The organism is Streptococcus cuniculi, from assembly GCF_004570575.1.
GTDB lineage: Bacteria > Bacillota > Bacilli > Lactobacillales > Streptococcaceae > Streptococcus > Streptococcus cuniculi_A.
The window spans coordinates 172,187-226,106 of the sequence record NZ_SPPD01000002.1 but is presented as its reverse complement, the minus strand read 5'-3'; the positions used below and the strand labels follow the sequence as shown (position 1 = coordinate 226,106).

The 53,920-nt window shown below is 43.9% G+C and carries 55 protein-coding genes and 1 pseudogene (1 of these 56 only partly in view); 54 read left to right on the top strand and 2 right to left on the bottom strand.

The genetic code is table 11. The annotated features are described in order from the left end of the window. The 6 genes and pseudogenes from E4T82_RS02775 to E4T82_RS02750 all read left to right on the top strand — a co-directional run. Positions 1-136, top strand: a pseudogene (locus E4T82_RS02775) (ISAs1 family transposase); the annotation flags it as partial. A 412-nt stretch (positions 137-548) separates the two neighbouring features. Further along, complete coding sequence (locus E4T82_RS02770; RefSeq protein ID WP_135181366.1) at positions 549-1,625, top strand: aspartate-semialdehyde dehydrogenase; 1,077 nt, start codon at positions 549-551, stop codon at positions 1,623-1,625. 31 nt (positions 1,626-1,656) lie between these two features. Next, positions 1,657-2,538, top strand: coding sequence for a 4-hydroxy-tetrahydrodipicolinate synthase (gene dapA / locus E4T82_RS02765; protein WP_135181365.1), 882 nt, complete (start codon positions 1,657-1,659; stop codon positions 2,536-2,538). A 104-nt stretch (positions 2,539-2,642) separates the two neighbouring features. Next, positions 2,643-3,017, top strand: a complete 375-nt coding sequence (gene nmlR, locus E4T82_RS02760) for a stress response transcriptional regulator NmlR (protein ID WP_135181364.1) — start codon at positions 2,643-2,645, stop codon at positions 3,015-3,017. A gap of 85 nt (positions 3,018-3,102) precedes the next feature. Then, entirely contained in the window at positions 3,103-4,869 is a 1,767-nt protein-coding gene (locus E4T82_RS02755) for an ABC transporter ATP-binding protein (protein WP_135181363.1), read from the top strand. After that, entirely contained in the window at positions 4,838-6,583 is a 1,746-nt protein-coding gene (locus E4T82_RS02750) for an ABC transporter ATP-binding protein (protein WP_135181362.1), read from the top strand. Before E4T82_RS02755 ends, E4T82_RS02750 begins: the two co-directional genes overlap by 32 nt. 184 nt (positions 6,584-6,767) lie before the next feature. Here E4T82_RS02750 and E4T82_RS02745 read toward each other — a convergent pair whose 3' ends face one another. Then, positions 6,768-7,286 carry a GNAT family N-acetyltransferase gene (locus E4T82_RS02745; RefSeq protein WP_135181361.1) on the bottom strand — a complete coding sequence of 173 codons (519 nt, stop codon included), beginning with the start codon at positions 7,284-7,286 and terminating at the stop codon, positions 6,768-6,770. 171 nt (positions 7,287-7,457) lie between these two features. On the opposite strand from E4T82_RS02745, the gene E4T82_RS02740 reads away from it, so the two are divergent. From E4T82_RS02740 to E4T82_RS02720, 5 genes are all read left to right on the top strand, one after another. Beyond that, positions 7,458-8,798, top strand: coding sequence for an FAD-dependent oxidoreductase (locus tag E4T82_RS02740; RefSeq protein ID WP_135181360.1), 1,341 nt, complete (start codon positions 7,458-7,460; stop codon positions 8,796-8,798). Continuing rightward, positions 8,788-10,260, top strand: coding sequence for a helix-turn-helix domain-containing protein (locus E4T82_RS02735; RefSeq protein ID WP_167753546.1), 1,473 nt, complete (start codon positions 8,788-8,790; stop codon positions 10,258-10,260). Before E4T82_RS02740 ends, E4T82_RS02735 begins: the two co-directional genes overlap by 11 nt. Before the next feature lie 186 nt (positions 10,261-10,446). Beyond that, complete coding sequence (gene glpK / locus E4T82_RS02730) at positions 10,447-11,961, top strand: glycerol kinase GlpK (RefSeq protein ID WP_075104193.1); 1,515 nt, start codon at positions 10,447-10,449, stop codon at positions 11,959-11,961. A 15-nt stretch (positions 11,962-11,976) separates the two neighbouring features. After that, a complete protein-coding gene (gene glpO / locus E4T82_RS02725) occupies positions 11,977-13,806 on the top strand; it encodes a type 1 glycerol-3-phosphate oxidase (protein ID WP_135181358.1) in 1,830 nt (609 codons plus the stop codon). A 64-nt stretch (positions 13,807-13,870) separates the two neighbouring features. Then, a complete protein-coding gene (locus tag E4T82_RS02720; RefSeq protein ID WP_135181357.1) occupies positions 13,871-14,578 on the top strand; it encodes an MIP/aquaporin family protein in 708 nt (235 codons plus the stop codon). 49 nt (positions 14,579-14,627) lie between these two features. Here E4T82_RS02720 and pepF read toward each other — a convergent pair whose 3' ends face one another. Then, complete coding sequence (gene pepF / locus E4T82_RS02715) at positions 14,628-16,418, bottom strand: oligoendopeptidase F (protein WP_135181356.1); 1,791 nt, start codon at positions 16,416-16,418, stop codon at positions 14,628-14,630. A 125-nt stretch (positions 16,419-16,543) separates the two neighbouring features. Here pepF and E4T82_RS02710 point away from each other — a divergent pair, with 125 nt between their 5' ends. From E4T82_RS02710 to E4T82_RS02500, 43 genes are all read left to right on the top strand, one after another. Next, positions 16,544-16,882 carry an ATP cone domain-containing protein gene (locus E4T82_RS02710; protein ID WP_075099752.1) on the top strand — a complete coding sequence of 113 codons (339 nt, stop codon included), beginning with the start codon at positions 16,544-16,546 and terminating at the stop codon, positions 16,880-16,882. A gap of 650 nt (positions 16,883-17,532) precedes the next feature. Continuing rightward, positions 17,533-18,906, top strand: coding sequence for a cobyrinate a,c-diamide synthase (locus E4T82_RS02705; protein ID WP_135181355.1), 1,374 nt, complete (start codon positions 17,533-17,535; stop codon positions 18,904-18,906). Then, complete coding sequence (cbiB, locus tag E4T82_RS02700) at positions 18,893-19,840, top strand: adenosylcobinamide-phosphate synthase CbiB (protein WP_135181381.1); 948 nt, start codon at positions 18,893-18,895, stop codon at positions 19,838-19,840. Before E4T82_RS02705 ends, cbiB begins: the two co-directional genes overlap by 14 nt. A gap of 11 nt (positions 19,841-19,851) precedes the next feature. Next, a complete protein-coding gene (locus tag E4T82_RS02695) occupies positions 19,852-20,553 on the top strand; it encodes a cobalt-precorrin-8 methylmutase (protein ID WP_135181354.1) in 702 nt (233 codons plus the stop codon). Further along, positions 20,553-21,233, top strand: coding sequence for a cobalt-precorrin-8 methylmutase (locus tag E4T82_RS02690; RefSeq protein ID WP_135181353.1), 681 nt, complete (start codon positions 20,553-20,555; stop codon positions 21,231-21,233). Before E4T82_RS02695 ends, E4T82_RS02690 begins: the two co-directional genes overlap by 1 nt. Before the next feature lie 21 nt (positions 21,234-21,254). Then, positions 21,255-22,379 (top strand): cobalt-precorrin-5B (C(1))-methyltransferase CbiD, encoded by a 1,125-nt coding sequence (cbiD, locus tag E4T82_RS02685; protein WP_135181352.1) that lies wholly within the window; start codon positions 21,255-21,257, stop codon positions 22,377-22,379. Then, entirely contained in the window at positions 22,370-22,984 is a 615-nt protein-coding gene (locus tag E4T82_RS02680; protein ID WP_135181351.1) for a cobalt-precorrin-7 (C(5))-methyltransferase, read from the top strand. The genes cbiD and E4T82_RS02680 overlap by 10 nt, the downstream gene beginning before the upstream one ends. Further along, complete coding sequence (locus E4T82_RS02675) at positions 22,974-23,537, top strand: decarboxylating cobalt-precorrin-6B (C(15))-methyltransferase (RefSeq protein ID WP_135181350.1); 564 nt, start codon at positions 22,974-22,976, stop codon at positions 23,535-23,537. The genes E4T82_RS02680 and E4T82_RS02675 overlap by 11 nt, the downstream gene beginning before the upstream one ends. 9 nt (positions 23,538-23,546) lie before the next feature. After that, on the top strand, positions 23,547-24,320 hold the full coding sequence (locus E4T82_RS02670; RefSeq protein WP_135181349.1) for a cobalt-precorrin-4 methyltransferase: 774 nt from the start codon (positions 23,547-23,549) through the stop codon (positions 24,318-24,320). Then, complete coding sequence (locus tag E4T82_RS02665; RefSeq protein WP_135181380.1) at positions 24,310-25,371, top strand: cobalt-precorrin 5A hydrolase; 1,062 nt, start codon at positions 24,310-24,312, stop codon at positions 25,369-25,371. Before E4T82_RS02670 ends, E4T82_RS02665 begins: the two co-directional genes overlap by 11 nt. Before the next feature lie 26 nt (positions 25,372-25,397). After that, complete coding sequence (cobJ, locus tag E4T82_RS02660) at positions 25,398-26,123, top strand: precorrin-3B C(17)-methyltransferase (protein ID WP_135181348.1); 726 nt, start codon at positions 25,398-25,400, stop codon at positions 26,121-26,123. Beyond that, positions 26,120-26,875 (top strand): precorrin-6A reductase, encoded by a 756-nt coding sequence (gene cobK / locus E4T82_RS02655; RefSeq protein ID WP_135181347.1) that lies wholly within the window; start codon positions 26,120-26,122, stop codon positions 26,873-26,875. The genes cobJ and cobK overlap by 4 nt, the downstream gene beginning before the upstream one ends. 20 nt (positions 26,876-26,895) lie before the next feature. Then, positions 26,896-28,338, top strand: a complete 1,443-nt coding sequence (gene cobA, locus E4T82_RS02650) for a uroporphyrinogen-III C-methyltransferase (RefSeq protein ID WP_135181346.1) — start codon at positions 26,896-26,898, stop codon at positions 28,336-28,338. A gap of 11 nt (positions 28,339-28,349) precedes the next feature. Beyond that, positions 28,350-29,123: a sirohydrochlorin cobaltochelatase gene (locus E4T82_RS02645; protein WP_135181345.1), complete on the top strand. Its 774-nt coding sequence runs from the start codon at positions 28,350-28,352 to the stop codon at positions 29,121-29,123. A gap of 3 nt (positions 29,124-29,126) precedes the next feature. Next, positions 29,127-29,828 (top strand): cobalt-factor II C(20)-methyltransferase, encoded by a 702-nt coding sequence (locus tag E4T82_RS02640; RefSeq protein ID WP_135181344.1) that lies wholly within the window; start codon positions 29,127-29,129, stop codon positions 29,826-29,828. A gap of 34 nt (positions 29,829-29,862) precedes the next feature. Beyond that, complete coding sequence (locus tag E4T82_RS02635; RefSeq protein WP_135181343.1) at positions 29,863-30,591, top strand: energy-coupling factor ABC transporter permease; 729 nt, start codon at positions 29,863-29,865, stop codon at positions 30,589-30,591. Further along, positions 30,588-30,878, top strand: a complete 291-nt coding sequence (locus tag E4T82_RS02630; protein WP_135181342.1) for an energy-coupling factor ABC transporter substrate-binding protein — start codon at positions 30,588-30,590, stop codon at positions 30,876-30,878. The genes E4T82_RS02635 and E4T82_RS02630 overlap by 4 nt, the downstream gene beginning before the upstream one ends. Before the next feature lie 37 nt (positions 30,879-30,915). Continuing rightward, positions 30,916-31,590, top strand: coding sequence for a CbiQ family ECF transporter T component (locus E4T82_RS02625; protein ID WP_135181341.1), 675 nt, complete (start codon positions 30,916-30,918; stop codon positions 31,588-31,590). 17 nt (positions 31,591-31,607) lie between these two features. Continuing rightward, positions 31,608-32,420 carry an energy-coupling factor ABC transporter ATP-binding protein gene (locus E4T82_RS02620; RefSeq protein ID WP_135181340.1) on the top strand — a complete coding sequence of 271 codons (813 nt, stop codon included), beginning with the start codon at positions 31,608-31,610 and terminating at the stop codon, positions 32,418-32,420. Beyond that, positions 32,414-33,910 (top strand): cobyric acid synthase, encoded by a 1,497-nt coding sequence (locus tag E4T82_RS02615; RefSeq protein WP_135181339.1) that lies wholly within the window; start codon positions 32,414-32,416, stop codon positions 33,908-33,910. Before E4T82_RS02620 ends, E4T82_RS02615 begins: the two co-directional genes overlap by 7 nt. Before the next feature lie 3 nt (positions 33,911-33,913). Then, positions 33,914-34,489: a cob(I)yrinic acid a,c-diamide adenosyltransferase gene (locus E4T82_RS02610; protein WP_135181338.1), complete on the top strand. Its 576-nt coding sequence runs from the start codon at positions 33,914-33,916 to the stop codon at positions 34,487-34,489. Between the two features lie 9 nt (positions 34,490-34,498). Continuing rightward, positions 34,499-34,930 carry a precorrin-2 dehydrogenase/sirohydrochlorin ferrochelatase family protein gene (locus E4T82_RS02605; RefSeq protein ID WP_135181337.1) on the top strand — a complete coding sequence of 144 codons (432 nt, stop codon included), beginning with the start codon at positions 34,499-34,501 and terminating at the stop codon, positions 34,928-34,930. A gap of 22 nt (positions 34,931-34,952) precedes the next feature. Beyond that, positions 34,953-36,212: a glutamyl-tRNA reductase gene (gene hemA, locus E4T82_RS02600; protein ID WP_135181336.1), complete on the top strand. Its 1,260-nt coding sequence runs from the start codon at positions 34,953-34,955 to the stop codon at positions 36,210-36,212. Beyond that, a complete protein-coding gene (hemC, locus tag E4T82_RS02595) occupies positions 36,199-37,107 on the top strand; it encodes a hydroxymethylbilane synthase (RefSeq protein ID WP_135181335.1) in 909 nt (302 codons plus the stop codon). Before hemA ends, hemC begins: the two co-directional genes overlap by 14 nt. Continuing rightward, positions 37,104-37,835, top strand: coding sequence for a uroporphyrinogen-III synthase (locus E4T82_RS02590; RefSeq protein WP_135181334.1), 732 nt, complete (start codon positions 37,104-37,106; stop codon positions 37,833-37,835). Before hemC ends, E4T82_RS02590 begins: the two co-directional genes overlap by 4 nt. After that, positions 37,819-38,799, top strand: a complete 981-nt coding sequence (gene hemB / locus E4T82_RS02585) for a porphobilinogen synthase (protein WP_135181333.1) — start codon at positions 37,819-37,821, stop codon at positions 38,797-38,799. Before E4T82_RS02590 ends, hemB begins: the two co-directional genes overlap by 17 nt. Before the next feature lies 1 nt (position 38,800). Continuing rightward, positions 38,801-40,087 (top strand): glutamate-1-semialdehyde 2,1-aminomutase, encoded by a 1,287-nt coding sequence (gene hemL / locus E4T82_RS02580; protein WP_135181332.1) that lies wholly within the window; start codon positions 38,801-38,803, stop codon positions 40,085-40,087. Further along, on the top strand, positions 40,080-40,664 hold the full coding sequence (cobU, locus tag E4T82_RS02575; protein ID WP_135181331.1) for a bifunctional adenosylcobinamide kinase/adenosylcobinamide-phosphate guanylyltransferase: 585 nt from the start codon (positions 40,080-40,082) through the stop codon (positions 40,662-40,664). Before hemL ends, cobU begins: the two co-directional genes overlap by 8 nt. Beyond that, on the top strand, positions 40,661-41,383 hold the full coding sequence (gene cobS / locus E4T82_RS02570; protein WP_135181379.1) for an adenosylcobinamide-GDP ribazoletransferase: 723 nt from the start codon (positions 40,661-40,663) through the stop codon (positions 41,381-41,383). Before cobU ends, cobS begins: the two co-directional genes overlap by 4 nt. Then, positions 41,380-41,970, top strand: coding sequence for a histidine phosphatase family protein (locus E4T82_RS02565; protein ID WP_135181330.1), 591 nt, complete (start codon positions 41,380-41,382; stop codon positions 41,968-41,970). The genes cobS and E4T82_RS02565 overlap by 4 nt, the downstream gene beginning before the upstream one ends. Further along, positions 41,970-43,073: an NADH-dependent flavin oxidoreductase gene (locus E4T82_RS02560; RefSeq protein WP_135181329.1), complete on the top strand. Its 1,104-nt coding sequence runs from the start codon at positions 41,970-41,972 to the stop codon at positions 43,071-43,073. Before E4T82_RS02565 ends, E4T82_RS02560 begins: the two co-directional genes overlap by 1 nt. Before the next feature lie 18 nt (positions 43,074-43,091). After that, positions 43,092-44,705, top strand: a complete 1,614-nt coding sequence (gene nikA / locus E4T82_RS02555) for a nickel ABC transporter substrate-binding protein (RefSeq protein ID WP_135181328.1) — start codon at positions 43,092-43,094, stop codon at positions 44,703-44,705. A gap of 78 nt (positions 44,706-44,783) precedes the next feature. After that, positions 44,784-45,716, top strand: a complete 933-nt coding sequence (locus E4T82_RS02550) for an ABC transporter permease (protein WP_135181327.1) — start codon at positions 44,784-44,786, stop codon at positions 45,714-45,716. Continuing rightward, the gene (locus tag E4T82_RS02545) at positions 45,713-46,519 is read left to right on the top strand and encodes an ABC transporter permease (RefSeq protein ID WP_135181326.1); all 807 of its coding nucleotides are present in this window, start codon (positions 45,713-45,715) and stop codon (positions 46,517-46,519) included. Before E4T82_RS02550 ends, E4T82_RS02545 begins: the two co-directional genes overlap by 4 nt. Beyond that, positions 46,507-47,292 carry an ATP-binding cassette domain-containing protein gene (locus E4T82_RS02540; protein ID WP_135181325.1) on the top strand — a complete coding sequence of 262 codons (786 nt, stop codon included), beginning with the start codon at positions 46,507-46,509 and terminating at the stop codon, positions 47,290-47,292. Before E4T82_RS02545 ends, E4T82_RS02540 begins: the two co-directional genes overlap by 13 nt. Then, entirely contained in the window at positions 47,282-48,058 is a 777-nt protein-coding gene (locus E4T82_RS02535) for an ABC transporter ATP-binding protein (RefSeq protein WP_135181324.1), read from the top strand. Before E4T82_RS02540 ends, E4T82_RS02535 begins: the two co-directional genes overlap by 11 nt. Next, on the top strand, positions 48,055-48,621 hold the full coding sequence (locus E4T82_RS02530) for a flavin reductase family protein (RefSeq protein WP_135181323.1): 567 nt from the start codon (positions 48,055-48,057) through the stop codon (positions 48,619-48,621). Before E4T82_RS02535 ends, E4T82_RS02530 begins: the two co-directional genes overlap by 4 nt. A gap of 283 nt (positions 48,622-48,904) precedes the next feature. Further along, positions 48,905-50,215, top strand: a complete 1,311-nt coding sequence (locus tag E4T82_RS02525) for a haloacid dehalogenase-like hydrolase (protein WP_135181322.1) — start codon at positions 48,905-48,907, stop codon at positions 50,213-50,215. Between the two features lie 11 nt (positions 50,216-50,226). Next, positions 50,227-50,661, top strand: a complete 435-nt coding sequence (locus tag E4T82_RS02520; RefSeq protein WP_135181321.1) for a EutP/PduV family microcompartment system protein — start codon at positions 50,227-50,229, stop codon at positions 50,659-50,661. A gap of 69 nt (positions 50,662-50,730) precedes the next feature. Next, positions 50,731-51,825, top strand: a complete 1,095-nt coding sequence (gene cobD / locus E4T82_RS02515; RefSeq protein WP_135181320.1) for a threonine-phosphate decarboxylase CobD — start codon at positions 50,731-50,733, stop codon at positions 51,823-51,825. Beyond that, complete coding sequence (locus E4T82_RS02510; RefSeq protein WP_135181319.1) at positions 51,818-52,666, top strand: kinase; 849 nt, start codon at positions 51,818-51,820, stop codon at positions 52,664-52,666. Before cobD ends, E4T82_RS02510 begins: the two co-directional genes overlap by 8 nt. An 8-nt stretch (positions 52,667-52,674) precedes the next feature. Next, positions 52,675-53,742 carry a nicotinate-nucleotide--dimethylbenzimidazole phosphoribosyltransferase gene (gene cobT / locus E4T82_RS02505; RefSeq protein WP_135181318.1) on the top strand — a complete coding sequence of 356 codons (1,068 nt, stop codon included), beginning with the start codon at positions 52,675-52,677 and terminating at the stop codon, positions 53,740-53,742. An 11-nt stretch (positions 53,743-53,753) separates the two neighbouring features. Next, a protein-coding gene (locus E4T82_RS02500) for a cob(I)yrinic acid a,c-diamide adenosyltransferase (protein ID WP_135181317.1) crosses the window boundary here: on the top strand, positions 53,754-53,920 show its 5' portion. It continues 433 nt past the right edge of the window; 167 of the gene's 600 nt are visible here — the first part of the coding sequence; the start codon lies at positions 53,754-53,756; its stop codon lies off the right edge, out of view.

The following is a 53,920-nucleotide window of genomic DNA, read 5'->3' as shown; positions in this document are numbered from 1 at the left end:
GAATGTTATCAGAAAATGGTGTCTCTATTTCTTGAAAGTGATTCAGTTTTCAAAGAAAGACTTGAGTTATCGTCGTAAACAACGCTATATTTCTGTCCATTTGGAGGACTATTTACCACAATTATTTGGGAAGTAGATTCAATACTGGGGAGACCGAATGTTTTGCCTGTTTTAAAATGCTTTCTAAGGACGAAAGCTCACTGGGAAACTTTTCATGCGTACGTCGTGCATGCTTTGAGTATTTAGTTTGCATTCTTGGAAAAATGTGCTACAATAGGTGTATGCGATGAGCCGAATGTGGCAGTAGCCACTTTCACGCTAGGGAGGTCAAAACGCAGGAGCGGACCTTGATAAGTTGTGTGAACCTGCTTATCACACGAAAGTGCCCTTGGACCAAGATGTTTCTTGGTCTTTTTTTTGTAAATTTTCGCCAAATTTTTCTTGCAATGTTTCATCTTTTTGCACGAATGTCTTTTCATTTAAGGGAAAAAAGTGTATAATAGCAAGCATATACAAATTTTTAGAAAATTCGAAAAAAGAGGTAATTTATGGGATATACAGTAGCTGTTGTTGGTGCAACTGGTGCCGTTGGAGCGCAAATGATCCAGATGTTGGAAGAATCTACCTTGCCAATTGACAAGGTACGTTATTTGGCGTCTGTTCGTTCAGCTGGCAAGGTCTTGTCTTTCAAGGGACAAGATGTCGTTATTGAAGAAACGACAGAAGATGCCTTTGAAGGGGTAGATATTGCCCTTTTCTCAGCAGGTGGTTCAACCTCAGCCAAGTATGCCCCCTATGCAGTCAAGGCAGGAGCTGTTGTCGTTGATAATACCTCTTATTTCCGCCAGCATGCTGATGTGCCGCTGGTCGTGCCAGAGGTCAATGCGCATGCGTTGGATGCCCACAAGGGGATTATCGCTTGTCCAAACTGTTCAACCATTCAGATGATGGTGGCTTTGGAGCCTGTCCGTCAACAATGGGGGTTGGAACGCATTATCGTCTCCACCTACCAAGCAGTTTCTGGAGCTGGTATGGGGGCTATTTTGGAAACTCAAGCGCAACTCCGTGCTGTTTTGAATGATGGGGTAGCACCAAAAGATGTAGAAGCGAACATTTTGCCGTCTGGTGGCGACAAAAAGCACTATCCAATCGGATTTAACGCTCTTCCACAAATCGATGTCTTTACCGACAATGATTATACCTATGAAGAGATGAAAATGACCAATGAAACCAAGAAAATCATGGAAGATGATAGCATTGCTGTTTCTGCGACCTGTGTGCGTATTCCAGTCTTGTCAGCCCATTCAGAATCTGTCTATATCGAAACCAAAGAAGTAGCGCCGATTGAAGAAGTAAAAGCAGCCATCGCAGCCTTTCCAGGTGCGATCTTAGAAGATGATGTAGCCCATCAAATCTACCCACAAGCTATCAATGCGGTTGGTAAACGAGAAACCTTTGTTGGCCGTATCCGTAAGGACTTGGATGCTGAAAAAGGCATTCACATGTGGATCGTATCGGATAACCTCTTAAAAGGAGCAGCATGGAACTCTGTTCAAATCGCTGAAACACTACACAAACGCAGGCTTGTTCGCCCGACAGAAGATCTTGTATTTGCATTAAAATAAACCAATCATGTCATCACTTAGGAGGAAGAAAATGTCATTAGAGGATTTGAGAAATGCACGCATTATTACGGCGCTTGTGACGCCTTTTTATGAAGATGGAAGTATCAACTTTAAGGCATTGCCTAAGTTGATTGAACACCTCCTTGCCCACCATACAGAAGGCTTGATTTTGGCGGGGACAACGGGAGAAAGCCCAACGCTGACCCACGAGGAAGAGTTGGAACTCTTTGCGGAAGTCCGGCGGATTGTGGACGGTCGTGTGCCCTTGATTACAGGGATTGGAACCAATGATACGAGGGATTCGATTGCATTTGCACGGGAGGTCGCATCCTTTGGTGGTTTTGCGGCTGGTCTTGCTGTTACACCTTATTACAACAAACCAACGCAAGAAGGGCTTTATCAGCACTACAAGGCGATTGCGGATGCCAGCAGTTTGCCAATTATTGTCTATAATGTACCTGGGCGCACCGTAGCAGGCTTGACAGTGGAAACCTCTCTTCGCTTGGCGCAACATCCCAATATCATTGCGATTAAAGACTGTACAGGTGTAGCCAGTATCGCGCATCTCGTGGAAAATGCCCCTGAAGATTTTCTGGTTTACACAGGAGAGGACGGAGAGGCTTTCTATGCTAAGGCACTGGGAGCTCAAGGTGTGATTAGTGTTGCAGCCCACACCAATGGGGATGACTTTCATGCCATGTTTGAGGCTTTGGATAAAGGAAAGGTGGCAGAGGCAGCGAGTATCCAACGCAAGTTGTTACCGAAGGTGGATGCCCTCTTTTCAACGACTAGCCCTGCACCGCTGAAAGCAGTCCTTAACCACCAAGGATTTGAAGTAGGACCATTGCGCTTACCGCTAGTTGCTTGTACGGAGGAAGAAGCCAAAGTGATTATTGAAGCGTTGGAGAAATAATAGAGAAGGGAACTCTGAAATGACTATTTTAGGGTTTTTCTTCTCCGATTTGACTTGGAGTACACTCTAAGATGTATACTAGGAGGAAAGAGAGGAGCCAGAGTATGAACATCAAGAAAGCTAGTGAACTACTAAGGGTGTCAAGTGATACGATTCGCTACTATGAACGGATTGGCTTGATTCCACGTATCGGGCGTACCAGTGCAGGTATCCGCGACTTTGATGAGCAAGATTTGGCAGCCTTAGAATTTGTCCGTTGTTTTCGGAGTGCTGGAGTCTCAGTTGAGAGCCTGATTGACTATATCGGTCTATGTCAAGACGGAGAGGAAGCGCATCTTGAAGAACGCTGTGCGATTCTGGTTGCGGAGCGTGAAAAATTGCAGAAAAAGGCTGAGGAGTTGCTTTCAGCTATCAGCCGTCTGGACGGTAAGATAGCTCATTATGAGAGTGTCATCGTCAAAAATATAAGCAGTAGTTGAAAAAGGAAAGTAACCTTGGCAGGAACTGTATGCCTCATGTTATGCAATACAGCAGCAGGAGAAAGCAGTAATAGAAAGGAAACTCATGTCGATTATTAAGAATCTCTGGTGGTTTTTTAAGGAAGAAAAACGGCGATATCTCATTGGAATTGTTTCTTTGAGTTTAGTCGCTGTTTTAAATTTGATTCCACCCAAAATTATGGGGCAGGTCATTGATGCGATTACACGTGGGAATTTGACGAGGACAGACCTACTTTTGCAACTTTTGTATTTAGTGCTAGCAGCCTTTGCTATGTATGGTTTACGCTACATTTGGCGGATGTATATTTTAGGTACTTCCTATCGTTTGGGCCAAATCATTCGCTATCGTCTATTTGAGCATTTTACTAAGATGTCTCCGTCCTTTTATCAGAAATACCGAACAGGGGATTTGATGGCGCATGCGACCAATGATATTAACTCTTTGACCCGTCTGGCGGGCGGAGGTGTCATGTCGGCAGTCGATGCTTCGATTACAGCCTTGGTAACTTTGGTGACCATGTTTTTCACCATTTCTTGGCAGATGACCTTGATTGCAGTGATTCCGCTACCATTTATGGCGCTTGCAACCAGCAAGTTAGGTCGTAAAACCCATGAAACCTTTAAAGAATCCCAGGCAGCTTTTTCGGAATTGAACAATAAGGTGCAAGAGAGCGTAGCGGGGATTAAGGTGACCAAATCCTTCGGCTATCAGGACGCAGAAATAGTGGCGTTTCAGGAAGTCAATGAGATGACCTTTGCTAAAAACATGCGCACCATGAAATACGATGTCATGTTTGACCCCTTGGTCTTGCTCTTTATCGGAGCTTCATACGTCTTGACCTTGACAGTTGGTGCTTTTATGATTGCGCAAAACCAAGTGACGGTCGGGGATTTGGTGACTTTTGTGACCTATCTGGACATGTTGGTCTGGCCCTTGATGGCGGTCGGATTTCTCTTTAATATGGTGCAGCGCGGGCGTGTCTCCTATGAGCGGATTGAGGCCTTGCTCGCTCAAGAATCAGATGTCAAAGAAGCCAGTCTCCCTGTTGAAGTTGTAAAAAACGGACGCTTGGTCTATGATGTGGAACAGTTCGGCTATGAAGAGACAGAAACACTTTCTGATATTCAGTTTGCCTTGGAAAAAGGTCAGACCTTGGGTTTGGTGGGACAGACCGGCTCTGGTAAGACCAGCTTGATTAAGCTGCTGTTACGAGAACATGATGTGACAGTTGGAAGCATCAGTCTCAACGGTCACGATATTCGGGACTATCGCCTGTCTGACTTGCGCCAGCTCATCGGCTATGTCCCGCAGGATCAGTTCTTATTTGCGACGACGATTTTAGAAAATGTTCGCTTTGGTAATCCTGACTTGTCACGAGAAAGAGTAGAAGAAGCGACAAAATTATCTCAGGTCTATGAAGATATTGTAGCTATGCCAGAAGGCTTTGACACCGTCATCGGTGAAAAGGGTGTGTCCTTGTCAGGCGGTCAAAAACAGCGGATTGCCATGAGCCGTGCCATGATTTTAAATCCAGAAATTTTAATCTTGGACGATTCCTTGTCGGCAGTCGATGCTAAAACTGAGTATGCGATTATTGAAAATCTCAAGGAAACAAGACAAGCTAAGACAACGATTATCTCTGCCCACCGCTTGTCGGCAGTTGTCCATGCGGACTTAATTTTGGTCATGCAGGGCGGAAAAATCATCGAGCGTGGTCGCCATGAGGAATTGCTTGCGCAAGGTGGCTGGTATGCGGAAACCTACGCTTCACAGCAGCTAGAAATGGAGGGAGTGCCAAATGACAAAAACGAATCAATGGATTGTTTTTAAACGCTTATTGACCTATTTAAAGCCCTATAAATGGCTGACGGTACTTGCTCTTGGTCTGCTCTTGTTGACAACCGTTGTGAAAAATATCATTCCCCTGATTGCCTCTCATTTTATCGACCATTATTTGGACCATGTCAATCAGACGGCAGTTATGCTTTTAATCGGTTACTATCTGATGTATGTCTTGCAGACCATTATTCAGTATTTTGGAAATCTCTTTTTCGCCAAGGTTTCTTATAGCATTGTGCGTGACATTCGTAGGGATGCTTTTGCCAATATGGATCGGTTAGGAATGGCTTATTTTGACCGAACACCTGCTGGCTCGATTGTCTCTCGAATTACCAACGATACCGAGGCCATTTCGGAGATGTTTTCAGGTATTTTATCGAGTTTTATCTCAGCCGTTTTTATCTTTACGGTGACCCTTTACACCATGTTGATGTTGGATGTTCGCTTGACAGCTTTAGTGGCGCTTTTGCTGCCAGTCATTTTTATCTTGGTCAATCTCTACCGCAAGAAATCCGTTGCAGTCATTGCCAAGACTAGAAGTCTTTTGAGTGACATCAATAGCAAACTCTCTGAAAGTATCGAGGGGATTCGAATTATTCAGGCTTTTAGCCAGGAAGAGCGCTTGAAAGCAGAATTTGAGGAAATCAATCGAGAGCATGTGGCCTATGCTAACCGCTCGATGGCTCTCGATAGCCTATTTTTACGACCTGCCATGTCACTCTTGAAACTCCTTGCCTACGCACTTTTAATGGCCTATTTTGGTTTCCGCGGTCTCAATATAGGTATTTCAGCAGGGCTCATGTATGCCTTTATCCAGTATGTCAATCGCTTGTTTGACCCTCTGATTGAAGTGACGCAGAATTTTTCAACCTTGCAGACCTCTATGGTGTCGGCAGGTCGAGTTTTTGACTTGATTGACGAGACCGGTTTTGAACCAGTTCAAGGAAAGAGTGCTGCACAGATTGAGGAAGGCATTATCGAATTTCGTGAGGTGTCTTTTTCCTATGACGGGAAACGGCGAATTTTGGATGGCATTTCCTTTCAGGTCAAGCAGGGAGAGACGATTGCCTTTGTCGGAGCAACAGGTTCTGGGAAATCTTCGATTATCAATGTATTGATGCGCTTTTATGAATTTGAATCGGGTCAGGTCTTGATTGACGGGCAGGATATTCGTCAATTTTCACAAGCAGAATTGCGCAAGAAGATTGGACTTGTCTTGCAAGATCCCTTTCTTTATCACGGAACAATCGAGTCCAATATCAAGATGTACCAAGATATTTCCGATGAAGAAGTGCGCGCAGCTGCAGCATTTGTCGATGCCGACCAATTCATTCAGAAATTACCAGATGGTTATAAGTCCCCTGTGTCCGAGCGGGGCAGTAGCTTTTCGACAGGTCAACGACAATTGCTTGCCTTTGCAAGGACGGTGGCAAGTCAGCCTAAGATTTTGATTTTGGATGAGGCAACAGCCAATATCGACTCGGAAACCGAGCAAATTGTCCAGCATTCGCTGGAAAAAATGCGTCAAGGACGCACAACCATTGCTATTGCCCACCGTCTATCAACTATTCAAGACGCCAACTGCATCTACGTTCTTGACAAGGGCAAGATTATCGAAAGTGGAACGCATGAGGAGTTGCTGGAAAAAGCAGGGCTTTATCATAAGATGTACCAATTGCAGGCAGGCATGATGAAAGAGGCTTGATTGATACCATATTTCTAAAAAATAACCGAATGTTTCAAAGGAACAGTAGTATGTTCCTTGAAGCATTCGGTTTTTCTGATGGCGAGGTCAATGATTTTCCGTATATAGTGAATTGAATAAAGGTTAGGACATCGTTCAGTCGCTTTGATGAACGCCAGTTCTATCTGTAGCTCCCTGCCTTGTCCTATTCCTTTCTCAATCCACTATACATGATATGAAAAAGAGTATGCCCTCCTTCAAAATAAAAATGATCGTGCAGAACCTGATAGCCAAGTCTCGTATACAATGACATCGCCTTGGTATTAGCACTCCTTACACTTAGTAAGATATAGTCAAAGTCGGTTGACGACAAATAGTCCATCAACTGATAGCCGATACCTTTTCTGCGATACTGTTCCTTGACACAGAGCTCATTCAATTCAAAGGAGTGGCGGTACCAGTCCATCTTTGGAGGCAAAATTTTATCCACCTGTTTTGCCCACCAATTTTCTGGTTTAAAATCAAAGTCAAATAAGAAGCCAAGCAGCTGACCATCCAGTTCCTCGGTGATAATGAGCGGATGGAGATTTGAAGAAAGGCTATTTTCTATTCGTCTTTTCAATGAATGGGATTCTTGAATTTCATGGCGATACATCTCATCATACAGGTCAGAGACCTGATCAAGGATTTCGTATATTTCTGCATCTTTATACACTTTTTGCATTCTTTCACCTTAAGCTCTGTGGTTTTGTTGCTATTATATCATTGATGCAAAGGGGTTACAACTCTTTTACGTGGGAAAAAGGTAGCACAGAACTTGGAATAATTAGTAGGAGTTTTGTTGATGTAACCCCTTTCAACTTTATGGTATAATAGGAAAAATGGAGGAAGTGCTATGAACATCATCATCGTAGGAGCATCGTTTGCAGGCATGAGTGCCGCCTTGGAATGTCGGCAGCTCTATCCTGATGCGCAGATTGTATTAGTCGACAAGGAAAAGGAAGTCGGCTTTTTTCCAAATGTCTTCAACTGGCAACTAAAGGGCGAGTTAGGGCAGTTGGAAGAAGCGCGGAGTGAATTGTGGGCTCAGGTTCAGCAGACGACCATTGATATTCGGCTAGAGACCAAGCTCGTTCAACTAGACGCTGACCATCAAATGCTGATCCTTGAGCATGGAAATCAGGTGGTCGAAGAAGCCTATGATGCACTGATTTTGGCCATGGGAGCAGGGCAAGTCTGGGATGTGGAAGATGAAAGGCTACAAGAGCGGATGTTATCGTCCAAGTATTTTTCAGATGCCCAGAACAGTCAGCAGAAGATAGAAGAAGCGGAGTCTGTCATTATCATCGGTGGTGGTCAGATTGGGCTAGAAAGTGCCGATGCCCTCAGTCAACTCCCCTTTTCTCTGACGCTGTTTGAAGCAGAAACATCACCCTTAGCCAAATATGTGGATGATGATTTAATGGTCGGTATTGAAGAAGAGTTGAAAAAGCGCAAGATTGACCTACATACGGCAGAAATTGTAGAGAAAATTAGCCTGTCGCTAGCCGGTGATAAGGTCAAGGTTGATACCTTAAAAGGCTGCTACGAAGCGGATTATTTGCTGGTTGCGACCAATTTTCAACCCAATACAGATGTCGTAGCAGAAATCCTAGACTGTAATCCCGATAAGACGATTGTTGTAGATGAGTACTTGGAAACCAGTCAACCCCATATCTTTGCGATTGGGGATTTGATTCAATTGCCCTTTGCCTTTTTTGGCAAGGCCTATCTTCCCCTCATCAATCATGCAATTTTGACAGGGCGTTTAGTCGCTTACAATTTAGTAACCAAAAGGCGCCCCTTAAACGAAGTACAGCGCATTGTTTCTAGTCACCTTTTTGGCTACAATATTACTAGTGTCGGTCTGACCGAACGTCAGGCTCAACTCTGGACAGATGTGGATACTGTGACTGTCCAAGCGCCTTTTAGTCAGTGGGAAAAAGAAGAGTTGACCTTTAAATTGATTGTCCAACGCGCAGATGGTCGTCTCTTAGGTGGACAGCTGATTTCCACTTCTCGCCACATTCATCAAATGAATACCTTGGCACTCGCCATTTCAAACGGCATGACAGCTCAGGAGATGGTCGAACAAAGTTGGTTGTGCTTGCCACGCTATACCAATCTGGTTCCGATTGTGACCGAGGCCTGCCAGCTCTACCTCCATCGCCAAGAGGAGAATGCTCATGAGAATTGAGGATCTGTTTGAAAAAAGAGAGCGGGCCATCTATCTTCTGGTTGAGCATTTGAGAGACAGTCGCTCCAGTCTCTCCTTAAAGGAAATCAGTCAACGATTGCAGTTGTCACGGACCACATTATCTCGCTATATCGAATCCTTTGACGAAGAGGCAAGGCAAAGCAAACTCGGCTTGTCCCTCACAATCAAAGAGGAAGAGGTCAGTCATCAGCGGACAGATACCTTACTTCATACGGAGTGGTTGGCCTATCTGTGCCAGTTTAGCACCAAGTATCAGATTTTGCTCTATCTTTTTGAGAAGGAAGAATTTGCCATTCAAGCGCTGGCGCAGCATCTCCTCATTAGTGAAGCCAGTCTCAATCGGCAATTGGCTGCGCTCAATCATCTATTGCAGGATTTTCAGATGAGTATCCGAAATGGTCGCCTCAAGGGAAGCGAGTTGCAAATCCGCTATTTCTATTACCAGCTTTTTCTTCAGACCAAGACGCTCTCTAGTCTAAAGAACGAGACCACTTTTCGTCAGAGTGCTACCTATCTTCCGCTTTTTGAACGCTTTTTTGATACCACATTCAATTCCCGCCAAGCTCTACAATTGTCGCTCTGGCTGGGGATTTCACAGCGCCGTATGCGGGCACAGGATGTCGATTTTCAAGAGCTGGTTCAACTGATGAAACCCTATATGGAGCAGAAATGGTATCAGAAATTACGCGCCTTTTCTCTCACCCTCTACCAATACCAACCCTCTACTGTCCGTGAGGGTGAAGTGATGAGCCTGTTTGCTTTTTTAGTGAGCCAGACCATCCTTGCTCCACAGCAGATTGAGCGGATGTTAGCCTTTGGTGGACCGATTCGGGAGGCGACAACCGGGTGTTACCAGACCATTCGCACAGAAGTTGGTCATCCGCTCCCCATCCATGAAACGATTTTGTACTATCTCAATCAATTACTGGGCAGGGTTTATTTCTTCAAAGGGAGCTTGGACTTACCGCTTATGCAAGAAAATTCCTATTTTCTGGCCAATGCGCGCTCTCTATTGTCAACAGTGCTAGAGCGCTTTTATCAGCCGCATGTCGCCAGCCTAGTGTTTCAACGGGAGGAAGAAGTGGCATGTCTAGCAGAACTCTTTTCCTACCTCAGTCAGGTCCAGCCTGTGGTGGTGCGGATTGGTTTTCTGACCTACCAGTCTCCGATTCTGGCAGAGCCGATGTTACGGCAACTTCAAAGAAAATTTGAACGAACCTACGCTGTAGTCATTGAGCCATATATAGCTTCAAACGACTACGACCTGCTGATAGCCGATGAACCCGTTTCGGTAGAGACGCCGCTGTATTCTTTTCATAAAAGGCTCTATGCGAGCGATTTTCTAGCCTTAAAAGAGAAAATAGCCCATCTGGAGGAGCAAAAGCAAAAATGCGCCCACCGAATTTTAGAAACCAGTAGCTTTTCCATGGAAAGGCGCTGAGGATTGAAAAAGAGTGAGAAAACAGTTGCTGATAGGCTTTGGAACGTCACTCTTTTTATTCTTGTCAAAAATTTTTACAAAACGATATTTTTTGATAGGAGCTAGCAGGAAAAATAGGGTACAATAGGGATAAATAGAAAACGGAAGCGTTTTTAAAACAAAACATCAACATAACGGAGGTCTCCTATGACACAAGAAAAATACATTATGGCCATTGACCAAGGCACGACCAGCTCGCGCGCGATTATTTTTAACAAAAAAGGAGAAAAGGTCGGCAGTTATCAGAAAGAATTTCCGCAAATCTTTCCAAAGCCAGGTTGGGTAGAACATAACGCTAATCAGATTTGGAATTCTGTTCAATCCGTCATTGCAGGTGCCTTTATCGAAAGTGGTATCAACCCGTCTCAAATCGAAGGAATCGGGATTACCAACCAGCGGGAAACAACTGTTGTCTGGGATAAGGAAACAGGACTTCCTATCTACAATGCGATTGTGTGGCAGTCCCGTCAGACAGCCCACCTAGCAGACCAATTGAAACATGACGGTTACTCTGACATGATTCATAAAAAGACTGGCTTGGTCATCGATGCTTACTTCTCAGCGACCAAAGTACGTTGGATTTTGGACCAAGTGCCTGGGGCTCAAGAACGTGCTGAAAAGGGTGAAATTCTCTTTGGTACCATTGATACTTGGCTTGTCTGGAAATTGACAAATGGACGTTGCCATGTGACCGATTATTCCAATGCAGCACGGACCATGCTTTACAACATCAAGGAACTCAAGTGGGATGATGAAATTCTAGCCCTCTTGAATATTCCAAAAGCCATGTTGCCAGAAGTCAAGTCCAATTCAGAAATTTATGGCAAAACTGCACCATTTCATTTCTACGGGGCAGAAGTGCCAATTTCAGGGATGGCAGGTGACCAGCAGGCAGCCTTGTTCGGACAATTGGCCTTTGAGCCTGGTATGGTGAAAAATACCTATGGTACTGGTTCGTTCATCGTCATGAATACGGGCGAAGACATGCAGCTGTCTGAAAATAGCCTCTTGACTACTATCGGTTATGGTATCAATGGCAAGGTCTACTATGCTCTAGAAGGTTCAGTCTTCATCGCAGGAAGTGCGGTGCAGTGGCTCCGTGACGGTATGCGCATGGTCAAAGAATCTCCTGAATCAGAAGAACTGGCACGCAAGTCTACCAGCAACGATGAAGTCTATGTCGTACCAGCCTTTACAGGACTTGGTGCACCCTACTGGAATTCAGACGCGCGTGGCTCTGTCTTTGGCTTGACACGTGGAACAACCAAGGAAGACTTTGTCAAGGCCACCCTCCAATCTATTGCCTACCAAGTGCGCGATGTCATTGATGTCATGCAGATTGACTCTGGTATGCCAATCTCTGTCTTGAAAGTAGACGGTGGAGCAGCCATGAACAGCCTACTCATGCAGTTCCAAGCAGACATCTTAGGCATTGAAATTGCACGGGCCAAGAACCTAGAAACAACCGCTCTTGGAGCAGCATTCCTTGCAGGATTGGCCGTTGGTTTTTGGAAAGATTTGGATGAATTAAAGACCTTGAATGCAGTTGGTCAATCTTTCCAACCAGCGATGAACGATGCGCGTAAGGAACAACTGTACAAGGGTTGGAAAAAAGCTGTCGCAGCGACTCAATTATTTGCTGAAATAGACGAAGAAGAATAGAAAAGAGAGTACAAGATGGAATTTTCAAAAGAAACAAGACGATTAGCCATTGAAAAAATGCAGGACAGACAACTTGATTTGCTGATTATCGGGGGCGGAATCACTGGTGCAGGTGTAGCGCTTCAGGCAGCAGCAAGCGGAATGGAAACAGCCTTGATTGAAATGCAAGACTTTGCAGAAGGGACCAGTAGCCGTTCCACAAAATTGGTGCACGGTGGCTTGCGGTACTTGAAACAATTTGACGTGGAAGTCGTATCAGATACGGTGTCAGAACGGGCGATCGTGCAACAAATCGCACCGCACATTCCAAAACCAGACCCGATGCTCCTTCCAGTCTATGACGAAGAAGGTTCCACTTTCAGTATGTTCCGCTTAAAAGTTGCCATGGACTTGTATGACCTCTTAGCAGGTGTCAACAACACAGACTTGGCCAACAAAGTATTGACCAAAGAAGAAGTCTTGGAACGCGAGCCTCACTTGAAGCAAGAAGGACTTGTCGGGGGCGGTGTCTATCTTGATTTCCGCAATAACGATGCCCGCCTCGTGATTGAAAATATCAAACGTGCCGCAAAAGATGGTGCCTTGATTGCCAGCCGTGTCAAAGCAGAACGTTTTATCAAGGATGAAAAGGGCAAGGTCGTAGGCATTGTGGCGCGTGATCTCTTGACCGATAGCACCTTTGAAATCCGTGCCCGCCTCGTCATCAATACTACTGGACCATGGAGCGATGAAGTGCGTAATCTCGGAGGTGAAGGCAGCGGCCTATTGCAAATGCGTCCAACAAAAGGAGTTCATTTAGTCGTTGATAGCGCCCGTCTTTCCGTGCCACAACCAACTTATTTTGACACAGGTCATGCAGACGGACGGATGGTCTTTGTTCTGCCTCGTGAAAACAAGACTTACTTTGGAACGACCGATACCGATTACATAGGCGATTTAGCAAATCCAATGGTCACCCAAGAAGATGTCGATTACTTGCTGGATATTGTCAATAACCGTTTCCCAGGTACCAACTTGACCCTTGACGACATTGAGAGCGGTTGGGCAGGACTACGTCCTCTGCTTTCTGGAAATGGCGCTTCGGACTACAATGGCGGAAACAACGGTAAATTGAGCGATGATAGTTTCAACAACTTGATTGATACAGTCAAGGCCTATCTCAACAATGAAAAGACACGTGACGATGTGGAACATGACTTGACCCAGCTAGAAGGTAGCGTGTCTGAAAAGACCTTGGCTCCATCAGCCGTTTCTCGTGGTTCTTCTCTTGACCGGGATGACAATGGATTGTTGATCCTAGCTGGCGGTAAGATTACGGATTTCCGTAAAATGGCAGAAGGCGCTCTTGAAAAGGTCGCAGAAATCCTTGCAGCAGAGCACGGTCGCAAGTTTAGACTGGTCAACTCCAAAACCTACCCTGTATCAGGAGGCGAGTTGAACCCAGCCAATGTCGCAGAAGAAATCGAACATTTGGCACAACTCGGAGTGAAAAAAGGCTTGCACTACGATGATGCGCTCTACCTTGCGAACTTGTATGGTTCAAACGCACCAAAAGTCTTTGCTTTGAACCACAAAGTAGAAGCAGTCAGCCAGCTCAACCAGCGTGATCTGCTCTCTCTCCACTATGCCATGAAAGAAGAAATGGCTCTCACTGCGGTGGACTACCTTCTACGTCGGACCAACTACATGCTCTTTATGCGGGAACAGCTTGACGCTATCGTTGATGACGTGCTCCTTGAAATGGCAGCCTACTACGGCTGGTCTGAAGAAGAACAAGCAGCACAGCGGGCATTATTGGATGAAACCTTGGTCAAGAATGACTTGGCTTATTTAAAAAATAAATAGAATGAACCCTTGAGCTAGGTACTAGTAGAAATCCTAGCTTGAAAGGGCTTAAAAAGGAGTTTATATGGAAAAAGAACTATTAGGTGAAGTAATCGGAACCGCTTTGTTAATCCTCTTGGGGAACGGTGTCGTAGCAGGCGTAGTGCTTGACAAGAGTAAGAGCAAGGATGCTGGCTGGATTGTGATTACCATCGGTTGGGGGCTTGCGGTTGCAATGGCAGCCTTTATCAGTGGTCTCTTAGGTCCTGCTCACTTGAACCCAGCAGTATCCATTGCGATGGCCTATGCAGGCAATCTTCCGTTGGGGTCTGTCTTCCCTTATATCGGGGCTCAATTTGTCGGAGCCTTTATCGGAAGTCTCTTGGTTTACTTGATGTACAAAGACCACTATGATGCAACAGAAGATACTGGAGCAGTGCTTGCGACATTCTCAACTGGCCCTGCAATCCGTAACACCGTGACCAACACAATTAGTGAAGCGATTGGAACATTTGTCCTTGTCCTTGGCTTGCTAGCCTTTGGCAATTACGATATGCCAGCAGGTCTTGGTACCTTGACTGTCGGCGCTTTGATTCTCTCTCTCGGCGTGTCGCTTGGTGGTCCAACAGGTTATGCCTTGAACCCTGCGCGTGACCTCGGCCCTCGTATCATGCACGCTATTCTCCCTTTGAAACACAAGGGTGATTCAGATTGGGGCTATGCACTTGTACCAGTCGTAGGTCCAATTATCGGAGGCCTTCTAGCAGCAATCTTTTACGGACTCGTATTCTAAGGATTTAAAAACCCTGTCTCGGTTTGAAACGAGACAGGGTTTATGCTGTTTACACTAATTCTTCCAACTTATCCACCAATGATCCGACATAGGTAATCGTTTCTTTCAATGGCTTGTCTGTTGAGACATCGACACCTGCGTGTTTGGCAAGGTCTTGGGCAGATAGGCTAGCTCCTAGAGAGAGGGTTTCGAGCCATTTTTCAACAACTGCTTCAGGATTTTCTTCCAGTTGTTTGGCCATGGCTGTTCCGATGGTCAGACCAGCAGAGTAAGTGTACGGGTACAAGCCCATGTAGTAGTGTGGCTGACGCATCCAGATGAGACCTGCATCGTCTCCGATTTCAAAGTCTTCACCCCAGAATTCCTTAATAATATCGAGTTTAATCTGGCAGAGGATGTCCCCGTTGAGGTATTCATCATTGTCCAAACGAGTATAGACTTCGCGTTGGAAAGCCGCTTCCAATAAATGAGTGACCATATTGTGGAAGTAGGTGCGGCTGATCAATTCACTAATGAGGTAGGCTTGGAAGGCTGGATCTTGATTTTGTTTCAAGAGAGTGTTACATGTCAAGACCTCATTGGCAGTAGACGGTGCTTCGATAAAGTAAAGCGATGGATCGTAGTTGAGAATGCTTTGTTTTTTCGCTAATTGGAAATGTCCAGCATGGCCAAGTTCGTGTGCGAGTACCAAGACTTCATTCATCAAACCAGTCCAAGACAAGAGAATGTAAGATGGCCCATCATACAAGGTCGCACAGTAACCACCTGTTGATTTTCCTTCGTTTTGAGCAAAGTCAATCCAGCGCTCATCAAAGGCTTGCTCAATCATCTGAATGTAATCCTCTCCCAAGATTCCAAGGCAATCGTTCAAGAATTGTTTGGATTCTTCAGGTGTGATGCGCTGATTGAAGTCTGATGGCAGGCTGATTTTTAGGTCTGCGTGGGTGATTTTTTCAAGGCCGTGCGCTTTTGCGACTAATTTGACATAGCGGCGCATGTGAGGAGCCAATTCTTTCATAATCACATCGATTTGGCGATCAAACAACTCACGGGAAACATTTTGGTCAAAGAGCAGGTAGTCAATGGTTGACTTAAATCCACGTAGTTTTGCCTCAATTTGCTCATTTTTGATATGAGACAAGTAGTCCGCAGCGGTGGTATTTTTGTATTTGCGAAGGGTTGAATAGAAGCCAGCTGCGGATTGACGACGAATTTCTGTATCGTGGCTGATTTCGTAGTCATTTTCAAACAAAACGTAGCTGTTTCCGTAAGATTGACCATTTGCAGTGAAGTTTTCAAAAGTCATATCTTCAAACTTTGTCGTCTCATAATTGCGGTGAGGCTGTCCAAATGTTGGGGCAAAATTAGCCAACAAGTCTTCCTGCAATGGGTGCAACTGGTGTGGTTTTTTACGAAGAATATCCTGGATATAGCTGGTCCATTGTGGCTCTTGAGCGCTGACTTCGTTCAATATTGCTTCATCCAACAGAGCAAGTTGGGTCTGTAAGAAGGCAATCTTTGGATAGCTGGTCGCTAAGGTCACTTGGTATTCATTGGCCAGAGCTGCAAGCTCTGCATTCATCTTGTCCACATCAAGGTTTAAGTAGGCGTAGTGGCTCAACTTATTGTTAATAGTTTGGATAAGCTCGTATTCCTTGAGGGCACGGACAATCACCTCGCTAGAAGTCAGTTTATCCTTGTAGTCTTGTTCAAACTGTTCTACCTGTGCCTTGTAGTCCGCAAGACCTTTTTGATAGGCCTCGTGAGAAGGGTAAATGAGGGAAGTATCCCAGGTTAACTGCACATCAATTTCTTGACGTTTTGGCATCGCATTTGTCATTTGAATTCTCCTTTTTTGTATTGAAAATATTATATCATATATCAGGAAAAAACTTGACAAATCTGCATAATCCTTGGATAATAGTAGTATAAGAGGGTTGTAAAACCTAAAGAAAGGAGCTTTTTATGCAAGTCATTAAACGGAGTGGAGAAGTCGTTGACTTTGATCCAGAAAAAATTTACCAAGCGATTATAAAAGCTGCTCGTACTGTCTATGTCATCGATGATACTTGGCGTCAAAATTTGGCTCAAGTGACCAAGAAAGTAGTTTTAGACTTGGAAGAAGCTCATACAGAGCGTCCGACCATCAGCATGGTCCAATCACAAGTAGAACACCGTCTGATTGATGCAGGCTACATTGCGATTGCTGAACACTATATTTCTTACCGCCTCCAACGCGACCTTGAGCGCAATGGCTACGGCGACCGCATCAATGTTCATCTACGCTTTGAACAAGTACGCTAATCCAAAAAAGCTGTCTACGGACGACTTTTTTGTGTTGGGGAGAAAGGAAGCCTATAGCCTAACAAATGCACCATTATGTGGACTTATAGTCTTTTGAACGAACTTTGATACATCGTCACTTTCGACTTGTCGTATTTATACTCAATGAATGAAAATCAAAAGCAGATGTTGTTGACTTGATTGGATGAACTTCAGTTCTATCTGCATCGGCGTCGCCTAGTCTGTTCTTGATTTTCATTGAGTATAAAATCCATCAAACAAGTTGTGCTTGAAAGAGGAATCAAATGAAGATGTGTATACCTGAAATTTTGCAACCAATGACAGTTGATAAAAATAAGTTGGAATACCTCCGTTGGTTTTGTCATTCATAGTGTCTTTCGTTACCATTACAAGGGCTATAGGCAGGTTCTATGACAGATTACATAGTCTACAATGTCTAAAATAGATGAGAGAAAAAAATGAATGATGAGAGTGATTCTTTTTCGTAAGGGGTTGACATTCTATTTTTTTTAAAGTAAACTTAAATTAATCTAACTAGGAAAGCGATTTCCAACACGACGATGTGTTGATGATAATAGAGAGCAACGGTGCTACAAAAGATATAGGAATATTTTTTGTAGCACCGTTTTTATGCGTATGAGGAGAGGGTCATGAAGGAATTTATGTTAGCGGGTGTTTCAAGCGGTGTTGGCAAAACAACTGTGACACTCGGTATTTTAAAAGGCTTGGCGAATATGGGGTATCAAGTTCAGCCCTATAAGGTTGGGCCAGATTACATTGATACAGCTTACCATAGTCGTATTACCAAGCGGGCTTCTCGAAATTTAGATAGCTTTATGATTCCAGATAGAGAGGCTTTGGCCTGGTCCTATTATAAGTGGCATCAAGATGCGGATGTGGCAGTAGTGGAAGGAGTGATGGGGCTTTTTGACGGTCTGGGAACGGATAAAGATTGTGCTTCGTCTGCTGATATTGCCAAAAAATTGGGTATTCCTGTCATCTTGATCATTGACGGCAAAGCGACTTCGACCTCAGCTGCGGCTATGGTTCACGGTTTTTCTACCTTTGATTCTGACTTGACGATTGCAGGGGTGATTATCAATCGAGTAGCTTCTAAAAATCACTATGAGCTGATTAAGGGAGCGATTGAACGCTATACAGACGTAGAGGTGCTGGGGTATTTTCCGAAAAATACAGAAGTGGAGCTGCCTTCGCGTCATTTGGGCTTAATTCCTGATGTGGAAATGGAAAATTTGGAAAAAACCTTTGATGTTCTGGGAGGCTTGGCGCAGGAACACATCGACTTGGAGCGCCTGCTGAAAAAAGTTGAAAAGTCGGAACAAGCCGTTCACAGTCCTTTCCAAGTGAAAAATTACGCACCTTTGCGTTTAGCCTATGCCATGGATGACGCTTTTCATTTCTATTATGAAGACAATCTTGATTTCTTAACCGATTTGGGGATAACGTTAATTCCTTTTAGTCCATTAAAGGACAAGGAGTTGCCAGTAGCAGATGCCTATTACTTCGGTGGTGGTTTTCCGGAGATTTATGCTGAGGAATTGATGAACAATAGTTCGTTTCGAGCATCCGTATTACACACTCATCAAAAGGGACGACCGATTTACGCCGAATGTGGTGGTTTGATGTACCTAGGAACCTCTTTAGAAATTGATGACAAATCCTATGACATGGTGGGGATTTTTGATGGAACAAGCGTTATGACTTCGCGTTTGAAATGCTTTGGCTATTGCGAGGCAACAACGGTGATTGATAGTCTCTTCGGTCCAAAAGGGACAAAGGTTCGTGGACATGAGTTTCACCATTCGGTATTTGAGACCGAGGAAGCGACAGTGCTTGATTTAGAAAAATCCCGAGATGGAGAAGTAGTTGCAAAGTGGGAAGGCGGTTATCAAAAGGGCAGAACTTTTGCCAGCTATCTTCACGTTCATTTTTATCAGAAGGAAGAACTTCTTCATCACTGGCTAGAGTATATTTGTGAGGCAAGAAATGATGAGTCTGTTTAGTATTGTTCTTGCTGTTTGCTTAGATTGGTTGATAGGAGATCCCTATTCGTGGCCACATCCAGTAAAATGGATGGGCAATTTCATCAGCTGGTGTCTGAGAATGTTTCAAAAGAAACCGATTCAGCCCTATGTTTTTGGGGGAATGTTGTGGCTTAGTACGGTAGGTTTGTCTGTGGCTGTTGCCTATCTCTTGCTTTTGGGGGCGAGTTTGCTACATCCGATATTCTATTGGGTAATCTATACCTATCTGGCCTATGCCAGTCTGGCGACGCGGAGTTTGGCGGTTGAAGCGATCAAGGTTTATCATGCGGTGAAAACAGGGACGCTGGAGGACGCTAGGTATCAGGTTAGTATGATTGTAGGGCGAGATACCTCTCATCTTTCTCGGGAAGAAATTACCAAAGCTACGATTGAGACAGTTGCAGAAAATACTAGCGATGGCGTTATCGGTCCTCTACTGTGTCTTTTCATCGGAGGCCCTGTCCTAGCCATTGGCTATAAGGCCATCAATACCTTAGATTCTATGGTAGGCTACAAGACCGAAAAATACCGAGCTATTGGTTATTTATCAGCAAAAATAGATGATCTTGCCAACCTTATTCCTGCTCGAGTGACTTGGCTGGCTTTAATGATTGCCAGTCATATCTTACAATTAAATGCCAAAGAAGCTTGCCGTATTGGCTATCGAGACCGCTACCAGCATGCCAGCCCAAATAGTGCTTTTTCGGAAGCTGTGGTTGCAGGAAGCTTGGGTATTCAGCTGGGAGGAACTCATATCTATCATGGTGAAATCATTGAGAAACCCACAATCGGAGATGAGACAAGAGAGGCAACCGCAGATGATATACTGACAACCGTTTCCCTCCTTTACATGAGTACAACCTTTGTCTTGCTGCTTGCTATCTTACTATCTATTAGTTTAACAATTTTATAGGAGCGTTATTTATGTCATATATTCAAAATCCATCGTCTATTGAAGAGACGAGTTTCAAAATTATTCAATCTGTTATTGATGAGGAACATCCAGATTACCATTTTCAAACGGAAATGGAAGAATCCATTATTAAGCGTGCTATCCATACCTCAGGAGATTTTGACTATCTCTACAATCTTCGATTTACACATGGTGTCAATGATAAAATCATTGAGATTTTGAAAAATAAGGGAACGATTTTAGTTGATTCATCCATCTCTTTAAATGGAATCAACAAGCGTGTTTTGGATCAAATGGGCGTGCGTTATGAGTGCTTGATTAACCATGAGGAAGTCGTTCAGCTAGCGCGTGAAAAACAAATCACGCGTGCTATGGCAGCGGTCGAATATGCTGCTAAAAACATTGAAGGTCCTAAGGTCTTTGCCTTTGGCGGTGCACCGACGGCGGTTTTTCACCTTTTAGATTTGGTTGAACAGGGGCTTATCGATGAAGATGCTGTCATCGGTGTTCCTGTCGGTTTTATCAATGTTGAGGAGTGCAAAGAGGCCTTGTTAGCCTCTAAGCTACCTGCTATTGCAACGGTTGGTCGAAAGGGCGGCAGTACGATTGTAGTTGCGATTATTAATGCCATTATCTATCAAATGAAGGAAGTCATTACTGACGATTATGTCCGTTATTCGACTCCAACAACTAAAAAAGAAGGAGAAGAGTAATGTCTTATCTGAAACAAGCCCATAAAATAGAAGAAGCAAGTTTTCAAAAAATTCAAGAAATGATTGATCAAGAACATCCAGAGATTGTCTTTACAGACCCTTTTGAAGAAGCCGTTTTAAAACGAGTGGTCTTTGCAAGTGCGGATTTTGATTATCTTTATAACATCAAGTTTTCAAATGATGTGATTCAAAAGATTATCCATGTTCTGACCAATAAAGGAACGATTTTTACCGATACCACCATGGTTCTTGGTGGCTTCAATAAAAAATTGCTTGAAAAACGCGGTGTTGCTTATCGCTGTTTGGTAAACGAGCCAGAGATTTTCAAAGAAGCTAAGGAAAAGGGCATCACACGTTCAATGGCTGCGGTGGAATATGCGGCTAAGGTAGAAGGGCCGAAATTATTTGTCTTTGGAAATGCACCAACTTCTATCTTTAAAGTCTTGGATATGGTGGAAGCAGGAGAATTAAATCCTGATGCCGTCGTTGGTGTTCCTGTTGGCTTTGTTGGTGCAGCAGAATCAAAACTTCAACTCCATGAAAGTGCCTTGCCGTCAATTGCAGCTTTGGGGCGAAAAGGGGGGAGTACGATTGCTGCGGCAATTGTCAATGCCATTTTATACCAACTAGGAGATGAAACGGACGACTATCGCCGCTGTACCGCATTTGGCACCAAATAAGCGGAGAAAGGAGTGGAGCTAATGGATGAATATGTCTATGTGAATGGTAAAAAATTAAAACGTGGCTATACCACAGGGACTTGTGCAACAGCAGCTACGGTAGCAGCTGTGAGCATGATTTTAAATCAAGAAACCGAGGAAAAAGTAACAGTTTCTACAGCAAGTGGAGTAGAAGTAACCATGGTGATTCAGGATCCGTCTTTTGCGGAGCAAACGGCTTCAGCAGCAGTTGAAAAAGATGGCGGAGATGATGCTGATGCTACGCATGGTCTGCTCATTTACTCAACCGTGACCTTATTGCCAGACCAAACAAATATTGAGATTGACGGTGGGGTTGGAGTTGGACGAGTAACCGAAAAAGGCTTAGCAAATCCTGTTGGCACAGCAGCTATCAATCCAACTCCTCGTCGCATGATTGAAAAGTATGTCCGAGAGATGATTGGACCCGATTGTGGAGCGCGGGTGATTATCTCGGTTCCTGGAGGTGAAGAACGTGCGAAATCAACCTATAATTCGCGTTTGGGAATTTTGGGAGGCATTTCCATTTTAGGGACGACAGGTATTGTCAATCCGATGTCAGAAAATAGTTGGAAGGCAGCGATTACGGTGGAGTTGACCCAACTTTACAATAATGGTCATCGCTCCGTTGTGCTTGCGCCAGGAAATTATGGAGAAGATTTCACGACCAATGTCCTTGGCATTGATCCATCACGAATTGTCAATATGAGTAATTTTGTGGGTCATGTGCTAAAGGAAGTGCAGCGGATTGGTTTTACAAAGGTCCTAATGGTGGGGCACATGGGGAAATTGGTCAAGGTAGCAGCAGGAATTTTTTCTACCCATAGTAAAGATGCTGATGCTAGGATGGAGACCCTTATTTCTAATCTAGCTCTTATGGGGGCTCCGATTGAACTGTTACAAAAGGTTGATACTTGTACAACAACAGAAGCAGCTGGTGAAGCGATTAAAGAGTACGGCTATGAGGCTGTCTATCAAATCCTTGCAGATAAAATCAAGTTGCGTAGCGAGCGACTGCTCAAGTACCGCAAGCCTGAAGTGGTCATTGATGTCGTGTTATTTGGTTCAGAAGAAGGCTATTTAGCCTCTACGCAGGCAATTGAAACCATTAAGGAGGAATGGACGTGATAACAGTTATTGGAATTGGTCCTGGAGACTCAAAATACGGCATGCTGGGCCACGAAGCCTTATTTGCTAAGGCAGACTATATCTTAGGAAGTGAGCGGCATTTAGAGATTTTACCGAAAGAGTACGCCCATAAAGGCGTAGTTCCTCCTAAAAAATTAGGAGAAATGGAGGCCTTGATTCGCTCTTATGCGGATGACGCTGAAATTATTTATTTGGTATCTGGAGATCCCTTGATTTACGGTCTTGGCAAATGGATGTCTGAAACATTTCCAAATCGAGTTGAAATCTTTTCAGGGATTAGTGCCATGCAATATTTGGCCAGCCGAGTTTTCCTTCCTATGAATGACGCTTACTTGACCAGTAGTCATGCCAAGGTTCCAAATTTTGACTTGATGATGAGTTTGGAGAAGGTATTTATGGTGACAGATGCCAAGGTAGGGCCGTATCAAATTGCCCAAGAAGTAGTCAAAAGGGGCTTGAAAAAAAAGATGATTATCGGTGAAAATTTAAGTTATGACGATGAACGCATTACGATTCTTCCTGCTGAGGCGGTAGAGGATCGTGACTATCAAATGAATGTTGTGGTGGTAATGGATGAGAGATAGTGAATTTATTCGGACCAAGGTTCCGATGACCAAAGAAGAAATTCGGGCGATTAGCCTTGATAAACTCCAATTGCACCGAGCAAAACGAATGCTCGATGTGGGATCGGGAACAGGGAGTGTAACGATTCAAGCGGCGCATACCTATCCTGAGTTGGAAGTGGTTGCAGTGGAGAGAAATCCCGATGCTGTCGCATTGACCCGTGAAAATATTGTACATTTTCAGTGCGAAAATGTCACCCTACATGAAGGGTTAGCCCCGATTGAACTGGAAGGTTCGTTTGATGCTATTTTTGTCGGTGGTACAGGCGGCAATATGCAAGAAATTTTCGATTGGTGCGATAAATTATTAGAACCTGGTGGTCGTATGGTGCTGAATTTTATCTTGCTAGAAAATGCACTCGAAGCTGCCCAGATTGCAGAAGAAATGGCATGGGAAGAAGTGGAAGTTGTCTCTATCCAAGCTAGTCGCTTTACTGTTCTTGGAAAAGGTCACTACTTTAAACCACAGAATCCAACCATTATCGTCTCTTGTCAAAAAACAGAAAAAGAATAAGGAGAAATTATGTCAAAAGTACATTTTGTTGGAGCAGGTCCTGGTGATGTTGATTTGATTACGCTAAAGGGCTATAAACAGCTGTGTCAAGCTGATGTTGTTATCTATGCAGGCTCTTTGGTCAATCCAGCTTTGCTTGACTATTGTAAGGAAGGAGCAGAAATCCACGATAGTGCTAGCATGCATTTGATGGAGATTATTGATGTCATGGAAGCTGGTGTCAAGGCTGGTAAGGACGTTGTGCGCTTGCAGACTGGCGACTTTTCCATTTATGGTTCCATTCGAGAGCAGACCGAGGAAATGAAAAAGCGTGGGATTGAGTTTGATTGTACGCCTGGTGTGAGTTCCTTCTTGGGAGCGGCTTCAAGTATTGGAACAGAGTACACTGTTCCTGAGGTATCGCAAAGTGTGATTATCACACGAATGGCAGGACGCACTCCTGTTCCAGACCGTGAATCTCTCAGAAGCTATGCCCAGCACCGAACTTCTATGGCAATTTTCCTTTCCATTCAGGGAATTGAAAAAGTCGTGGAAGAATTGGTTGAAGGAGGTTATCCAGCTACCACACCTGTCGCAGTCATTTATAAAGCGACATGGCCTGAGGAGAAGAAGGTCTTTGGAACACTGGAAACCATTGCTGAGCGGGTCAATGAAGCTGGGATTACCAAAACTGCCCTCATCTTGGTAGGAGATTTCTTAGGGCAAGAATTTTATTATTCTAAACTCTACCACGAAGAGTTCGAGCATGAATTCCGCCATGGAAAGAGCAGCCATGCCAAGTGAGAAAGCACTACCGTATGCCATTGTTGCCCTAACGGAGACAGGTAAGGAAACCGCCCTTTTGTTGCAGCAAAAATTAGCCAAACCAAGTCAAGTCTATACCATGCCCAAGCTGGCAGATGAAAGGACGCTTGCTTTGGAAGGCAGTCCTGTCAGAGCCATTGCCCAGCTATTTACTCAGGTAGAGGTGTTGATTTGCATCATGGCGACAGGGATTGTAGTTCGCTCGATTGCGCCTGTGGTCGTTGATAAGGCGGCAGACCCAGCAGTCATTGTCATGGATGAGAAGGCTACTAATGTGATTAGTCTGTTAAGCGGGCATTTAGGCGGGGCAAATGAGCTGACATTGCAAATCGCAGAGATGCTCGGGGCCAATCCTGTGATTACAACAGCGACTGATGTACAAAATGTAGCCGCACTGGACACCCTAGCCAAGTCTGTCAATGGCTGGCGAGCAGAACTTCGCCCCTTGATTAAGCCATTTAATAGTTATCTTGGTCGAAAAGAACGGGTTTATTTTTACCAAGAGAAGAACTGGGTGAGTGATCTGCGTGGTTTGACGGTCATTGAGCCGGCAGATGTGGAGGAGATTTTAGAGAGTGGCGAGCCCTTTATTTTCCTTACAACACAGCCACAAATGATAGAAAGGGAAAATGTAGCCGTGATTTATCCAAAACCTTATATTTTAGGTGTAGGGGCACGCAAAAATGTGGATCCCCAAGTCTTTCGTGAAGGCTTTGCCCTCTTTTGCCAACAGGAAAAGATTGACCCTAGCGAAATTGCAAAAATTGTCAGCATTGATGTAAAAAAAGAAGAAGCAGCAATCTTAGCCTTGGCAAAAGCCTTAGACTGCCCATTTGAAACCTACACCAAGGAGGAGTTGGAAGTGGTGGCAGATCAATATCCGCAATCAGCCTTTGTCAAACAAACGGTTGGTGTCGGAAGTGTCGCTCTTGCCAGTGCAGATGTGGCAAGTGGCGGACAAGTATTGACCGAACGATTTGCCAAAGATGGCTGTACTTATGCTTTAGCCAAGGCAATTGTCAATCGATAAAAAGTAAGATAAAAAAGGAGAAACGTATGTTATATGTTATTGGATTAGGACCAGGTAAAGAAGAATTGATGTCTCGTGAAGCGCTAGATGCCATTGCAGATTGCGACATCATCGTAGGATACTCAACCTATATGCGCTTGATTCGTGATCTTGTCAAGGATAAGGAGCATGTAGCGACAGGAATGCGCCAAGAAATTGACCGCTGTCAAAAAGCGATTGATTTAGCAATTGAGACAGGTAAGAATGTCGGTGTCGTATCCAGTGGAGATGCTGGTGTCTATGGCATGGCTGGCTTGATTTTAGAATTGATTGGCGATAACTCAGACCTTGAAGTGAAGGTTGTTCCGGGCATTACTGCTAGTTTAGGAGCTGCGGCTGTCATGGGGGCGCCTTTGATGAATGACTTTTGCCATATCAGTTTGAGCGATTTGATGACGCCGATGTCTGTCATTGAAAAACGTCTCCATGCAGCTGCCCAAGGGGATTTTGTCATTTGCTTGTACAATCCAAGAAGTAAGGGACGTCCAGATCATCTGTCAAAAGCTCTTTCCATTATTTCCCAATACAAATCAGAAGATACCATTGTCGGTATTGGAAAAGATATTGGTCGCAAAAAAGAAGAATATATTCTCACAACGATTAAGGAGTTGGACGAATCTCTCGTGGATATGACGACAATTGTTATTATTGGAAATAAAGAAACCTATGTGAAAAATGGCCGTATGATTACCCCTCGAGGCTATACTCTATGATGAAACTATTACTGGGAGGGACATCAGATAGTACAGCTATCTTAGAATTACTCAATGACATGGAGATTTCTGTGACGACTTCTGTGGTGACAGATTATGGCAAGCACCTAGCTGCAAAGTTTGGTCAACCAGTCATTCAAGGGCGGTTGACAGCCGAGGATATGGTCGCCTTTATCCAAAACAATCAAGTGGATGAAATCATTGATGCGACACATCCTTTTGCAGACATTGTTTCCAAAGAAGCCATTCGAGCAGCAGAGATGGCAGGCATCTCTTATCTTCGTTTTGAACGGTCTGCGACCCTTGATTTATCAGGAAGTATCGTGGTTCACTCGACCGAAGAAGCTATTGAGGTCATTCGAGAAAAGGGCTATCAAACCATCTATCTAGGAACAGGGAGTAAAACACTTCCGCTCTTTATCCATGGTCTACCAGATCGACGGGTGGTGGCAAGGGTCTTGCCGACTTCTGAGGTCTTACTGGCCTGTGAAGCCTTGGGAATGGTGGCAGACCAGATAGACGCGATTAAGGCACCTTTTTCAAAAGAATGCAATAAGGAGCTGATTGCTCACTCAAAAGCAGATGTTTTTGTTTCTAAAGAAAGCGGCAGTGTTGGTGGTATTCGTGAAAAAATTGATGGGTGTTTGGAGTTGGGAATTGATTGCATTATCATTTCTCGCCCCTTGGTTGACTATCCAAACATGGTATCCACAGTAGAAGAATTAAGAGTTTATTTGACAGAAGAAAAATAAGGCAAAAGAAAGGAGAACCAATGACTGGTTTAGTAACATTATTAGGAGCAGGTCCGGGTGACTATGAATTGCTTACCCTAAAAGGACTTCGCAGGCTCAAAGAGGCAGATGTTCTTGTCTTTGACCGCTTGGTCAACCCACAACTTTTCCAAGCAGTGAAAGCCGACTGTGAAAAGATTGATGTTGGAAAGCAGCCTGGCATGCCTTGTGTACGTCAGGAGGAAATTGAGAATATCCTCATTAAAAAAGCGCAGGAAGGCAAGCGTGTTATACGATTGAAGAGCGGAGACCCCTATGTTTTTGGACGAGGAGGAGAAGAAGCGACAGCCTTGGTGAAGGCAGATGTTGCTTTTGAGGTGATTCCAGGAATTACCTCTGCCATTGCTGGACTGACCTACGCAGGTGTCCCAATGACCTATCGCGATGTCGCAACGAGTTTCCATGTTTTTACAGGACATCTCAAAGATGAAACAGAGGCTTTGAACTGGGAAGCAATTTCACAACTGAAAGGCACCTTGGTTTTCTTAATGGGGATGAAGAATCTCACAACCATTACGCATGAGCTAGCGACACGCAGCTTTGATAAGGACACTCCAGTGGCCATCGTAGAATGGGGAACTCATCCGCAGCAACGTTCGGTTGATGGGACTTTGGAGACGATTGTATCCTTGGTGGAAGAACATCAATTTAAGGCACCAAGTATTATCGTGGTGGGAGATGTGGTTGCGTTTCGCAAGGAATTGAATTTCCATGAACAGTTGCCTTTGTTTGGTCGAAAAATCTTGATTCAAGATTCGCCGACAGGTAAATTACCACGTTTACTCAAGGATGCTGGGGCTAGTCTTGTCACCTTCCCTGCCCGTAATCAAGTTAAGAAATTGCCACTTGGATTGCCAGATATGGAACAAGTGGACGGGATTTTAGTCGCTGATATGCAAAGCTGGCCTCTTTTTGTGGCGGCACTTCGTGACAAGGGGATGGATATTCGTCAGCTAGCCCATATCAAGATTGCGGCAATTGGCATGCATACTGCAAAAGGTTTGGAAGAATCAGGGATTTTCCTTCATCAAAAAGGAACGCAAATCTCTGATTCCCAGTTGAGTGCAGCTATGAAAGAAGAAACAGGCAATTGGTACATTTTGGCACCACAGCACAAAAAAGATGAACTTGCTAGCTATTATCATTTCCCAATTTTAGAAACACACCAAGTCGGATTTGACAGTCCTTTGCTTTCGCAAGAGTGGGCAGGAGTAGAAGCTATTTGCTTGCCAAATTCTGTTGCAGCCATGAACTTTGTTGCGTTGAGCGAAGAATCAGGGCAAGATTGGAAGGAAGTTCCTATCATCGTCATGGGTTCAAGTACGCGAGAAGTTCTTGAAAATGCTGGCTTTACAGCGATTATCGAAGCAGATGAGCCAACGATTGCTTCTATTTGTGACAAGTGCCAAGCAGTTCTAGGATAAGGAGTTGTGCTATGTCAAAAGCCATTTTAGTGGTCAGTTTTGGAACGACCTACCCTGAAACTAGAAAAAAAACGATAGAAGCTTGTGAAGAGGCGATTCAAACAGCCTTTCCTGAATTGACAGTGTATCGTGCTTTTACGTCAACTGTTGTCATTCGACGCATCAAACAACATGAAGGGCTTGAGATTCCGACAGTGGCAGAAGCTTTGGAAACTCTCTATGAAGCAGGTATTCAAGAAGTCTATATCCAACCTCTCCATATGATTTTAGGTGGAGAGTATGAAAAGATTGTTCATCAAGCTAGGGTATTTCAAGATAAATTCCACGTTCTCAAGATTGCAAAAACGCTGTTAAGCAGTGAAGCGGATTATGAGGCAGTAAGAGCTGTTTTGCTGGAAAAGTATGGGTATTTTGGCCCAGAAACAGCCACGGTCTTAATGGGACATGGAAGCCAACATTATGCTTTTACAGCCTATGCGGCCATGGATCACATGCTAAAAGGGACGCCCGTTCGCATTGGCTGTGTAGAAAGCTACCCACCTGTTTCTTTGATTGAGAAAGAATTGCAAGAAGAAGGCGTCAAAACTATTCATCTTGCTCCTTTCATGCTAGTGGCAGGAGATCATGCGACCAATGATATGACATCAGATGAAGAGGATTCATGGAATACCTACTTTAAGTCGCGCGGTTATCAGGTAGAAACACATTTAGTCGGTTTGGGAGAATATCCAGAAATTCAGGCGCTCTATATCGCGCATTTGAAATCCACTATAGAAGAGGAGTGAAAAATGGCAAAATTTTATGGAATCGGAATTGGTCCGGGAGATAGCGAATTGGTGACGGTCAAAGCCAGCCGTCTCCTTAATGATTTGGACATCATCTATACACCGGAAGCGAAAAAACGTACGAAAAGTTTAGCCCTGTCCATTGCAGAAACGTATCTCAACGAACATTTGGAGATTAAGCAACGTCATTTTCCAATGATTGCCTCTCTAGAAGAGAAAAAAGAGCAGTGGGAAGCCATTTCAAAAGAAATCGTCGAAGACGTTAAAGCTGGTAAAAATGTTGGATTTATCACGCTAGGAGATCCAATGGTTTATAGCACCTATAGCTATTTATTGGATATTTTAAAAGACGAGATTGAGACCCAAACGATTCCGGGGATCACCTCCTTTACCTGCATGGCTTCTGAGCTTGGTCAGCCTCTCACCATGGACGAAGAGTCCTTTGCGGTAGTTCCTGCTACAACAGATGTAGAAACCATGGATGCTGCACTTTCCCTTCATGATACCGTGGTCTTGATGAAGGTAGCCAACCACTTAGATGTCGTTTTGCCCTTGCTTGAAAAGCACCAATTAGTCAACAATACGTTCTTAGTCAGTCATGCTTCTTCTGATAAGCAAATCATCATGCGAGGAGTTGCAGACCTTGATGTTGAAAGCAAACTCAGCTATTTTACAACCATGATTGTCAAGAAAAATCTGTTGTAAACTAGCCTAGCGCTATCTACGAATGGAGAATTCTATGAAAAACTATAATAAAAAGTTAGCCATTGTGCTATTTATTGTCTTGTATTTCTTGTGTCCTCGGCCAGTTGAGGCTATGCACATTATGGAAGGGTATTTGCCACCAGTGTGGTGTTTGGTATGGTTTGCTCTCTTTTTGCCTTTCTTTGTTGTGGGAGTCTTAAATATTAAGAAAATCGTAGCAAAGAATCCAAATTCTAAAACCATGCTTGCTCTTTCAGGTGCCTTTATCTTTATTCTATCAGCCTTGAAAATTCCTTCTGTGACAGGCTCTAGCTCTCATCCGACGGGTGTTGGGATTGGGACAGCTATGTTTGGGCCTTCTGTGGTCAGTGTTTTGGGAATGATTTGCCTACTCTTTCAAGCCTTATTGCTTGCGCATGGTGGGTTGACAACGCTTGGGGCGAACGCCTTTTCAATGGCTGTTGTGGGTCCTTTTGTCGGTTATTTTATCTATAAATTAGCATTGTCCATGAAGGTATCTCGTCGTGTTGCCCTTTTCCTTTGTGCAGTAGTGGCAGACCTTGCGACGTATGCGACAACTTCTATCCAGCTGGGGCTTGTATTTCCAGATCCAACAGCAGGGTTTGTCGGTTCTGCCTTGAAATTCATGGGTGTCTTTTTAACCACACAGGTACCGATTGCCATTGTAGAGGGCTTGCTCACAGTGATTCTTTATAACCTCATCTCTGATACGATTAAAGAAAAGGAAGGACTATTCGCATGAAATCTCATAAAAATTTATTCTTGCTTTTAGCAGCAGTTGCCGTTATTTTATCTGCCTTCTTTTTCGCTCCAAAAGGTGTAGAATATAGTGGCACCGATGACGCAGCAGAGACAGCTATTACCTCCATTCAAGAGGATTACGAGCCATGGTTTTCACCCATCTTTGAACCAGCAGGGGCAGAAGTAGAAAGTCTCTTGTTTACCCTTCAAGGAAGTATCGGAGCCGGAATCATTTTTTACGTCATTGGATACAATAGAGGAAAGAAAGACTTGAACAAATCAGCTTAATCAAGTCTCGTTGATATAGGTTGGGAGGTCAATAAAGATGTTTGTAATTGATAAATATGCCTACCAAAATCGGTGGAGAGGTGTAAAAGCAGACTACAAATTTCTCTTTTACGTCTTTCTACTCATCATTAGCTTTTCTGGGATCGTTCCTTTGCAGTTGGGTCTGCTGATGACGGTTGTCCTTCTGACTTGCTATGTAGCACGGATGTCTATCTCCGCTTATCTCAAGTGGCACCTCCATGCGATCATCTTTATCTTTATCAGTTTATTGACCTTCGTTGTAACCTATCATGCAGATAAGGGCTCTTTTCTCATCGCCCTACCCTTTTTTAAAGGCTACTTAGGAATCAATGGTCAAAGTTTGCAGCAGGCTGGTTTTATTGTACTGCGCATCTATTGTTCGTTAGTGGCTACTTACTTTTTTGCACTTACCGTACCATTTACTCAAATGGTTCAACTGTTTAAGAAAATCCATGTTCCTCTATTTCTCTTAGAAATCGTTGTACTCATGTATCGTTTTATTTTTCTAGTCCTGTATGAATTTCTAACTATCCGCGATACCTTGGATTTAAAGTTTGCTTTTTACAAAAAACGGAAGAATTACAAGGCTTTGGGCATGTTAGCTCATACCTTATTTACCAAGTTATTAGATGATAATGAGCGCTTGAACGAAGTCTTAACCCTTAAATTTGACGGTTATCAGAGAGAATGAGACAAGAGGAGAAGAAGATGTTACAGTTAAGAGAGATTTCCTTTTCATACGACCGCAAATGTCCTACACTAGAGCACATTTCTATGGACTTTCAAGAAGGACGGATTACCGGGATTTTAGGAGCGAATGGTTCTGGCAAATCCACAACCATGAAGATTATCACTGGTCTTTTAATGCCGCAAGAAGGGCAGGTTCTCTATCAAGGTGAGGCTGTATCCATGACCAAAAAGGCTTTGTTTCAGTACCGTCAGGATGTGAATATGGTCTTTCAAAATCCCGAACAGCAGCTGTTTTATACCATTGTCAAGGACGATATTGGTCTGGCTTTGGAAAATTTGGCATACAGCCCTAACGAGATTAACGAGCGTGTGTCAAGGGCTTTAGAGATGATGGACATCACTCATCTAGCAGATAAGCCTATCCAATATCTCAGCTATGGTCAGAAAAAACGTGTAGCGATTGCAGGGATGTTAGCTTTGCAGCCCAAATACCTACTCTTGGATGAGCCAACGGCTGGACTTGATCCAAAAGGACGTAGAAAAATGGCAGACTCCATGAAAAAATTAGTCGCTGCGGGGACAAATATCATTTTGACCAGTCACGACATGGACTTGATGTATGATTGCTGTGATTATTCTTACTTGCTGCACAAGGGGAAAGTGCTAGCAGAAGGGGATAAATTTCAGCTCTTTCAAAAAGTGGATTTGTTGGAAAAAGCTGGTTTAGAAGCTCCGTGGATTGTCAAGCTACATCAAGCGATAAAAGCGCCTCTTGCGCTCAATGAAATGGATTTTTTTAAACAATTATTGAAAGGGGATGTAAAATGGTAAAATCAATTATGGTGCAAGGTACTGCCTCAGATGCTGGAAAGAGCATTATTGTTGCTGGTCTTTGCCGAATTTTTAAACAAGATGGCTTAAAAGTTGTCCCGTTTAAATCACAAAATATGGCCCTCAACTCCTTCATCACTAAAAAAGGCGACGAAATGGGGCGGGCTCAGGTCGTGCAGGCAGAAGCTGCAGGTGTTGACCCTGATGTACGGATGAATCCTGTACTGCTCAAACCGACTTCTGACAGAAAATCACAGGTCGTCTTTATGGGCAATGTCCTTCGTGATATGGATGCTGTTGAGTACCACGAATTTAAGCAGCAATTGCTTCCGAAAATCAAGGAAGTGTATGAAGAATTAGGCTCTGAAAATGACCTTATCGTCCTAGAAGGAGCTGGAAGCCCCGCAGAAATCAATCTGAATAGTCATGATATTGTCAATATGGGCATGGCTAAGCTCGTTGATGCACCAGTCATCTTGGTGGCGGATATTGACAAGGGAGGGGTTTTTGCCTCTATTTATGGCACTATTGAGCTGATGCCCAAGGAAGATCGGGCTCGTGTCAAAGGTGTTGTCATCAATAAATTCCGTGGCGACGTCGCCTTGTTGCAGTCGGGGATTGATATGATTGAGGAATTAACCCACATTCCAGTTCTTGGAGTGGTTCCCTATGCAAGTCTTGATATTGATAGCGAAGATAGTGTTGCTTTGGTGCAAAAGAGCCGTCGATTCGATACCCAAAAAGACTTGGATGTGGCCATTATCGGTCTCAAGCGGATGTCGAATTTCACGGATTTTCATAGTTTAGAAATCCAGCCAGATGTATCGGTTCGCTATGTCATGCCAGGAGATGCGATTGGTTTGCCCGATTTGTTGATTTTACCAGGCAGTAAAAATACCATTGAAGATATGGATTATTTGCGGGAATCTGGCTTGGAGCGAGAAATCCTCCACTGCCTCGAGCAAGGGGTGCATATTTTTGGCATTTGTGGTGGCTATCAGCTATTGGGCAAGAAACTGTCTGACCCCTTGCATGTGGAATCAAGCATTGAAGAAATCGCAGGTCTGGGGCTATTGGACGCAGAGACGACCTTTAAAGCTGCCAAACGGACAACCCAAGTCAGAGCGAACCATGCAGGTCATGAGTTAGAAGGCTACGAGATTCACATGGGTGAAACAACCATCGCAGAAGGAGTACAGCCATTTTCAACGATTACCCTTCAAAATGGGGAAAAAACTGAGCGAATAGACGGTGCGATAGGGCATGACGGCCAAGTACAGGGAACTTATTTGCACGGTGTCTTTGATAATCTCGACTGGACAAGACAGTACTTAAACAGCATTCGAGAAGCCAAGGGCTTAGAACCCATCCATGATAAAGTCGTGACCCTGCAAGAATTTAAGGATAGAGAATACGATAAATTAGCGGATATTTTGCGTGAATCCTTGGATATGGACGCTATTTACCGCATTGTCAATAAAGAAGAGTAGAATATGAAGATTTATACAAAATACGGAGATACTGGTTTCACGCGTTTATATGGTGGAGATAGAGTGTCTAAAACCCATATTCGTGTGGAAGCCTATGGAACGATGGATGAGGTTTGCTCGCTGTTGGGACGAATTGTTTCAGAAATGACAGAGTTTGACCAATTAGATGATTTAAGGGTAGAATGTGAAGAAATCCAGCAGCAGCTCTTTGATTGCGGAAGTGATTTAGCAACGCCTCGTGAATTGCGTCCTTACAAGCAAGCTGAAAAAGATGTGGCATGGCTGGAAGAAAAATTGGATGCCTACATGCACATTCCTCCTAAATTAGAATATTTTATCATTCCAGGCGGGCATAAGATTGCCAGTTCCTTTCACATGGCGCGAACCATGACCAGACGTTTAGAGAGAAAAATGGTAGCTGTGATTGAAGCAGAAGAAGCCGTTAATCCTGTTGGTCTCAAGTACATCAACCGCTTATCAGATTACTTTTTCGTGCTCGCTCGGCTCGTCAATGATCGACTTGGTGTAGCCGATACAGTCTATAAGCGCAGTGCTAAAATTTTTCGGAGTAAAAAGTAGGAGAAGCCTATGTATCCAGTCATGATTAACATTTACGAAAAGCCAGTTGTGGTCGTTGGAGGTGGCCTTGTGGCGTCCAGAAAGATTAAGACCTTGCTTGCAGCAGGCGCTTGGGTAACAGTTGTTAGTCCAAGGTTGCATGAAGCGATTGACCCAACTAGGATTCATTGGGTGAAGCGTCCTTACCAGACAGGAGACTTGACAGATGCTAAGCTTGTCTTTGCCTGTACAGATAAGGATGATGTCAATCGACAAGTCATGGAAGAAGCTCATCCGAGCCAGCTAGTCAACAATACTGGTGATAAGCATTTTTCAGATTTTTACAATGTCGCTATTGCACGCGCCAAAGATTTTTCTGTGATGATTTCGACCAATGGTCTATCTCCTGCCCGGTCTAAAGAAATTCGTAAAAAATTAGAAACGATCTTAGAAGAATTGTAATCCTAAGAAAGAGGATAGTTGTATGTATTTATTGTATGTGGGGTTGACACATAAGGAGACCCCTCTGTCTGTGCTCGAAAAGTTGCATTTTTCAGATGAGCATATAGAAGAGTCCTTAAAGCGGCTTTATAGAGAAAAAAGTATCTTGGAAGATGTCATAGTCTCGACTTGCAATCGGACAGAACTTTATTTGGTCGTCGATCAATTGCATACGGGACGTTATTACGCCAAGCACTTTTTAGCGGATTGCTTTGGAGTAGCAGCTGAGGAAATTGAGCCCTATCTGGTCTTTAAAGAAGCCGAGGAAGTCTTGCGCCATTTGTTGCGAGTGTCAATTGGGTTGGAATCTAAAATCTTAGGGGAAACACAGATATTAGGCCAGCTCAAAACAGCCTTTCAAACGGCAAAAGAAGCAGGGACGACAGGAATTATTCTCAATGAAGTATCACGGCAGGTGCTAACCTTTGCAAAACGCATGCATGAGGAGTATCGTATCAATGCTCGTCCTATTTCCATTAGTTTAACAGCCATGCAACAGCTTGACTTGCTTGATTTTGACTATGAACATAAGAGCATTGCCATTATCGGCTTGGGAGAAATTGGACAGTTGGTCACTAAATACGCCCTGCAAAAGCCTTTCTCTTCTATTTTACTTGTCAATCGGACAGTGGAGAAAGCGCAGCCTTTTTTAGGAGATGAGCGGGTTTCTGCTCATGCTTGGGAGCAGCTCGTTGACGTTGCTGGGCAAGCGGATGTAATCTTTTCAGCAGTCAAAACAGGAGAGTATATCCTATTTCCATCCATGTTGAAAAAAGAGGCTATCGCCTTTGACCTCTGTCTGCCACGAACCATTCATCCAAGCCCTGATTTGCAACTGTATACGATTGAAAATTTGACCAATCAATTGGAGATTTACCGAGCAGAGCGAGAAGAGATTGCCGAAAAAATTGCAGCAGAAGTGGATGTAGAACTGTTTAAATTCGACGAATGGAAGAAACAACTAGGGATTGTGCCCTTGATTCGTGAGTTGAGAGAGCGTTCTTTAGAAGCTCAAGCTAGCTCTCTTAAAAGCTTGAAGAGAAAACTCCCCAATATGACTGCTCGGGAAGAAAAACAAATCTCCAAGCACATGAAGAGTGTTGTCAATCAGATTTTAAAAGAGCCGATTTTGCAGCTCAAAGAAATGTCTATTGGGGAGAATTCCCACTACGATATTGCCTTGATTTGTAAGATTTTTGGCTTAGAGCAGGGAAAGGAAGGATTGGAAAATGACCACAATTAAAGTTGGAACGAGAAAAAGTAAGCTGGCTCAGACCCAGACCAAGCAAACCCTTGCTCTCCTGCAAGAAAAGCATCCAGAAGTCGTGTTTGAATTGGTTCCCTACCAGACCAAGGGAGACCGTTTGAATACCATTAGTTTACAAGAAATTGGTGGTAAAGGTGTCTTTGTCAAGGAAATTGAGCGAGCTCTACTTGAACAGGAAATTGACATTGCCATTCATAGTTTAAAAGACATGCCAGCTCTCTTAGTTGAAGGGTGCCAGCTTGGGGCTATTCCTGCTAGAGAGGATGTGCGAGACTGCTTGATTTTTCACCAAGTTGGGCAAAGCTTAGCTACCTTGCCCAAAGGTGCTCGTGTCGGAACCAGTAGTCTGCGCCGTAAGGTTCAGCTCTTAAAAATTCGTCCGGATTTAACCATTTGCGAACTGCGTGGCAATATTGATACACGCATTGAAAAGGTACAAGAGGGGGAATACGATGCGATTGTACTTGCCATGGCAGGTTTGTCGCGTATGGGCTGGCTCGATCATCCAGAATTAAGCATTGAGCCACTAGGACTTGAAGCCTGTTTACCTGCCATTTCTCAAGGGGCTTTGGCCATTGAATGCCGCAAGGGCGATGATCAAATTCTTGACATTTTACAGAGTATTCAGGATGAGGAGACGGCTGCTTGCGTGACCATTGAGCGTGAGGTGCTTGCTTTGATGAATGCGGACTGTACCTTTCCTATTGGAGCCTATGCTCAGAAGCATCTAGCAGGTTATCAGCTAGACGTTATGCTAGCGACAAAAGAGGGAGAGTGTCTCTATGCTCGTGTAGAAGGCTCTAAACCTGAAGGATTAGCCAAAAGAGCGGTTGAAACCTTGGCAGCTCAAGGTGCTTGGGGGATTTCATGACAAAAACAGTGATTTTTACCCGAGAACATCCGCTAGATTCTCGGCTACAATCTCAGTTAGAAGAAGCTGGTTTCAAGGTTCATCACCTGCCTCTCATTCAGTGTCAGGCAAATCCTATGCCCAAAGAGGTTTTAGATAAACTTTCGCAGATGGATTGGGTCTTTTTCACCAGTGCTGTCGCGGCAGAATGTTTAGCACCTTATCTGAAAGAACCCTTGCCTAGGGTAGCGACCATTGGTCATCAAACCAGTAAAGCAGTCATGGAGTTGGGCTATCCTGTGGCTTTTGAATCTAAATATCAGTATGCAAAAGACTTTGCAGCTGAATGGTTGGCCCTTAATCAGCCAAAGCAAAAGATTTTATTGCCACAAAGCAGCTTGTCAAATCCTATTCTAGCTGAAATGTTACGAGAAGGAGGGCAGGAGGTACTAGCTTGGGCGCTCTACGATACGCAGCACCACAAAGACGGACAAGAGAAACTATCCGCATATTTGACAGAACAAGAGGTCCTTTGGACCTTTGCCAGTCCGTCAGCGTGGCAGAGTTTTCATGAAATCTGTCAGATTTTGCCTGAAGCTCATGAAATCGCAGTTATTGGAACCAGTACCCAACAGGCAGTCGAAATGTCAGGCTCTACTGTGAGCCTCATGCCAGAAACACCGTCCATTGAAAAGATGGTGCAAACGATTATAGAAGAGAAAGGAAAAAAATATGACATCGTTTACTAGACATCGGAGATTGAGAAGGACAGCCGCTATGCGGGATATGGTTCGGGAAACACAACTTTCTGTCCATGACGTCATTCAGCCCTTATTTGTCAAGGAAGGTTTGAAAAGCAAGCAAGAAGTGGCGTCCATGCCAGGTGTTTTTCAATTTTCCTTGACAGATCTATTGCAAGAAGTAGCAAGCAGTGTCGATTTAGGTATCAAAGCCTTTATCATCTTTGGGATTCCTGCTCATAAAGATGCCATTGGCTCCCAAGCTTCTGCAGAAGATGGCATTGTCCAACAAGCCATCCGCTTGATTAAACAGAACTACCCAGATGTCCTCATCATCGCAGACACTTGTCTGTGCGAATTTACCAGCCATGGTCATTGTGGCGTGTTAGACGGCGAACATGTCTTAAACGACGCTTCCTTGGAGCGATTGGTGGAAGTGGCGGTGAGCCAAGCACGTGCAGGGGCAGATATTATTGCTCCGTCTAATGCCATGGATGGCTATGTGTATGCTATTCGTCAAGGTCTTGACAAAGCGGGATTTGAGGACATCGCCATTATGGCTTATGCGATTAAATTTGCTTCAAGCTTTTATGGACCGTTTCGAGATGCGGGCGAAAGCGCTCCAGCTTTTGGAGATCGCAAGACCTACCAGATGGATCCTGCCAATCGCTTAGAAGCCCTTAGAGAAGCCCAGAGTGACGAAGCAGAGGGGGCAGACTTCCTCATGGTCAAACCTGCCTTAGCTTTCTTAGATATTCTGCGTGATGTGAGGCAGCAAAGCAACCTACCTTTAGTTGCCTATAATGTCAGTGGTGAATATGCCATGATTAAGGCAGCAGCCCAAAACGGCTGGATTGATGAAGAAAAAGTGATGGTAGAAACCCTTCTTGGCATGAAACGTGCAGGAGCTGACATCATTATCACCTATTTTGCCAAGGATTTAGCTCTCTATTTATCAAAGAAAGGAGTTTAGTATGAGTGTTGAAGCGTCAAAACAAGCCTTTAAAGAGGCGCAAGCCGTTTTTCCTGGAGGGGTCAATAGCCCTGTCCGTGCTTTTAAGGCAGTCGGCGGAAATCCTATTTTCATTGATAAGGCCAAAGGAGCCTATCTCTATGACCTTGATGGCAATCGCTACATTGACTATGTCTTGTCTTGGGGACCGATGATTTTAGGCCATGCCAAAGAAACTGTAATTGAAGCTGTCAAGGACGCAGTGGAAAAAGGAACTAGCTACGGAGCACCGAGCCCCTTAGAGACACGGCTAGGTAAACTCCTACAAGAACGTGTGCCTTACTTAGAGCGTCTCCGCATGGTTAGCTCAGGAACTGAAGCGACCATGAGTGCGATTCGTGTCGCAAGAGGAGTGACCAAGCGCGATAAGATTGTGAAGTTTATCGGTTGTTACCACGGTCATAGCGATGCCTTTCTCGTGCAGGCAGGATCTGGTGTTGCCACCTTTGGTCTGCCAAATTCCCCTGGTGTTCCTGCCGCAACAGCACAGGATACGCTGACCCTTCCTTACAATGACCAAGAAGCCTTGCGCGAATGCTTTAAGCAGCAGGGACAGGACATTGCAGGGGTCATCATCGAAGGAGTTGCAGGCAATATGGGGCTGATTCCAGCGGATCCAGACTTTATAAAGCTTATTCGGGAGCTAACCAAGCAGTACGGTGCACTCTTTATCATGGATGAGGTTATGACTGGATTTCGAGCGAGTTATACAGGAGCTACTGGGCTGTATCAGGTCGAGCCAGATTTGCTCTGTCTTGGAAAGGTTGTCGGCGGAGGCTTTCCAGTTGCTGTATTTGGCGGTAAGAAAGAGTACATGGACGCTGTGGCGCCGCTCGGTGCGATTTATCAAGCAGGAACTTTGTCAGGCAATCCCATTGCCATGACAGCAGGTTATGAGACGGTCAAAGGCTTGACACCTGAGCTTTTTGAGCAGATGAGCGAGCGAGTAGAGCAGCTCTGCCATGGTCTAAAAGACTTGGCAAATACCTATAAGGTTCCTCTACAAGTCGTTTATCTTGGCACGATGTTTGGTTTCTTCTTCAATTCAAAACCTGTCCGTAATTTCGAGGATTCAAAGGCCAGTGATCAAGACATGTTTGCCAAGGTTCATAAAGCCTTGCTGGCAAAGGGGATCTATCTAGCCCCTTCGCAATATGAATCCAACTTCATGTCTACTGCACATACCAAAGAAGATATCGACACAACGCTAAAAGCTTTTGAAGAAGTATTTGGAGACATCTATGGGTAAGTTAATCGTGGTCACAGGTGGTGCCCGAAGTGGCAAATCTCGCTTTACCGAAGAGCAAATTTGGGACAAGGACAAGGTCTGCTATATCGCAACAGGCGTGATGCAAAACGTAGACGAAGAGTGGCAGGAGCGCGTGCGACTTCATCAGAAACGCAGACCTAAGTCTTGGGCAACGCATGAACAATACGCGAACATTGGCGACTGGCTGGCTCAAGAAGACTATGACTATTATCTCCTTGACTGTGCGACCATGTTGACTACCAATGTCTTGTTTGAGACGATTGAAAAGCATTTTCCTGAAAAACTCCTGCTAGATGAGGACCATTTTCTGACAAAGCCAGAAGAAGCCCTCGTGACGCAGAAAATCATGGAAGAATGGGAGGCTATTTTAGAGGCTAGCCGTCAGAAAAACATGACGCTTTATGTCGTGACCAATGAAGTCGGTCTTGGTATTGTTCCTGAAACCAAGCTAGGACGGTATTTTAGAGACCTTCTTGGAACAATCAATCAAAGACTAGCAAAGGAGGCAAGTGAGGTCTATCTCGTCATTTGTGGACTGTCACAACGATTAAAATGATTCAATCCTTGATTATCTATACGCAATTTTTTAGCCGCATTGTGATCCATAAAGAAGTTGATTTGGTCTATGTACGCAAGGGAATTCCAATTATTACCTTGTTTGGTCTGTTACTGGGATCTTTATCTGCTCTCTTTTACTATCTAATTCAGCTAGTCTTGCCAGACATGGTGGCTTGGGTCTTGACCCTGCTCTTTGATGTCTTGCTAACAGGAGGATTTCATTTGGATGGCCTAGCTGATATGGCAGACGGCTTGTTTTCTTCTCGTAATAAGGAGCGCATGCTTGAGATTATGAAGGACAGTCGGATTGGCAGCAATGGGGTTCTGGCACTGATTTTATACTATGGCTTGATGATGGTTGCCTTTCCTTATCTGCCTAAGCCAAAATGGCTGATTGTTGCTAGTTTGACCATGATTGGAAAGGCTGGCCTTGCTTTGCAGCTCTACCACATGACCTACGCTCGGGCAACGGGTGGTTCTGGTCAATTCTTTGCAGGAACAACGGTGTTGCAAATTGCTCTCGCGCAAGTCCTACCAATATTGGTTCTAGGAGTTGGTTTTGGGGTAAAAGGGCTGCTCGGCTATGCCTTGGTTTTTCTCGGTGCGATTTTCTATCGTCAATTTGTCTACGGAAAAATCGGCGGTCATACAGGGGATACTCTGGGTGCCTTTGTCGAAATTTCTCAGATTTTATTACTCCTAGGACTGATGCTATGAAAATTTTTTTGATGAGACACGGAGAAACCGATTACAACAAAGCGAGATGTTTTTATGGGAGTGTAGATGTTCCTATCAATGCTCACGGCAAGCAACAAGCGTTGCAATTGCGGGACATTATGGCAGATAAGAATGTCTCCCAAATATATACCAGCTCTTTGCAGCGAACCAAAGAAACAGCACGACTTGTATTTGATACAGATAGTGTGGCTCTCTCTAGTCTTGATGAGAAAGGGTTTGGTAAATGGGAGGGGCTGACTGCTGATGAGATTGAACAGCATTATCCTAACGAGTGGCAAGCCTGGTTAGAGGCTCCTTTTGAGATCACCCCTCCTGATGCGGAAGAATTTTCGCATTTTCAACAACGTGTTTGGCAAGTGACAGATGACTTGGTTGATCAACACGCATATGATAGCATTGCTATTGTCGCTCATTTGGGCGTTCTTCGTCTGATTTATCAGCGTTTAATTGATCGTCATGCTATTTTTTGGGATCTTGATTTTCCCCAAGGAACGGTCACTTGTTTTGACAACAGTCATTCGAGAGAATGGCAAACCTCTACTTTAAACGGAAAGGAGGAATCCTAATGGAAACATCTATTCAAGAACGATTTGTATTTGCAAATGGTTTGCGGACACGCAATCGTGTGATTCTAGCTCCCATGACGATTAGTGCTTGTGAGTCAGGTGGCTATGTGTCGCAGGCAGATATTGACTACTATGCAAGGCGCGCAGAAGGTGTGGGTATGATTATCACAGGAAGTGCCTATGTTCATCCTAAAGGTCAGGCTTTTGCAGATAGCTTTAGCGTGGCAGAAGATGACAAGATAGAAGGCTTGAGCCGTTTAGCAACAGCCATTCAGGAAAAAGGAAGCCTAGCCGTCCTTCAGCTTTATCACGGTGGGCGAATGGTTCTCCCTGATGTCATCGAAGGGCAGCCAGTCGCACCGAGCGCTGTCAAGGCCTTGCATGGCTATGTTGCTACTCCTCGGGCACTGACTTACGAAGAAGTTGATGAAGTGATGAATGACTTCTTAGCAGCGATTCGCAGGGCGATTGAAGCAGGATTTGATGGAGTTGAGCTTCACGGAGCTAATACCTATTTAATTCAGCAGTTTCTCTCCCCACATTCCAACAGACGTCGGGATAAATGGGGCGGAACCCTCAACAACCGCATGCGTTTTGCGAAGACCTTGCTGAAAAAAGCCAAAGCCTTGGTCAAAGAAGAAGCCAAGCGCCCATTTCTCATCGGCTATCGTTTTTCACCAGAAGAAATCGAAGAGCCCGGCCTTCAGCTTTATGACACCTTGCAGCTCTTGGAACAACTGATTCGTCTGGATGTGGACTATCTCCACATGTCCGTCAATAACGTTTGGCAATCCTCGATTTGCAATCCCAAAGAAGGCCAACCCATTGTGCAGCAGATTTTGAAGAAAATTGGCCAACGGGTGCCTCTGATAGCAGTCGGCGGTATTCAGACAGGACAAGACGCAAACAAGGTCTTAGCAGCAGGCATTCCTTTATTCGCTCTGGGCAAGGCTTTATTGCTTGACCCTGATTGGACCCAAAAGATTTTAGAAAATCGAGAAGAAGATGTCATTCTTCGGTATAAGGATGATTTGCAAGAGCAGTTGCAGCTCCCTAGTTCTTTCGTAGAAGAACTTCGCGACTATTTAGAAGGTAACTATTGATTATTTAGAAAGACAAACATGAAAAAGAAATTATTGATCCTATTTACGGCGCTATGTGCCCTTGTGCTTGTGGCTTGCCAATCAAACAAAAATCCAGCCACTCCATCAGCAGGCAGTAAGGATACCCTAACCCTTGCTTGGGGAGAAGATTTTGGGGATGTCAATCCTCATCGCTACAATCCTGACCAATTTGTCATTCAAGACATGGTCTATGAAGGTTTGGTCCGCTACGGAGACAATGGGGTGATTGAGCCGATGCTTGCTGAATCATGGATGATTAGCGAAGATGGTAAAACCTATACCTTCAAACTTCGTGATGCGAAATTCTCAGATGGCTCAAACTTTACTGCACAAAATGTGAAACGCAACTTTGACACGATTTTCTCAGAAGAAAACAAGGGCAACCATACTTGGTTTAGCTTTACAGAGCAGCTTGATTCTTACAAGGTTGTAGATGACCATACATTTGAAGTGAAACTCAAACAGCCGTACAGTGCAACTCTATATGATTTAGCGATGATTCGTCCTATTCGTTTCCTAGGCGATGCTGGTTTTCCTAAAGGAGATGACACAACCAAGGACAATGTGGCCGCTCCGATTGGAACTGGTCAATGGGTGGTCAAAGATAAAAAATCCAATGAATTTATCACCTTTGCTCGCAATGAAAACTATTGGGGCGAAAAACCAAAACTAAAAGAAGTCACTGTTAAAATCATTCCAGACGCTCAAACACGCGCCTTGGAATTTGACGCGGGAAATCTTGATTTGCTCTATGGAAATGGTTTAATCGGTCTTGATACCTTTGCTCAATACGCTAAGGATAAGACTTATACAACAGATGTTTCCCAACCAATGTCCACTCGTCTATTGCTCCTCAATGCTTCACAGCCCCTTTTCAAAGACAAGGCTGTCCGTCTCGCTATGAATCATGCCATGAATAAGAAATCAATCGCAGAAGACTTGTTCCGTGGCACTGAAACACTAGCAGATACCATCTTCTCAAAATCAACCCCACATGCTGACGCTGGTCTAACACCTTATGAATATGACCTTACAAAAGCTGAAAAGATGTTGGACGATGCAGGCTGGAAAAAAGGAAGCAATGGTATTCGCGAAAAAGATGGTCAAAAACTAACTGTTCACATGCCTTATATTTCCACCAAAGCAACTGACAAAGACTTGGGCGAATATTTCCAAGGCGAATGGAAAAAGCTAGGCGTTGACGTGCAATTAAAAGCCATGGAAGAAGACGATTACTGGGCAAATGCCAAGACTGGAAACTTTGATATGATGTTGACCTACTCATGGGGAGCACCGTGGGATCCGCATGCCTGGATGACAGCCCTCACAGCGAAAGCAGCACACGGACATCCAGAAAATATCTCACTTGAATCTCTTGAGGTAAAACCAGAGCTTGATCAAGTCATCAAAGCAATCTTGGTAGAACCAGATGAAGAAAAAGTAGATGCAGGATATAAGAAAGCCTTGACAATCCTTCACGAACAGGCGATTTATATCCCAATTACTTACCAATCTGTTGTTTCCGTTTATCGGACAGGAGAATTGGAAGGCGTTCGTTTCGCACCAGAAGAAAATGCCTTCCCAGTTCGCTTTATTAGCAAGGCAAACTAAAGCACATCATCATAAGAAAAAGGAGTTGGGACGATTCCTAGCTCCCTTTTTTCCAAGTAGGTTTATTAAGGAGTTGACATGTTAAAAAAAATCCTTTCATTCATAAGTGCTTTGCTGATGACTTCCATTCTTACCTTTCTATTAACCAAGTTTTCTTCTGAAAATCCTGCTGAAAATTACCTGCGCATTTCAAGAATTGCCATTACACCTGAGGCACTCAAGCAAGCCAATGAGTATCTGGGACTTGACAAATCTTGGGCTGAACAGTACTTCATTTGGATGCAAAAAGCTCTCGTGGGAGATTTGGGCGTCTCTTATCTCTGGAAAGTCCCTGTTTTTCCCCTTGTCATCGATGCCTTTTTATCGACCTTATTCTTGGGGGCAGTATCTTTTTTCTTGATTGTTGTGATTTCCTTGCCATTAGGTATTATTAGTGGTATTTATAAGGATTCCTTGGTGGATCGAGTGGTGCAATTCTTTTCCTTTGCCAGTGTTTCAATGCCGACCTTTTGGCTGGGCTATCTCTTCATCCTCTTCTTTGCTGTCCATTTAAAGTGGGTGCCAGTATCTGGCAAAGAGGGTGTCAGTAGTGTCTTGCTACCAAGCTTAACACTGAGCCTTTCCTTGATTGGACAATATACCGCCTTGGTGAGAAAAGCGATTAGCGAGCAGATGAATAGTATCCATGTTGAAAATGCCTTATTGCGTGGTGTCAAACCTTCCTTTATCATCAAACATCACTTGTTGCCCAATGCACTTCCTGCCTTGGCAACAGGGCTCAGCTTGACCTGTGTGTATTTATTGACAGGGTCGTTAATTATCGAGGAAGTATTTGCTTGGAACGGGATTGGGAGTGTCTTTGTCCACGCCCTACAAGCAGTGGATATTCCTGTTATTCAAGCCTGCATGCTCTTATTTGGCAGCTTATTTCTCATCAATAACCTCATCAATCAATACTTAACAGGTTGGATTGACCCCCGTGTTCGGAAAGCAGGAAAGGAGATCAAATGACCAAACGATTTGTATGTGCCAGCTTCATTTTGACAATCCTTCTTGTATGTGCCATTTTAGCGCCTGTCCTAGTTCCCTTTGACCCGCAATATGTCGATGTGGCGAATAAGCTAGCAGCACCAGATGCCAATCACTTACTGGGGACAGACCAGCTAGGGCGTGATATTTTCTCTCGTCTTATCTTTGGCGCTCGCTTTTCCCTGTTTCTTTCCTTAGTTATTACATTCTTAGAATTGCTGATAGGAGTAGGAGTAGGGCTACTTGTCGGCTGGTATCAAGGCAGAGCAGAGCGTATTTTCCTCTGGTTTGCAAATGTCATCTCCGCCTTTCCCAGCTTTCTCTTATCGCTTGCGACAGTTGGAATTTTAGGTCAAGGCTTGACCAATATGATTTTGGCAATCGTGATTGTGGAGTGGATTTTTTACGCCCGATTGGTGACTAATTTAGTCAAAAGTGCCAAGCAAGAATCCTATGTCATTGCAGCAAAAACAATGGGCATGTCCGCCTTTCATATCTTGAAATACCATATTATCCCTTTTATTTACAAGCCAATTCTCGTCATTTCCTTGATGAATATCGGAAATATTATTTTGATGATTTCTGGTTTTTCCTTCCTAGGAATCGGCGTTCAGCCCAATATCGCAGAATGGGGGATGATGTTACACGATGCAAGACCGTATTTTCGGACAGCTGTTTGGATGATGATGTCGCCAGGGCTTGCCATTTTCTGCACGGTTATCTCCTTTAATCTAGCAGGGGAGTATTTTGAAGAGAAAGGCTGGAAAAGACCATGGAAACGTTGAAAATTCAAGCATTGTCTGTCCAAATAGAAGACCAAGTCCTCTTAAACAACATTCAAGTCTCACTCAAGCAGGGACAATCTCTTGTGATTATTGGCGAAAGTGGCGCAGGCAAGACCTTATTGACCAAGCTTATCATGGGACAAATTCCGCCAAAAGCACAGGTCACTGGCAGCATTTCGTATAAAGGGCAGGACTTGCTTCATTTGACCATCAAAGAATGGCAACAGCTCCGCGGAAAAGAGCTGGCTTATATGATGCAAAATCCTATGGCTATGTTTAATCCTTTTCAAAAAATCAAGGTTCATGTCCTTGAAACGCTTAGGAGCCATTATCCATGGACCAAGGAAGAATGTCTGCAAAAAGCGCAGACCGCTATGAAAGCCGTTCGACTGGGGCATGTTGACAAATTATTGGACAGTTATCCATTTGAACTCAGCGGCGGGATGTTGCAGCGAGTGATGCTGGCGATTCTTCTGAGCCTAGATTCTGATACCATTCTGTTGGATGAACCGACTTCTGCTCTTGATGCCTATAATCGAGAAAATGTCTTGAGAATGTTGCAACTCTTGCAGGAACAAGGAAAGACTCTACTGACAGTGACACATGATTACGAATTAGCCCGTCAATTGGGCGGACAAATGCTCGTCATGTATAAGGGAGTGATTGTTGAAGCAGGAGCCGTGACAGATATTCTCACTCACCCACAACACCCCTATACACAAGAATTGGTCCTAGGAAATCCTTATGAACGGTTGGTGACTTATGAAGATTGAATGTAGACATGTATCCAAACAATTTGACACAAAACCTGTCCTGCAAAACTGCCATTTTTCTGTCAAACAAGGTGAAATTGTCGGAATTATGGGCGAGAGTGGGACTGGCAAGAGCACCTTAGCAAAGCTTTTGGTTGGGTTAGAACAGGCGAGTGCTGGTGAGATTTTACTGGATGGAAAACCCTATCATGGCAAGGACGGCGCTCGTATCCTCTTGGTTTTTCAAGATGCCCTTCATGCCGTTAATCCCTTATTTTCCGTGAAAGACATCCTAACCGAAGCCACAAAAGATGCGGTCAGTGTGGAAGAAATCGTGGCTATCTTAAAAGAAGTGGGATTGGATGAAACCTATCTCACCAAGAAACCACGGCAGCTAAGCGGTGGACAGCTGCAGCGCATTTGTATCGCGCGTGCGTTACTCCTACAACCAGATGTGATTATCTTTGATGAAGCTTTAAGCGGTCTAGATCCGCTCATTCAAGGGCAGTTATTGCGGCTTTTGTACCAATTGAAGATCAAACACCAACAAACTTATATCTTTATTTCACATGACTTTAACCTTTGCTACGCCCTTTGCCACCGCATTTTAGTCATGTTTGATGGCCAGATTGTCGATGAAATCACGGATTTTAGTGATCCTATCGAAGTCAATCATCCAGCTACACAAAATCTCTTGACCCAAAGTCAAAATCCAAAACATCCTAAATGCCGTATTCGTAAGATGATGGCGACCATTCAACAAACACATGAAGGAGAACAGAAATGAAACAAACCTTTGAAACACGAAAACTCTACTTTGGTTTTCCAGTCTTTTTTCTAGGCTACAAGGATGATGTCCATGGCTACAATATCTCGACTTCCAGCTCTGCCTATTCTCTCGGTAGCATGATGGTGGTTGCTATGAGAACCAAGGGCAACGCCATTACAGAAATCAAAAAGCATGGGCAATTTACCGTGAACATCCCAACGCAGGAATTAACCAAAGAATCTGAAATTGCAGGCTTCAATAGTCGCAAAGATAAATTTGCCATTACCGGCCTATCTTATACGGTTGGAGAAACAGTGGATGCGCCACTTGTAGATGCTTGCCCTGTGTCGATTGAGTGTGAGGTTATTGAAATGGTCGAATGTGGGGCCCTTACGAACGTTATCGGTCGTGTCACACGCCGTGTGGTAGAAGAGAGTTTGATTGATGAGAACAATGCTTTTAAGAGTCAAGAGTTTTCACCCATTAGCTATATCGGAGATGGTGCTGCCCGTCTGTATCGCTATTACAATGATGACTTTATCCAAATGGGGAGTATTATTAAGGAAATGAGGAAAAAATAAGAGTCTATTGTCACACCATCGCACTTAATAGCTAGCTACTTGGATTTGAAATGTAGCAGTAGACAATTTTTTTATAAATATTTAGAGCAATTTTGAGTAGTTTATGGTATACTAGTAACAGAAAGAAAACGTTTTTAATAATCTATTAAAAATAATATTCATATAAAAAATGGCAAAGGCGCCTGTTTTGTTCGCAAAGAAGCGAAAGTTTCACGTTCAAACAGGATAACTGTGCCATTTTTTGTGTTTTATTAATTTATTTATATTCAAGGAGGTTTTTCCTATGCGGAAAAAAACGATTGTATTGCTCTGTGGAGCTGTGTTGTTGCTAGGAGCTTGTCAGGCTAAGAAAGAGACTGAGACAAAGATGTCTGATACCAAAATGGAGACTACAATGAATGACAAGGTCTTGGCAAAGGGAAATTGGGAGGATGTCCTCCATACACGTTTGGTCAAACTCATTGAAGAAAATGGGAAGATGAGTAAAGACTATAAGGAAGATAAAAAACCGTATGCTGTGTTTGACTGGGATAATACGACAATCATCAATGATATTGGTGAAGCGACTTTTACCTATCAAATTTCCAATCTTGCTTTTAAAATGACGCCTGAGCAATTTGATACTGCTGTTCGAGAAACCTTGCCAGAAGACGACTTTAAAGAAGAATTTAACAATAAAGACGGACAAGCTGTAAATATCAATAAAATTGCGACGGACTTACTGGCTGACTACACAGTTCTTTATAATGAGTACAGTGGCATGAAAGGAAGCAAGTCATTGGATGAAGTCAAGAAAATGGATGAATTCAAAGATTTCAGTGCCAAACTTCGTTATTTGTATGAAGCAGTTGGAGGTACCTTTAGTTCAGACATTAGCTATCCTTGGGTAACCTATATGTATGCAGGTATGACCTCAGAGGAAGTGCAGGAACTGACTGAAAAATCAATTGATTATGCCTTGAAAGATGACTTGGTCTATGAAACATGGGAAAGTCCAAGTACGCTCAAAGGAGAAGCAGGTCAGGTGAGCGTTACCTTCAAGCTCGGTGTTCGTTCTGTACAAGAAATGCAGAACCTATACAAAGCGATGATGGATAATGGTATTGATGTGTATATCTGTTCAGCTTCTTACTATGATGTCATCGTACCGTATGCAACCAATAGTAAATATGGCTACAATATTCCAAAAGATCATGTCTTTGCCATGCGTCTTGTAAAAGACGAAGCAGGGGTTATCCAATCTAAATTTGACACCTCTTATGCACAAACACAAGGCGAAGGAAAAACGAAAACCATTAAAGATTTGATTGCTGTCAATTATGATGGGGCAGAACCCATCATGATTGGAGGAGATAGCAATGGCGACTATGCAATGCTAAAAGATTTCCCTGAATTGCAGGTCGGTTTGATTTTCAATCTATTGAGAGACCCAAGTAAGGGTGTTGGCTTACTTGCCAAAGAAGCAATAGATACTTATGAAAAAGAAGATGAAAAATACTTCTTACAAGGTCGCGATGAAAACAAGGGTGTGTTATTGCCACAACGCGAAACTATTAAATTGGATAAAAAAGATGCAAAATTGATGAAAGAATAAGGGGATAAGAGATGAAGAAAATCATGTTTGTGGGCTCTGTCGGGGTGGGAAAAACCACTCTAACCCAGCGCTTGAAAGGCTTGGAGTTAAATTATTACAAAACCCAAGCAATTCAATTTTATGATGCCATCATTGATACGCCGGGAGAATTTTTGCAACATCGTAAGTACTACAATGCCTTGACCGTGACTGCCGCAGAAGCGGATGTGATTGGTTTGTTGGTGTCTGTTGTAGATACAATGCAGACCTTCCCTCAGGGATTTTCTTCTCTTTTTACCAAGCCTGTTGTCGGAGTGATTACTAAGATTGATATGGCAGAAGATGACAGCAAGATTGATCGGGCGCGGCAACAATTAAAGCAGGCTGGTGCTCTTCAAATCTTTGAAATTTCTGCCGTTGAAAATAAGGGAATTGCAGCCTTAGAGGAGTATTTACGGGAAGAATAGTAATTATTATTTTGAGACGGTGCAAATCATAATATACTAGAGAAAAATGAGAGAAAGGATGGACGAGTGATGAGAGTAGAGCACGGAGGAGATGCAGCTGCTTTGGCAGAAACGTTGGGTTATCCATTAGAGGAATGTATAGATTTTAGTGCTAATATCAATCCGTTTGGTTTGTCTGAGCAATTGAAATCAACCTTGGTTTCAGCCATGGAGCAGCTCACTCATTATCCTGATATTTATTATCGTAAGGCTCGCTTGGCGCTTTCTGAGCACCATAACTGTGATTTGGAAAATCTTGCCTTGTCAAACGGAGCGGTGGAACTGTTCTACGAATTGGCTCGTTATTTTCGTCCCAAGCAGGTTTTGACGCTCAGTCCGACTTTTATGGAATACGAAAAAGCCTTTACTCAGGTAGGGGCACGTGTCAAAGAGTGTGTCTTAAAAGCTCCTGATTATCACTGGGATTGCGAGAATGTTCTTGAAGCTGCTTGCGACTTGTCCAGGGGGGATGTTGTCTTGATTTGCAATCCGAACAATCCGACAGGGACGCTCCAAGACAACCAAACCCTCAAAAAAGTTGCCGCTGCATTGGCAGAAAAAGGAATTATTCTCATCATAGATGAAGCTTTTATGGACTTTCTAAGCGAGGAAGAGACATATAGCTTTATTCCTTATTTGGCAGAATTTACCAATAGCATTGTAGTGCGTTCTCTGACAAAATTTTATGCGATTCCAGGTCTACGTTTGGGATACGCCTTGAGTTATCATCCCACTTGTTTGACTGAGATTCAGGATAAAAGAGCGCCTTGGACAGTCAACACCTTAGCTGATACTGCTGTCCCTGTGATTGTAGCAGACAAGGTGTATCAAGACAAAACAAGAAAGTGGTTGGTACAAGAAAAAGAGTATCTCTTTCATCAACTATCTCAGTTTTCCTGCTTGATTCCTGTAAAACCAAGTGTGAATTATCTCTTTTTCGAATATCAAGGGGAGCTGGATCTGCGGGAAGAATTGCGTAAGTACAAGATATTCATCCGTTCTTGTAGCAATTACCGCCAGTTGTCAAGTCAGCATTATCGAGTAGCCATTCGAAGTCGCAAGGAAAATGAACGATTACTGGCAGCCTTGAGGACTGTCTTAGAAGATGAGCGCTTGTATGACTAAGCTTAGTGTATCTTGCCCAGGTTCATGCGGAGAGCTTTTTCAGTGCGTGGTGGGTGGTGAAGAATACCTCCTGTCTTACGGCATTGTGCAAAAAAGTTATCTCTGCTTGGCGGAACATGAGAAGTCTCATAGTATGTTAGGTCAGAAGATGACAAAGGCTATGAGAGGATTTACAGATGTTGAACATCTAGTCTTTGACTACCATACGGATTTGCCAATTGGAAAAGGTTGCTCGAGTAGCACAGCAGATATGCTCGTAGCCTTGAAACTTTTGTCCTTGGTGAAACATCAAGAAGTATCAGCTGAAGCATTGACAAAAATCTGTAGCACGATTGAACCCAGTGATTCGGTGGCCTTTAAAGATTGGACAGTGGTCAATCCTTTGACGGGTGAAGTCGTCTTTCAGACCAGCTGGAAACCTAATTTGTGGGTCTATATCTTAGAGCCTAGAGACACAGTGGATACGTTGAGCTTACCGCGAATGACCGAAACAAAGACCTATCCTCTAGAAACTTCTCAAGAACTATTTATCCGATTTGTAAAAGCGTGTGAGGAAGAAAATGTGGTCAAATTAGGTCAGGTCGCAACACGAAGTGCACGGTTCAATAACAGGCGCTTGCCCAAGCCGTATCTGGAAGAGATTATTGCTATTTCTGAAAAGCACGGATCAATCGGTGTCAATGTCGCTCACAGTGGAACCGTTTTGGGAATTCTATTACCAGCTAAAGAGTTAGCTCAAGCTTTGGAAGAAGAGCTGGCAGGTCATCCGCTAGCTTCCTACTATCAAGACAGGCGCTTATCACCGATTATTTTTGAGGGAGTGAGGCAAATAGAAGAATGAGGGAAAATATGAAAGAGCTAAATCAAATCATTGCAAGGCTCAAACCCTTGAATGGTGAAAAAATAGCAAAAGGGAAGGCGATTTGTGACCAGCTAGCCAAACCCTTGGGGGCCTTGGGAAAAATGGAAACCATCTATGCCCGACTGTATGCCATGTTTGAAGGAAACATCACTCTTTCCAAGAAGGTAGTTATGGTCTATGTGGCGGATAATGGCATTGTGGCAGAAGGCATTTCTGCCAATCCACAAGAAACGACCTTTATCGTAGCCCAAAATATTCTCAAGGGAAAAACAGGACTTTGTGCCATTTCCCAACATGTTGGCTCTGATGTGTGTCTGGTGGATATTGGCTGCAAAAAAGATGTGGGAGAGCCTTCAAAAGAGAAGGTGCGGTATGGCACGCGCAATATGTTGCATGAGCCTGCCTTGACCAAAGAAGAGGGCGAGCAAGCTATTTTACTAGGATACCGAAAGACGGTTGAACTTATTCATCAAGGCTATACCCTTTTTGGAACTGGGGAAATGGGAATTGGCAATACCACAACATCTGCGGCAGTGATTGCAGCGATTTTGGGGCTAAAAGCCAATCAAGTGACGGGGTACGGAGCTGGTCTCACACAGGACATGAAGGCACACAAGACCCAGATTATCCAACAATGTCTCCATCAGCATGCCCCTTACAAAGATTCCTTTGATGTTGCAATTAAGCTCGGTGGTTTGGATTTGCTAGGCATGGTCGGAACCTATCTTGCCTGCGCTGAGTATGGCCTACCTTGCGTTATTGATGGCTTGATTTCCATTGCAGGGCTCCTGATTGCTGAGCGTTTGGCACCAGCGGTTTTAGACTATTGTTTTGCGTCTCATCTTTCGACAGAGCCAGCTTATGCATTAGTGTGCGAAGACTTGGGCTTGGATCCTATGCTCGCTATGGATATGCGCTTGGGAGAAGGATCAGGTTGTCCTTTGGCTTTCTTTCTCATGGAAAATGCCTGCTACACCATTGAACACATGCCCACCTTTTCAGAAGGGCAATTAAACAAAGAAGATTATATTGATATTCGGAATAGAACCGAATAAGGAGGTAAACCATGCAATTATATACAAAAACAGGCGATAAAGGCTTGACCAAGCTCGTTGGTGGCCAGAGTGTTGCTAAGGATGCAGAGCGTGTCAATGCTTATGGAACCATTGACGAATTAAATTCCTGGATTGGTCTGACTATTAGCAAAATGACTGATTCCGATGCCCTAAAAGA

Excerpts from the sequence above, each read along its gene's own strand:
- E4T82_RS02770 (WP_135181366.1), top strand. The coding sequence starts at position 549 with ATGGGATATACAGTAGCTGTTGTTGGTGCAACTGGTGCCGTTGGAGCG.
- dapA (WP_135181365.1), top strand. The coding sequence starts at position 1,657 with ATGTCATTAGAGGATTTGAGAAATGCACGCATTATTACGGCGCTTGTG.
- nmlR (WP_135181364.1), top strand. The coding sequence starts at position 2,643 with ATGAACATCAAGAAAGCTAGTGAACTACTAAGGGTGTCAAGTGATACG.
- E4T82_RS02755 (WP_135181363.1), top strand. The coding sequence starts at position 3,103 with ATGTCGATTATTAAGAATCTCTGGTGGTTTTTTAAGGAAGAAAAACGG.
- E4T82_RS02750 (WP_135181362.1), top strand. The coding sequence starts at position 4,838 with ATGACAAAAACGAATCAATGGATTGTTTTTAAACGCTTATTGACCTAT.
- E4T82_RS02745 (WP_135181361.1), bottom strand. The coding sequence starts at position 7,286 with ATGCAAAAAGTGTATAAAGATGCAGAAATATACGAAATCCTTGATCAG.
- E4T82_RS02740 (WP_135181360.1), top strand. The coding sequence starts at position 7,458 with ATGAACATCATCATCGTAGGAGCATCGTTTGCAGGCATGAGTGCCGCC.
- E4T82_RS02735 (WP_167753546.1), top strand. The coding sequence starts at position 8,788 with ATGAGAATTGAGGATCTGTTTGAAAAAAGAGAGCGGGCCATCTATCTT.
- glpK (WP_075104193.1), top strand. The coding sequence starts at position 10,447 with ATGACACAAGAAAAATACATTATGGCCATTGACCAAGGCACGACCAGC.
- glpO (WP_135181358.1), top strand. The coding sequence starts at position 11,977 with ATGGAATTTTCAAAAGAAACAAGACGATTAGCCATTGAAAAAATGCAG.
- E4T82_RS02720 (WP_135181357.1), top strand. The coding sequence starts at position 13,871 with ATGGAAAAAGAACTATTAGGTGAAGTAATCGGAACCGCTTTGTTAATC.
- pepF (WP_135181356.1), bottom strand. The coding sequence starts at position 16,418 with ATGACAAATGCGATGCCAAAACGTCAAGAAATTGATGTGCAGTTAACC.
- E4T82_RS02710 (WP_075099752.1), top strand. The coding sequence starts at position 16,544 with ATGCAAGTCATTAAACGGAGTGGAGAAGTCGTTGACTTTGATCCAGAA.
- E4T82_RS02705 (WP_135181355.1), top strand. The coding sequence starts at position 17,533 with ATGAAGGAATTTATGTTAGCGGGTGTTTCAAGCGGTGTTGGCAAAACA.
- cbiB (WP_135181381.1), top strand. The coding sequence starts at position 18,893 with ATGAGTCTGTTTAGTATTGTTCTTGCTGTTTGCTTAGATTGGTTGATA.
- E4T82_RS02695 (WP_135181354.1), top strand. The coding sequence starts at position 19,852 with ATGTCATATATTCAAAATCCATCGTCTATTGAAGAGACGAGTTTCAAA.
- E4T82_RS02690 (WP_135181353.1), top strand. The coding sequence starts at position 20,553 with ATGTCTTATCTGAAACAAGCCCATAAAATAGAAGAAGCAAGTTTTCAA.
- cbiD (WP_135181352.1), top strand. The coding sequence starts at position 21,255 with ATGGATGAATATGTCTATGTGAATGGTAAAAAATTAAAACGTGGCTAT.
- E4T82_RS02680 (WP_135181351.1), top strand. The coding sequence starts at position 22,370 with ATGGACGTGATAACAGTTATTGGAATTGGTCCTGGAGACTCAAAATAC.
- E4T82_RS02675 (WP_135181350.1), top strand. The coding sequence starts at position 22,974 with ATGAGAGATAGTGAATTTATTCGGACCAAGGTTCCGATGACCAAAGAA.
- E4T82_RS02670 (WP_135181349.1), top strand. The coding sequence starts at position 23,547 with ATGTCAAAAGTACATTTTGTTGGAGCAGGTCCTGGTGATGTTGATTTG.
- E4T82_RS02665 (WP_135181380.1), top strand. The coding sequence starts at position 24,310 with ATGCCAAGTGAGAAAGCACTACCGTATGCCATTGTTGCCCTAACGGAG.
- cobJ (WP_135181348.1), top strand. The coding sequence starts at position 25,398 with ATGTTATATGTTATTGGATTAGGACCAGGTAAAGAAGAATTGATGTCT.
- cobK (WP_135181347.1), top strand. The coding sequence starts at position 26,120 with ATGATGAAACTATTACTGGGAGGGACATCAGATAGTACAGCTATCTTA.
- cobA (WP_135181346.1), top strand. The coding sequence starts at position 26,896 with ATGACTGGTTTAGTAACATTATTAGGAGCAGGTCCGGGTGACTATGAA.
- E4T82_RS02645 (WP_135181345.1), top strand. The coding sequence starts at position 28,350 with ATGTCAAAAGCCATTTTAGTGGTCAGTTTTGGAACGACCTACCCTGAA.
- E4T82_RS02640 (WP_135181344.1), top strand. The coding sequence starts at position 29,127 with ATGGCAAAATTTTATGGAATCGGAATTGGTCCGGGAGATAGCGAATTG.
- E4T82_RS02635 (WP_135181343.1), top strand. The coding sequence starts at position 29,863 with ATGAAAAACTATAATAAAAAGTTAGCCATTGTGCTATTTATTGTCTTG.
- E4T82_RS02630 (WP_135181342.1), top strand. The coding sequence starts at position 30,588 with ATGAAATCTCATAAAAATTTATTCTTGCTTTTAGCAGCAGTTGCCGTT.
- E4T82_RS02625 (WP_135181341.1), top strand. The coding sequence starts at position 30,916 with ATGTTTGTAATTGATAAATATGCCTACCAAAATCGGTGGAGAGGTGTA.
- E4T82_RS02620 (WP_135181340.1), top strand. The coding sequence starts at position 31,608 with ATGTTACAGTTAAGAGAGATTTCCTTTTCATACGACCGCAAATGTCCT.
- E4T82_RS02615 (WP_135181339.1), top strand. The coding sequence starts at position 32,414 with ATGGTAAAATCAATTATGGTGCAAGGTACTGCCTCAGATGCTGGAAAG.
- E4T82_RS02610 (WP_135181338.1), top strand. The coding sequence starts at position 33,914 with ATGAAGATTTATACAAAATACGGAGATACTGGTTTCACGCGTTTATAT.
- E4T82_RS02605 (WP_135181337.1), top strand. The coding sequence starts at position 34,499 with ATGTATCCAGTCATGATTAACATTTACGAAAAGCCAGTTGTGGTCGTT.
- hemA (WP_135181336.1), top strand. The coding sequence starts at position 34,953 with ATGTATTTATTGTATGTGGGGTTGACACATAAGGAGACCCCTCTGTCT.
- hemC (WP_135181335.1), top strand. The coding sequence starts at position 36,199 with ATGACCACAATTAAAGTTGGAACGAGAAAAAGTAAGCTGGCTCAGACC.
- E4T82_RS02590 (WP_135181334.1), top strand. The coding sequence starts at position 37,104 with ATGACAAAAACAGTGATTTTTACCCGAGAACATCCGCTAGATTCTCGG.
- hemB (WP_135181333.1), top strand. The coding sequence starts at position 37,819 with ATGACATCGTTTACTAGACATCGGAGATTGAGAAGGACAGCCGCTATG.
- hemL (WP_135181332.1), top strand. The coding sequence starts at position 38,801 with ATGAGTGTTGAAGCGTCAAAACAAGCCTTTAAAGAGGCGCAAGCCGTT.
- cobU (WP_135181331.1), top strand. The coding sequence starts at position 40,080 with ATGGGTAAGTTAATCGTGGTCACAGGTGGTGCCCGAAGTGGCAAATCT.
- cobS (WP_135181379.1), top strand. The coding sequence starts at position 40,661 with ATGATTCAATCCTTGATTATCTATACGCAATTTTTTAGCCGCATTGTG.
- E4T82_RS02565 (WP_135181330.1), top strand. The coding sequence starts at position 41,380 with ATGAAAATTTTTTTGATGAGACACGGAGAAACCGATTACAACAAAGCG.
- E4T82_RS02560 (WP_135181329.1), top strand. The coding sequence starts at position 41,970 with ATGGAAACATCTATTCAAGAACGATTTGTATTTGCAAATGGTTTGCGG.
- nikA (WP_135181328.1), top strand. The coding sequence starts at position 43,092 with ATGAAAAAGAAATTATTGATCCTATTTACGGCGCTATGTGCCCTTGTG.
- E4T82_RS02550 (WP_135181327.1), top strand. The coding sequence starts at position 44,784 with ATGTTAAAAAAAATCCTTTCATTCATAAGTGCTTTGCTGATGACTTCC.
- E4T82_RS02545 (WP_135181326.1), top strand. The coding sequence starts at position 45,713 with ATGACCAAACGATTTGTATGTGCCAGCTTCATTTTGACAATCCTTCTT.
- E4T82_RS02540 (WP_135181325.1), top strand. The coding sequence starts at position 46,507 with ATGGAAACGTTGAAAATTCAAGCATTGTCTGTCCAAATAGAAGACCAA.
- E4T82_RS02535 (WP_135181324.1), top strand. The coding sequence starts at position 47,282 with ATGAAGATTGAATGTAGACATGTATCCAAACAATTTGACACAAAACCT.
- E4T82_RS02530 (WP_135181323.1), top strand. The coding sequence starts at position 48,055 with ATGAAACAAACCTTTGAAACACGAAAACTCTACTTTGGTTTTCCAGTC.
- E4T82_RS02525 (WP_135181322.1), top strand. The coding sequence starts at position 48,905 with ATGCGGAAAAAAACGATTGTATTGCTCTGTGGAGCTGTGTTGTTGCTA.
- E4T82_RS02520 (WP_135181321.1), top strand. The coding sequence starts at position 50,227 with ATGAAGAAAATCATGTTTGTGGGCTCTGTCGGGGTGGGAAAAACCACT.
- cobD (WP_135181320.1), top strand. The coding sequence starts at position 50,731 with ATGAGAGTAGAGCACGGAGGAGATGCAGCTGCTTTGGCAGAAACGTTG.
- E4T82_RS02510 (WP_135181319.1), top strand. The coding sequence starts at position 51,818 with ATGACTAAGCTTAGTGTATCTTGCCCAGGTTCATGCGGAGAGCTTTTT.
- cobT (WP_135181318.1), top strand. The coding sequence starts at position 52,675 with ATGAAAGAGCTAAATCAAATCATTGCAAGGCTCAAACCCTTGAATGGT.